This is a genomic window from Micromonospora sp. NPDC005305 (assembly GCF_040607315.1).
Lineage (GTDB): Bacteria > Actinomycetota > Actinomycetes > Mycobacteriales > Micromonosporaceae > Micromonospora.
This window is the reverse complement of sequence record NZ_JBEXGL010000019.1, coordinates 56,975-112,140: the sequence shown is the minus strand read 5'-3', so window position 1 is coordinate 112,140 and position 55,166 is coordinate 56,975. Positions and strand designations below refer to the sequence as shown.

Below are 55,166 nucleotides of genomic sequence, written 5' to 3'. Positions count from 1 at the left end.
CGACCGTCCCACCGCGCTTGCCGTCCAAAGCGTCCTTGACCAGCCGCAGGCACTGGTTGTAGCCGAACCGGGCCGCACCCGCATGCCGACGCAACACAATCTCCTGCTCAGCGGTCGGCTTCAGACAGAACCGCAACGTGGTGAAACGGGCCACGGCAGCACACCATGCCACACACCACCGACAAACAGTCCACCACCCGCACAGACCCAGAAACCCCACGGGCCAACCGACAACAACGACTCACAACGCCCAGCACCAGCCGCTCACTTATAAAACACGCCGTAGGAGGGGGCCCTGCTATACCGGAGGCGTTAACAGGGGCCCTTCCTTTCACTCCGGGACGCGGCGGTAGGCGCCGTCGCTGGCCGAGGTGGCCATCGAGGCGTACGCGCGCAGCGCCGCGGACACCGGCCGGACCCGGTCGGCGGGCGTGTACGGGCGGTCCCGCTTCTCCTCGGCCACCCGGCGGGCCTGGAGCACGTCGTCCGGCACGTCGAGCCGGATCGACCGGGCCGGGATGTCGATGACGATCTCGTCGCCCTCCCGGACCAGCGCGATGAGCCCGCCCGAGGCCGCCTCGGGGGAGACGTGCCCGATGGACAGGCCGGAGGTGCCGCCGGAGAACCGGCCGTCGGTGAGCAGCGCGCAGGAGCGGCCCAAGCCGCGGCCCTTGAGGAACGAGGTGGGGTAGAGCATCTCCTGCATGCCGGGGCCGCCCTTCGGGCCCTCGTAGCGGATCACCACCACGTCCCCGGCCACGACCTCCTTGGCCAGGATCGCCGTGACCGCGTCGTCCTGCGACTCGTAGACCTTGGCCGGCCCGCGGAAGGTCAGGCACTCCTCGGGCACGCCGGCGGTCTTCACGACGCAGCCGTCCGGCGCCAGGTTGCCGTGCAGGATGGCCAGCCCACCGTCGGCGCTGTAGGCGTGCTCGCCGTCCCGGATGCAGCCGCCGGCCGCGTCGGTGTCCAGGGAGGACCAGCGGTTGGTGGTGGAGAACGGCTCGGTGGTGCGCACCCCGCCCGGCGCGGCGTGGAACAGCTCGACCGCCTCGGCGGTTGCCGAGCCGCCCCGAACGTCCCAGTCGGCGAGCCACGTCTCCAGCGAGGGGGAGTGCACGGCGTGCACGTCCCGGTGGAGCAGGCCGGCGCGGTCCAGCTCACCCAGGATGGCCGGGATGCCGCCGGCCCGGTGCACGTCCTCCATGTGGTACTGCGGCGAGTTCGGCGCGACCTTGGCCAGGCAGGGCACCCGGCGGGAGATGGCGTCGATGTCGGCCACCCCGAAGTCCAGCTCGGCCTCGCGGGCGGCGGCCAGCAGGTGCAGCACCGTGTTGGTCGAGCCGCCCATGGCCACGTCGAGCGCGACGGCGTTCTCGAAGGCGTCGCGGTTGGCGATCGACCGGGGCAGCACGGAGGCGTCGTCGGAGTCGTACCAGCGCTTGGCGATCTCCACGGCGGTGCGGCCGGCCTCGACGAAGAGGGACCGGCGGGCGGCGTGGGTGGCCAGCGTCGAGCCGTTGCCGGGCAGCGCCAGGCCGATGGCCTCGGTGAGGCAGTTCATCGAGTTGGCGGTGAACATGCCGGAGCAGGAGCCGCAGGTCGGGCAGGCGGAGCGCTCGATCTCGCCGAGCTGGTCGTCGGTGACCGCCTCGTTCGAGGAGGCGATCATGGCGTCGATCAGGTCGATCTTGGAGTGGACGACGCCCTCGATGGCCACGGTCTTGCCGGCCTCCATGGGGCCGCCCGAGACGAAGACGGTCGGGATGTTGAGCCGCAGCGCGGCCAGCAGCATGCCGGGGGTGATCTTGTCGCAGTTGGAGATGCAGACCAGGGCGTCCGCGCAGTGCGCGTTGACCATGTATTCCACCGCGTCGGCGATCAGCTCCCGGCTCGGCAGCGAGTAGAGCATTCCGCCGTGGCCCATGGCGATGCCGTCGTCCACCGCGATGGTGTTGAACTCCCGGCCCACGCCGCCGGCCTCGGCCACCGCGTCGGCGACCAGGCCGCCGAGGTCCTTGAGGTGGACGTGGCCGGGGACGAACTGGGTGAAACTGTTCGCGATGGCGACGATCGGCTTGCCGAAGTCGTCGTCGGTCATCCCGGTGGCCCGCCAGAGGGCCCGGGCGCCGGCCATCGTCCGACCGTGGGTGGATGTCCTCGACCGCAGCTCAGGCATGCCTACCAGTCTGACACCGCCGCCTCGGTGGCCCCCGGGCACGCGCGCCGTGTCCCAACAGTTGCACACCCGGTTCCCCACGGGGGGCGCCGATCCGGCACAGTTGAGGTCGTGCAGTCGTCCCCGGGCATGGTCATCGTCGCGGTGCTGAGCGGGCTCGCCGCGGCCGGCGCCGCCGCCCTGCTCGCCGCGTCGGCACGCCGCCGGGGCGGGCCGCACCGGCGGGCGCACGTGCTGCTCGCGGCCGCCGCCGGGGTCGCCCTGCTCAGCCTGCTCCTCGGGCTGGCCGGCACGCTGGCCGCCGGCGACCACTGGGCGCACCGGCAGGGGCAGCGCACCGGCTGGGCCACCGTCGTCTCGCTCGGCACCACGCTCGCCGGGCTCGGCCTCGGCGTCGCCCTGCTCCGGCTGCCCGGCACGGCGGCGGCCCGGGCGGCCACCGCCCGGCTGCTGCTCGACGGCGTGATCATGGCGGGCTCGCTCTGGTTCGTCGGGTGGGCGCTGTTCAGCCCGCCGACCCGGCTGCTCGGGGACGCGACCCCCGTCGCCTGCGTACCCATCCTGCTGGCCACGGTCAGCGCGGCGCTCACCGCGGGGCTGACCCTGATCATGGTGTTGCGGGCGGCGCCGCCGCGCGGCCGGCTGGTCCTGCTCGGCGCCGGCGCGACCGGGGTGACCTGCGGCGGCCTGGGCCTGGCCGCCGGGCTCTGCCAGGCCGGCCCCGCTCTGGCGTTCGCCGGCGCCGCGGTGATCGCCGCCGGCCTGCTGGCCACCGCCCTGGCCGCGCACCGGGTGGACCTCCCGCAGGTCGACGTCGACCTGATCCGCCGCGACGGCGAGTACGCCTTCGTGCCGATGTTCGCGATGGCCGCCTCCGCCATGTACCACCTGGTGCAGGGCGGCCGGTTCGACGTGTTCGGGATCGCGGCGGGCAGCGTGGAGGGCTTCGCCCTGGTGGCCCGGCAGTACCTGGCCCTCAACGACGTGCGCGGCTACGCCAGCCGGCTGGCCGAGCGGGAGGCGCACTTCCGCGAGCTGGCGCACACCGACCCGCTCACCGGCCTGGCCAACCGGCGCGGCCTGCTGCGCGCGCTGCACCGCTGCGCCGAGGCCGGCGTCCCCTGCGTGCTGCTCGGGCTCGACCTGGACGGCTTCAAGAACGTCAACGACATGCGCGGGCACGACGTCGGCGACGCGGTGCTGGCCGAGGTGGGCCGGCGGCTGCGCGGCAACCTGCGCCCCGGCGACCTGGCCGCCCGGCTCGGCGGCGACGAGTTCGCGGTGCTCATGCACGGCACGACCGAGCCGGGGCCGGTCGCCGAAAGGCTGCTCGGGGTGCTCGGCCGCCCCTACGAGGAGGCCGACGGGCCGGTCTTCCTCTCGGTGAGCATCGGGGTGGCCGGCGCCTGCGGGGAGACCGACGTCGAGCTGCTGCTGCGCAACGCCGACCTGGCGCTGCGCTACGCCAAGCAGCGCGGCAAGAACCGGATCGAGCGCTACGACGCCACCTACGACCAGCTGCTGCGCCGGCGCACCATGCTGGAGCACGAGCTGCGCGGCGCCATCGAACGCGACGAGCTGCGGCTGGCCTTCCAGCCGGTGGCCTCGCTGCCCTCGGTCCGCCCGGTCGGCGCCGAGGCGTTGCTCCGCTGGCACCACCCCGAGCTGGGCAACGTCCGGCCCGACGAGTTCATCCCGCTCGCCGAGGAGTGCGGGATGATCTCCAAGCTGGGGGCCTGGGTGCTGCACCAGGCCTGCTACCAGCTCTCCCGGTGGCTGGCCGACGGGCACGACGTCTGGGTGTCGGTGAACGTGTCGCCCCGCGAGCTGCACGCCCCGGAATACGTGGTCCAGGTCGCCGACGCGCTGCGCGCCCACCACGTGCCGCCGCAGCGGCTGGTGCTGGAGGTCACCGAGCACGCCGTCGCCACCGACCTCGACGAGCTGATCCGGCGGCTCACCGCGCTGCGCCTGACCGGGGTGCGGATCGCGCTGGACGACTTCGGCGCCGGCTACTCGTCACTGGGGCAGCTGCGCCGGCTCCCGATCGACATCCTCAAGATCGATCACAGCCTGGTGGCCGAGCACGAGCCGGTCCGGCCGGTGGGCCGCGACGGCCCGGCGTTCGCCCCGATGGTCGACATCGTCATGCGCCTCGGCCACCAGCTCGGGCTGGAGGTGATCGCCGAGGGCGTCACCACCCCCACCGAGCTGGCCGCCGTGGTGGCCGCCGGCTGCCGCTTCGGGCAGGGCGCGGCCTTCGGCTGGGGCGTGCCCGCCGAGCACCTGGAGGCCATGCTGGAGGCGGCCACCTCGCCGGGCAACCGCCCGACCTCGGTGCCGCCCGCCCCGCCGGCCCCGCCGGCCCGGACCGGGCCGTCGCCGCTGCTGCCCCGGCTCCGGTCGAACCCGCCCGCCCAGGTGCCCGCACCGCGTACCTCGAATGAGGGATCTTCGCAGGTCGCACCGGCCATGGAAGCCGCTCCGGGAGTCGACACGCCCACGTCCGTGAACCAAAATGTGGGATCAGTTGACTCATCGCGTGAGATGCGTCAGGCTTGACCGCATGTCGTCGAACCGGTCGCTGCGAGTACTTACCTGAGCGCACTCTCCCACTGAGAGTGCGCTGGCCCCGTGCATCTGCACGTGGGCCGTTTTTGTTGCCGTCGGAGCATCGCCGGGACGCCCGCGTCCCACCCTGAGAAGCGCATCACCCACTCCAGCCGAAGGCCTGAACCGCCATGACGAGACCCACGCCAGAGACCCTCGCCCACTCCGTCCGGCGCGCCCGCCCGGCCACCGAGCCGGCCGGTGACGCCGACCACGCCCCCGCCCCCCGCACCGGCGCCGCCCCGGCCACCCCGGCCGTAGCGGGACGGGGCGCCGGCGCGGACGGACGCACCGCGACCGAGCCGCAGCCCGCCACCGCGCAGGTGTCCGGCGCCGGCTCGCTGGTGCGGTCGCTCGAGGCGCTCGACGTCGACGTCGTCTTCGGCATCCCGGGCGGCGCGATCCTGCCCGCGTACGACCCGCTCTACGACTCGACGGTCCGGCACATCCTGGTCCGGCACGAGCAGGGCGCCGGGCACGCCGCCACCGGCTACGCCCAGGCCACCGGCAAGGTCGGTGTCTGCATCGCCACCTCCGGCCCGGGCGCGACCAACCTGGTCACGCCGATCGCCGACGCGTACATGGACTCGGTGGCCATGGTGGCGATCACCGGCCAGGTCGCCCGCCCGTCGATCGGCACGGACGCCTTCCAGGAGGCGGACATCCAGGGCATCACCCTGCCGATCACCAAGCACAACTTCCTGGTGCAGACGGCCGACGAGATCCCACAGGTGCTCGCCGAGGCGTTCCACCTGGCCTCGACCGGCCGGCCCGGCCCGGTCCTCGTCGACATCCCCAAGGACGTCCTCCAGGCGCCGACCACCTTCGCCTGGCCGCCCACCCTGGACCTGCCCGGCTACCGGCCCACGCTGCACCCGCACGGCAAGCAGATCCGCGAGGCGGCCCGGCTCATGACCAGCGCCCGCCGCCCGGTGCTCTACGTCGGCGGCGGCGTGCTCAAGGCCGGCGCCACCGAGGGGCTGCGCCGGCTGGCCGAGCTCACCGGCATCCCGGTGGTCACCACCCTCATGGCACTGGGCGCGTTCCCCGACTCGCACCGGCAGCACCTGGGCATGCCCGGCATGCACGGCACCGTCGCCGCCGTCTACGGCCTGCAGAAGTCCGACCTGATCGTGGCGCTGGGCGCCCGCTTCGACGACCGGGTCACCGGCAAGCTGGACTCGTTCGCGCCGGACGCCACCGTGGTGCACGCCGACATCGACCCGGCCGAGATCGGCAAGAACCGGCACGCCGACGTCCCGATCGTGGGCGACGCCCGGCACGTCATCGACGAGCTGATCGCGGCCGTCACCGCCGAACAGGCGGCCCGGCCGGCCGCCGACCTGGCCGACTGGTGGAACCAGCTCGACGACCTGCGGGAGCGCTACCCGCTGGGCTACGAGGAGCCGGCCGACGGCACGCTCTCCCCGCAGTACGTGATCAAGCGGCTGGGCGAGATCGCCGGCCCGGACGCCGTCTACGTGGCGGGCGTCGGCCAGCACCAGATGTGGGCCAGCCAGTTCGTCTCGTACGAGAAGCCGTACACCTGGCTCAACTCCGGCGGCCTCGGCACCATGGGTTACGCCGTCCCGGCGGCCATGGGCGCCAAGGTCGGCAAGCCGGACACCACGGTGTGGGCGGTCGACGGCGACGGCTGCTTCCAGATGACCAACCAGGAGCTGGCCACCTGCGCCCTGGAGGGCATCCCGATCAAGGTGGCCGTCATCAACAACGGCAACCTGGGCATGGTCCGGCAGTGGCAGACCCTGTTCTACGGGGAGCGCTACTCGAACACCGAGCTGGGCACCCACAAGCACCGCATCCCCGACTTCGTGAAGCTCGCCGAGGCGCTGGGCTGCGTCGGCCTGCGCTGCGAGAACGCCGCCGACGTGGACAAGACCATCGAGGCGGCCATGGCGATCACCGACGCCCCGGTGGTCATCGACTTCGTGGTCGGCAAGGACGCCATGGTGTGGCCGATGGTCGCCGCCGGCACCAGCAACGACGAGATCATGTTCGCCCGGGGCGTCCGCCCCGCCTTCGACGAGGACGAGCTGTAGTCATGACCGAATGCACCGAGCGCAGCGAGGGCCATGAGGGCATGACGAGGAAGGCGCTGTAATGACCATGCACACCCTGTCCGTGCTGGTGGAGAACAAGCCGGGTGTCCTGGCCCGGGTCTCCGGGCTGTTCTCCCGGCGCGGGTTCAACATCGACAGCCTCGCGGTCGGTGAGACCGAGAACCCCGACGTCTCCCGCATCACCATCGTGGTCAACGCCGAGTCCTCGCCGCTGGAGCAGGTCACCAAGCAGCTCAACAAGCTGGTCAACGTACTCAAGATCGTCGAGCTGGATCCGCAGGTCTCGGTGGCCCGGGAGCTGCTGCTGGTCAAGGTCCGCGCGGACCGCAACGCCCGCGGCCAGGTGCTGGAGACGGTCGCCCTGTTCCGCGCCCGGGTGGTCGACGTCGCGCCGGACACGCTGACCATCGAGGCCACCGGCACCCCCGACAAGCTCGACGCGCTCCTGCGTGACCTGGAGCCGTTCGGCATCAAGGAGATGGTCCAGTCCGGCACGGTGGCCATCGGGCGGGGCTCCCGCTCGATCACCGCCGGCCCGGCGCTGCGCGCCGCCTGATTCGCATTCACCGGATTTTCGACGGGCCGACGGGCACCGCCGTAGGAAAGGGAAGTCAATGAGCGTTGAGGTGTACTACGACGACGACGCCGACCTGGGCCTGATCCAGGGCCGCACGGTCGCCGTGATCGGCTACGGCAGCCAGGGGCACGCCCACGCGCTGTCGCTGCGCGACTCCGGCGTCGACGTGGTGATCGGCCTGCCCGCCGGCTCGAAGAGCCGGCCGAAGGCCGAGGAGCAGGGCCTGCGGGTGCTGACGCCGGCCGAGGCGGCGGCCGAGGCCGACGTGATCATGATCCTGGCGCCGGACACCGCCCAGCGTGCGCTGTACACCGAGTCGATCGCCCCCAACCTCGCCCCCGGCAAGGCGATCTTCTTCGGCCACGGCTTCAATATCCGCTACGGCCTCATCAAGCCCCCGGCCGACGTGGACGTGGCGATGGTCGCCCCGAAGGGCCCCGGTCACCTGGTCCGCCGCCAGTACGTCGACGGCAAGGGCGTGCCCTGCCTGGTCGCCGTCGAGCAGGACGCCAGCGGCAGCGCGTTCGGCCTGGCCCTGGCGTACGCCAAGGCGATCGGCGGCACCCGGGCCGGCGCGATCCGCACCACCTTCACCGAGGAGACCGAGACCGACCTCTTCGGCGAGCAGGCGGTGCTCTGCGGCGGCGCGGCGGCACTCGTGCAGACCGGCTTCGAGGTGCTCACCGAGGCCGGCTACGCCCCCGAGGTGGCCTACTTCGAGTGCCTGCACGAGCTGAAGCTCATCGTCGACCTCATGTACGAGGGCGGCATCGCCCGGATGCGCTACAGCATCTCGGACACCGCCGAGTACGGCGACCTCTCCCGCGGCCCGCGGGTCATCGACTCCCGGGTGAAGGAGGAGATGCGCAAGATCCTCGGCGAGATCCAGTCCGGCGAGTTCGCCCGCGAGTGGGTGGCCGAGGACGAGGCGGGCCGGCCGAACTTCGCCAAGTGGCGGGCCGAGGGCGCGGCACACCCGATCGAGGAGACCGGGCAGAAGCTGCGCGCCATGATGAGCTGGGTCGACCGGCCCATCACCGAGACCGCCTGAGTCCGCCTCAGGCAACTCCGACGCGGCCCGCGGCCCGACGCTCTCCCCGGCGTCGGGCGGCGGGCCGCCGTCGTCGGCGCGCCGGCCCGAGCGGTCCGTTCACCTGGTGGGACCGGGTGACCGACGCCTCGTCCGGCCGCGCGCCGGCCCGGGCAGCGGGTGAACGCGGGGTGACCGGCGTGCGACGAACCTGTGTGAGGGCGCTCACCCCGCGGTCCGGGACCCGGAGGGCGGACGGCCCCCTACCATCCTTGGTGAGGTGCTCCAGCCGGCACCCGACGGCCATGGCACGGATCGGCGCAGGGCGCAGCGAGGCGCCCCAACGCCCCAGGCCGACCACACAACCGAGCGTCTACGAGGACCGATGAATCCTGTCGTACTGATCGCCGAAGAACTCGCTCCCGCCGCCATCGAGGTGCTCGCGCACGACTTCGACGTGCGTCACGTGGACGGCACCGACCGCCCGGCCCTGCTCTCCGCGCTCTCCGAGGCCGACGCGGTGATCGTACGCAGCGCCACCCAGATCGACGCCGAGGCGATCGCGGCGGCCCCCCGGCTGAAGGTGGTCGCCCGCGCCGGCGTCGGGCTGGACAACGTCGAGGTCCCGGCCGCCACCGCGCGGGGCGTCATGGTCGTCAACGCGCCCACCTCCAACATCGTGTCCGCCGCCGAGCAGGCGCTCGCGCTGCTGCTCGCCGTGGCCCGCAACACCGCCAGCGCCAGCGCCGCGCTGAAGGCCGGGGAGTGGAAGCGGTCGAAGTACACCGGCGTGGAGATCCAGGGCAAGACCGTCGGCGTGGTCGGCCTCGGTCGCATCGGCGTGCTCTTCGCCCAGCGCATCGCCGCCTTCGGCACCCGCCTCATCGCCTACGACCCGTACATCCAGCCGGCCCGCGCCGCGCAGCTCGGCGTCCGGCTGGTCGGCCTCGAGGAGCTGCTCCGGGAGAGCGACTTCATCTCGATCCACCTGCCCAAGACCCCGGAGACGGTGGGCCTCATCGGCGAGAAGGAACTTGCGGTCGTCAAGCCGGGCGTCCGGATCGTCAACGCCGCCCGCGGCGGCCTGGTCGACGAGCAGGCGCTCGCGAACGCGATCGCCGAGGGCCGGGTCGCCGGCGCCGGCGTCGACGTCTACGCCAAGGAGCCGTGCACCTCCTCGCCGCTGTTCGCCTTCGACAACGTGGTGGCCACCCCGCACCTGGGCGCCTCCACCCACGAGGCGCAGGACAAGGCCGGCCTGGCCGTGGCGAAGAGCGTCAAGCTGGCGCTGCAGGGCGAGTTCGTGCCGGACGCCGTGAACGTGCAGGCCGGCGGCGTCGTCGCCGAGGACGTCCGGCCGCTGCTGCCGCTGGCCGAGAAGCTGGGCCGGGCCTTCACCGCCCTGGCCGGTGGGGTCGCCGCCAGCGTCACCGTCGACGTGCGCGGCGAGATCGTCGCGAACGACGTGTCGGTGCTCAAGCTCGCCGCCACCAAGGGGCTGTTCAGCTCAGTGGTGGAGGAGCAGGTCACCTACGTCAACGCGCCGCACCTGGCCGCCGAGCGGGGCGTCGAGGTCACCCTCGCCACGCAGGCCGAGACCGTCGACCACCCCAACCTGGTCACCGTGCGCGGCGCGCTGCCGGACGGCCGGACGGTCAGCGTGTCCGGCACGGTCACCCACACCGGCGCGCGGGACGTCCTCAAGCTGACCGAGGTGGACGGTTTCGACGTGGAGATCGGCGCGGAGGGCATCCTGGTCTTCCTGCGCTACGTCGACCGGCCGGGCGTGGTCGGCACCGTCGGCACGCTGCTCGGCGAGGCCGGCGTGAACATCGCGGCCATGCAGGTGGCCCGTCGCGAGGCCGGCGGCGAGACGCTCATGACGCTCACCGTCGACCAGGCGCTCGGCGCGGACCTGCTCACCTCGGCAGCGGACTCGATCGGCGCGGTCGCGGCCAGCGCGGCCGACCTGCGCGACGAGTAGTCCGGCCACGACGGATCGGGGGCCCGGCCGGACGGCCGGGCCCCTCGTCGTACCCGGAGGTCAGGGCTCGACGCGGGCCGGTGGCGGGTAGACCGAGCCGTCCTGGGCGTCGAAGAGCATCAGGTCGTGCTCGCCGGCCAGCCGCTCGATGTCCAGCAGCACCTCGTCCGGGCAGGTGGGGAAGAGGTTCATCTCCACGTGGTCGCCGGCCGCGTGCAGCGGGGTGACCTCCCACGGCGTGCCCGGGCGCGCCGGACGGTCGGGATAGCTGGCCGTGATGGCCCGGTAGAAGGCGACCACCCGCGGGTCGGGGTACTGCTCGCCGTGCCGTCCCTCGCGGCACCGCTGCACCGCCGCCCGCACCTCGTCGGGCGTGGCCCCGACCGGCAGGGCCCACACGCTCAAGTCGAAACTCACGGCGGACAGCGTGCCATCCCGGGTGCGCGCCGTCACCCCTGCCCCGCCGCAGGTTGGCCCGCTGATTACCGACAGGACACCGGACGGTCCGCTGTGGAGACTCTTGCGTCGAGTTGCGTCGATTCGCTAGCGTACCCGTGCGGTTACTGGCTGAGTCGATGTTCCGGCCCGTCTTCGGGTGGCGCGGTCGGCCGTCCAACCCACCGGCCCGCACCCCTCGATTGCGCGAGCCACGCGCACTCGTCGCTGACCGGCCCTCACGGTCGTTGCCGAGACCGTGGGGGCCGATCGCGGTCGGCGTCCCGGGTGCGAAGGCGGGGCGTCGTGCCGCGCGGTCAGCGCCGGCGGTGGGCGAAGAGCGCCCGATAGTCCGAGCCGTTGCGGAACCAGGCCAGCCCGGCCGGGCCGGCGGCGTACAGGGCGGTGGCGTAGGCGTCGGCGACCGCGAGGTCCGGGCCGACCACCGTGGCGGCGACCAGTTGGTCGGCCGGCTCGCCGGTGTGCGGGTCGACCACGTGCCCCCGCCGCCCGGTCACACCCGAGGTGCCGACCGCGCCGGCGGTCATCTCCAACACCAGCGGCGCCCGCTGCCCGTCGGTCGGGTGGTGCACCGCGACCCGCCACGGGCCGCCGTGCGCGGCCTGCCCCCGGACGGTCAGGTCGGCGCCGGCGAGCACGGCGTAGTCGTGGACGCCCGCGGCGCGCAGCCGGGCGGCGGCGCGCTCCACCGCCCAGCCGCCGAGCAGGCCGCCCGGGTCGAAGCCGCCCGGCACCGCCCAGGCGTCGAACCATCCGTCGGTCGCCGCCCGCATCGCGGCGCAGCGGTCCACCAGGTCGGCCAGCGGCGGGTACGACTCGGGGCTGATCTCGCCCCGGCGCAGCTTCGACACGAGGCTGTCCGGCTGGTTGGGCCCGTAGGTGAGGTCGATGGCACGCAGCTCGGCGACCGCGTCCCGGAGCGCCTCACCGACGCCCCGGCGGCCCAGCCATTCGGGCGCGTTGAGCAGCAGCGAGTATTCGGCGGTGGAGGTGCGGACGGTGTGCCGGACGCTGATCCGGTCGGCGGCGGTGCCGCCGGCCCGCTCCAGCCGGTGGCTGCGGGTGCCGAGGCGCAGGTCGGGGCGGCGGTGCCGGAAGGCCGACTGGTCGATCCACCGGGTGCGGGGCTGCTCGTCCGTCCAGCGGGCCCGCCGCTGCTCCTCGATCCGCATGACACCGCTCCCTCGCTGACCACGCCGCAGCGTCGCGGCGAAAGCCGGTCCCGGGCCCCCGTCGACCCTGTCCCACCGACCCTAAGCAGTGGACATGACCGGACCATGAATGCCACCTGGGAGACTCCTGTGCATCGGGGCGTCCCGAATACTGGAAGGCGCGTACCGGGAGCCGGGACGGCGACGTACGGTTGCGCAGGACGACGAGGTGAGGAGCGCCAGGTGGCACGCATTGCGGTGGTGGCCGGGGACGGCATCGGCCCCGAGGTGGTCGGGCAGGCCCGCAAGGTCATCGACGCGGTGCTCCCCGGAGTGGCCGAGGCCACCGAGTACGACCTCGGCGCCGCCCGCTACCACCGCACCGGCGAGGTGCTGCCCGACTCGGTCCTCGACGAGCTGGCCGGGCACGACGCCATCCTGCTCGGCGCGGTCGGCGACCCCAGCGTGCCGCCGGGCGTGCTGGAGCGGGGCCTGCTGCTCAAGCTCCGCTTCGCCTTCGACCAGTACGTCAACCTCCGCCCGTCCCGGCTCTGGCCCGGCGTCGCCGGTCCGCTGGCCGCCGTCAAGCCCGGCGAGGTCGACCTGGTGGTGGTCCGCGAGGGCACCGAGGGTCTCTACGCGGGGGCCGGCGGCTCGCTGCACCGGGACACCCCGGCCGAGGTGGCCACCGAGGAGAGCCTGAACACCCGGCACGGCGTCGAGCGGGTGATCCGCGACGCGTTCGCCCGGGCCCGCCGCCGGGAGCGGCGCAAGGTCACCCTCGTGCACAAGACCAACGTGCTCACCCACGCCGGCTCGCTCTGGGCACGCGCCTTCGCGGCCGTGGCCGACGAGCACCCCGACGTGACCACCGAATACCAGCACGTCGACGCCGCCGCGATGTTCCTGGTGACCAACCCGTCGCGCTACGACGTCGTGGTCACCGACAACCTCTTCGGCGACATCCTCACCGACATCGCCGCCGCGGTGACCGGCGGCATCGGGCTGGCGGCCAGCGGCTGCATCAACCCGGAGGGGCAGTACCCGTCGATGTTCGAGCCGGTGCACGGCTCCGCGCCGGACATCGCCGGCAAGGGCGTCGCCGACCCGGTGGCCGCCGTGCTCTCCGCCGCGCTCCTGCTCGACCAGCTCGGCCACGCCGACGCCGCCGCGCGGGTCACCGCCGCGGTCGCCACCGAGCTGGCCGGGCGTACGCCGGGCGCGCCGCTGCGCACCGAGGAGGTCGGCGACCGCCTCGCCGGCTACGCCGTAGCCTGACCGGGCCGTCACCTCGGCCCGGATCCGGGCCGCCAGACCCGCACCCGCACCCGGGCCCGTTCCCGTCCCGGCCCGACCGGGCCGCCCGTCCGGCGTGTCCGATGTGCCGGGGCGGAGCTATCCGCTGAACGACCGTTCGGGGTAAGTTTCTGGCACCAGTGACGTCGGCGTGCGATCCCGCATGGCCGTGGACCCGCAGGGAGGTCAGCGCGATGAGCGGTGGTGACAAGCTCGATTTCGAGATCCGTCCGAATCCCGCGCCGGTATCCGCCGCCGACCGGGCCGCCCTGCTGGCGAACCCGGGCTTCGGCCGGGTGTTCACCGACCACATGGTGACCATCCGGTACGCCGAGGGCAAGGGCTGGTACGACGCCCGGCTGGAGGCGCGCGCGCCGATCCCGATGGACCCCGCCGCCGCGGTCCTGCACTACGCGCAGGAGATCTTCGAGGGGCTGAAGGCGTACCGGACCGGGGACGGGTCGGTCACCATGTTCCGCCCGGAGGCCAACGCGGCCCGCTTCGCCGCCTCCGCCCACCGGCTGGCCATGCCGGAGCTGCCGGCGGAGACGTTCGTCGAGTCGCTGCGCCGCCTGGTCGAGATCGACCAGGACTGGATCCCGGAGCACGAGGACGCCAGCCTCTACCTGCGCCCGTTCATGTTCGCCAGCGAGGTCTTCCTCGGCGTCCGCCCGGCCAACGAATACCTCTACTGCGTGATCGCCTCGCCCGCCGGGGCGTACTTCGCCGGTGGGGTCAAGCCGGTCACGGTCTGGGTCTCGCCCGACTACACCCGGGCCGCGCCCGGCGGCACCGGCGCGGCCAAGTGCGGCGGCAACTACGCGGCCTCGCTCGCCGCGCAGGCCGAGGCCATCGAGGCCGGCTGCGACCAGGTGGTCTTCCTGGACGCGGTGGAGCGGCGCTTCGTCGACGAGCTGGGCGGCATGAACGTCTTCTTCGTCTACGACGACGACACCCTGGTCACCCCGCCGCTGACCGGCACCATCCTGCCGGGCATCACCCGCGACGCGATCCTCACCCTGGCCGCCGAGTCGGGGCACCGGGTGCAGGAGCGGCCGGTCAGCTTCGCCGACTGGCAGGCCGACGCGGCCAGCGGGCGGCTGCGCGAGGTGTTCGCCTGCGGCACCGCCGCGGTGATCACCCCGATCGGCGGCGTGCGCTTCCCGGACGGGGAGTTCCTGATCGGCGGCGGCGAGCCGGGCCGCTCCACCATGGCGCTGCGCCAGAAGCTGGTGGACATCCAGCGCGGCCGCGCCGAGGACCGGCACGGCTGGGTCTCCCGCGTCCTCTGACCCTCCACACGCGCGTCCCGCACGGCCGGCCCGTCCTCGACGGCGCCGGCCGTGCGCTCTTTCCCGCCCGGCTCAGGCCAGGAGGTGGGTGCGGAGGGCCTTGAGCTGCTCGTCCGTGACGCCGGCGTGGCGGAGGTAGCCCTCGATCGAGCCGTGGCCCTCGCGCAGCTCGGTGAGGAAGAGCATCATCGCCTCGGCGGGGGAGGCGAGGAACGGTGGCGGCGGCTCCACAGCGTCCGGCAGGGTGGCCCGGACCCAGGCGCTGAACCGCTCCGACGCGACGGTGCTGAGCGCGTAGTCGGCGGCGACGTCCTCGTCGGGGACGCCGAGCACGGCCAGGGTGAGCCCGCAGACGATGCCGGTGCGGTCCTTGCCGGCGACGCAGTGCACCACCACCGGCGCGTTGGCGCTGTCGGCGATCAGGCCGATCGCCTCGGCCAGCCCGGCGGTGCCGGTCAGGGCCAGGTCGGCGTACCGGTCGGCGAGGTAGCGGGCCAGGTCGCTGCCCGGCTCGAACGTCCGCTCGGCCCAGTCCTCGTGCTCGGGGTGGATGTGCCGGTAGCTCAGCCCGCCGTAGGCCGGCACCCGGCCGTCCCGGGCCACCTCGGTGGGGCGGCGCAGGTCGATGACGGTGCGGATGCCCAGCGCGGTGAACGCCGCACCGTCGGTCTCGTCGATGCGGTGCAGGGAGTCGGAGCGGTAGAGCCGGCGGTGCCGGACGGTGCGCCCGTCCCGGCTGCGGTAGCCGCCGACGTCGCGGAAGTTGAACAGCGCGGGGAAGGGAGTCTCGAGGGCGTCCACCCCTGACACGGTAACGGCCGGCGGGGCCACGATGTGCCCCGCCGGCCGCTGCTCGCGGGTGTCTCCGTTACCGGGCGGTGCCCGGCGGGATCGACGAGTAGGTGTCGTCGTAGTAGCCGCCGAGCTTGTCCCGGAACTCCGGGTCGGTGTCGGTGGCCTCGTCGTACTCCGGCGCGGCCTTGATCTGGTCCTTGCTCCGGTCGACGTAGACCTTCCGCTCGTCGTGGTCGACGTGGTTGACCGTGCCGGCGGGCAGCATGACCTTCTTGCCGAAGACCCACGGCCCGGTGTCCACCACCAGGAAACTGGAGTTCACCTCGTGGCTGGCCCGGTCCACCTTGCCGATACCGCCGTCCGTCGCCTCCACCTTGTAGCCGACCAGGTCGACACCGGTCACCCCGGCCTCGTCCCGGTAGCTCCACGGGTCGAAGCGCCCGGCGGGCGCGCCGCCCGCGAAGGCGCCCTGATCACCCTGGGTCAGCGGATCCGGCGTCCCGTGGGTCGTTCGAGGGTCGAGCCGCTCCATGGCGTCCACTCCCTTTCTCGACTTTCTCGGGGGATGTGCCTGTCAGACCCCTTCGTACCCGGCTGCGGAGGTCGGTACACCCGCCCGGCTCAGGCGAGCGCGGCCTCCGCGTCCAGAGCGACCGCGGCGGCGTGCACCACGGACGCGATGCGCAGCCCCTCGTGCACCTGGTCGCGGCTGAACCCGGCGGCCCGCAGGGTCTTCTCGTGCGACTCCAGGCAGACGCCGCAGCCGGTGATCGCCGAGACGGCGAGGCACCACAGCTCGAAGTCGACCTTCTCCACCCCGGGCCGGGCGATGATCTGCATCCGCAGCCGGGCCGGCAGCGAGGCGTACTGCTCGTCGCCGATGAGGTGCTTGGCCCGGTAGTAGACGTTGTTCATCGCCATGATGGTGGCCGCGCCCTTGGCCGCTTCGACCGCCTCGGGCGTGAGGTGCCCGGCGGCCTCGGCGGCGATCTCCCGCAGCACCACCGGGTTGCGGGCCGCCACCGCGCAGGCCAGGGCGGTGCCCCAGGCCTGCTCGGGCTTCAGCGTCGAGGTGACGATGGTGGAGCCGAGGTTGAGCTTGATGTCCTTGGCGTACTCGGGCAGGGCCGCCTTGACCGCGTCCAGACCCATGATCAGGCCCCGGCCCCGGCGAGCAGCGCGTTGGCGTCCAGGGTGGCGCCGCCCTTGTTCCAGTTGCACGGGCACAGCTCGTCGGTCTGCAGGGCGTCGAGCACCCGCAGCACCTCGGAGACGTTCCGGCCGACCGAGCCGGCGGTCACCATGGCGAACTGGATCTCGTTGTCCGGGTCGATGATGAAGGTGGCCCGCTGGGCGACGCCGTCCTCGCCGAGCACGCCGCAGTCGGCGGTCAGCTCACGCTTGATGTCGCTGAGCATCGGGAAGGGCAGGTCGCGCAGGTCCGGGTGGTCCTTGCGCCAGGCGTAGTGCACGAACTCGTTGTCCACGGAGACGCCGAGGACCTGGGCGTCCCGGTCGGCGAACTCGCCGTTGAGGCGGCCGAACTCGGCGATCTCCGTCGGGCAGATGAAGGTGAAGTCCTTCGGCCAGAAGAAGACGACGCGCCACTTGCCCTCGTAGGTCTTGTGGTTGATCGTCTCGAACGCCTTGTCGGCGTCGAGCGAGACGCAGGCGGTGAGTTCGTACTCGGGGAAGTGGTCACCGACAGTGAGCACGGGTCCTCCTTGACGGCGGCCTGGCGACGACGCCAGGCCGGTAACTGGATCTGTTCCAGATACTTCCGCAGGCCGGTGGCCGTCCCGCCCCGGGCAGGTCGCCGTGTTAAGTCGATCACGGACCCGTCCCGCGATGTGGGTTTCTGCTCCCACAAGCCGGATCGGAGTGGCAGAGTACGGACCGTGACCAGCTCCGTCCTGATTATTGACAGCTAGCGCGCCGGCCTTCCCCCTCGCCGAGCGCGCAGACCTCCCGCATCCGCGGGGGGTCTTTTTGTTGCCCCGCAGGTTCGAGAAGAGGACTCCCATGACCTTCCAGGTGTACGACACGACGCTGCGCGACGGCGCCCAGCGCGAGGGGCTCACCTACTCGGTGGTCGACAAGCTCGCGGTGGCCCGCCTGCTCGACGACCTCGGGGTCGGCTTCATCGAGGGCGGCTGGCCCGGCGCCGTGCCGAAGGACACCGAGTTCTTCCGCCGGGCGTGCACCGAGCTGGAGCTGCGGCACGCGATCCTGGTCGCGTTCGGGGCCACCCGCAAGGCCGGCGTCGCGGTCGAGGACGACCCGCAGGTGCGCGGGCTGCTCGACGCGCGCACGCCCGCCGTGGCGCTGGTCGCCAAGGCGGACCTGCGGCACGTCGAGCGGGCGCTGCGCACCACCGCCGAGGAGAACCTGGCGATGATCCGGGACACGGTCGCGTACCTGGTGGCGCAGGGTCGGCGGGTCTTCGTCGACGGAGAGCACTTCTACGACGGCTACCGGAAGGACCCGGGGTACACGGCCGCGGTGGCGGAGACCGCGCTGGCCGCCGGGGCCGAGCGGTTCGTCCTCTGCGACACCAACGGCGGGATGCTGCCCTCCCAGGTGACCGCCGCGATCACCGACCTGACCGCGCGAACCGGGATCGCCCCCGAGCTGCTCGGCATGCACGCCCAGAACGACACGGCCTGCGCGGTGGCCAACACGATCGCGGCCGTCGAGGCCGGCGTCCGGCACGTCCAGGGCACCGCCAACGGGTACGGCGAGCGCCCCGGCAACGCCGACCTGTTCGCGATCGTGGCCAACCTCCAACTCAAGCTCGGCATGCCCGTCCTACCGGAGGGCTGCCTGGAACAGATGGTGCGGGTGTCGCACGCCATCGCCGAGATCGCCAACATCGCCCCCGACACCCACCAGGCCTACGTCGGGGCCGCCGCCTTCGCCCACAAGGCGGGGCTGCACGCGAGCGCGATCAAGGTCGACCCGTTGCTCTACAACCACGTGGATCCCTCGGTGGTGGGCAACGACATGCGGATCCTGGTGACCGAGATGGCCGGCCGGGCCAGCGTCGAGCTCAAGAGCCGCGAGCTGGGCCTGGACCTGGCCGGCCATCCGCAGGCCCTGTCCCGGGTCACCAACCGGGTGAAGGAACTGGAGGCCGGCGGCTGGTCGTTCGAGGCCGCCGACGCCTCGTTCGAGCTGCTCGTCCGCTCGGAGCTGCCGGACGCCGCGCCGCCCCGGCCGTTCGCCCTGGAGTCCTACCGGGTGCTGGTCGAGCACCGCGAGGACGGCGCGGTGGTCTCCGAGGCCACCGTCAAGATCCGGGTACGCGGCGAGCGCGTGATCGCCACCGCCGAGGGGAACGGCCCGGTCAACGCCCTGGACGAGGCGCTGCGGGTGGCGCTCGCCCGGCACTACCCGGAGCTGCGCGAGTTCGAGCTGGCCGACTACAAGGTCCGCATCCTGGAGGGCAGCCACGGCACCGGCGCGGTGACCCGGGTGCTGGTGGAGACCGCCGGGGCCGGCCGTGACTGGACCACGGTCGGCGTCCACCCGAACGTGGTCGAGGCGAGCTGGCACGCCCTGGTCGACGCCCTCACCTACGGCCTGGACCGGGCCCGGGTCTGACGCTCACCCGGCGGGCAGCCGCAGCTCGGCCAGCACGGCGCGGTGGTCGCTGCCCGGCACGCCGTGCACGCTGACCGCGCGTACCTCGATACGGCGGTCGACCAGCACGTGGTCGATGGTGACCGGCGGGATCGGGTCGCCGTCGTAGGGGCCCCAGGTGCCGGAGAGCCCGGCGCCCGCCGCGTCGGCGGCGTCGACGTAGCCGGTGTCGATCAGGTCGCGCAGCGGCGCGTGGTCGAGGGTGGCGTTGAAGTCGCCGGCCAGGACGCTCAACCCGCCCCGCGGGGTGGCCGGCGGCTGGGCCCGCAGGTCGGTCCACCAGTCCGGCACCACGTCGACGGCGTACGGGGCGGCCGGGTGCGCCGACTCCACCCGCAGCGGTGCCGCACCCGGCACGGCCACCGTCCCGTACGCCTGCGTGAACTGGAAGCCCTCGTTGCGCCGCCAGCCGGTGCCGCTGAGCGGGTGGCGCGCGTAGAGCCCGGACCCGGTGGTGCCGACCTCGGGGTTCAGCACCCGGTAGGGCAGCAGGGTGGCCAGCCCGAGCCGGTCCAGCTCGGCGGCGATCTCCGGGGTGAACTCCTGCACGGTCAGCACGTCCACCCGGTGCGCCCGGACCAGCTCGACCAGCCGCGCCGGGTCGGCGCCGCCCTTGAGCAGGTTGGCGGTGAGCAGCCGGAGCACCGGCCCGCCCGCCGTGGGACGGTCGTCGCGGACTGCCCGCGGCGCCACCGCGGCGACCAGCGCCAGGGCGGCGAGGGCCGCGACCACCGCGGGCGCGCGGCGTCGCAGGGCGAGCGCCAGCACCACCGGGGCGAGCGCGGCGGCGGCGACGTACGGCGTGAAGGCGACCGCCTGCACCAGCGGCCCCCGTTCCAGCCCGGCCAGCCGGAGCGCCGCCCAGGCCGCCACCGGCACGACCGCAAGCCAGCAGGCGATCGTGGCGAATCGCGCCGCTCGGCCGCCGGCCCGTCCCGGCCCACTCGTCGTGATCATGGCCGTCACGCTACCCGCCGGCACAACGGGGCATTTTCGTGAATGGTCCGACGCTCACTTCTCACAATTATCGAAAGCATTTTTCAGGCGCCGCCACGGAAATGTGAGCTATTGACCGGCCGCATTTTCCGATGCTAGGTTCCACCTGGTCGAGACGTCGCGACTCTCCGTAGTAAGCCCAGCTCAAGGCCAGGTGCAACTCGACTTTAACGGTGCGCTTCGACGTGGACCCCCCGATGGTCCGCAATTGTTCTGCGCCTGGCTCCCGTGCCGCATCCATCCGTCCCGCGCAAGCCGCGGGTCGGCCGTATCACCCACGGTCACAAAAGGGAGATCTGTCATGGCCACATTCCTCAAGCGCAAGGCGACGGTGGTGGCCCTCGCCGCGCTGTCCCTCACCCTGGCCGGCGGGGGCATCGCTGCCGCCGCCCACCCGGCGGCGAAGGCCCCGGCCGAGGCCCAGCCCGGCGCGCGCCAGGCCGGGCAGCAGCCGCCGGTGACCGCCGCGGAGACCCGGTCCGCGAAGGCCGCGCTCAACGCCACCCTCGCCGCGCCGACGCCCGGGCTCGTCGCCTGGGCGGTGGTCAGCAGCAACGGGACCCTGCTCCAGCACTCGGCCAACGTCGTGAGCGCCAAGAAGTTCTCCTCGTCCGTGCCGGGACAGTTCGCCGGCCAGTACCAGGTGACGCTCGACTACGCCGTCAACCTCAAGGGCCTGCACGCCACGATCGGCACCAACGACGCGGCGAACGTCCCGCCCGCGGGCGAGGTCGCGGTCGCGCCCCGCTACCTGATCCCGAACGCGGTCTTCGTCCAGACCCGCAGCTCCAGCGGCGGGTACGCGGACCGGCCGTTCCACCTGCTCATCGCCAACTGACCCCCGCCGGCAGCGGCCCCCGCCCCCACGGCGGGGGCCTGCTGTCGTGGTCGCCTGATCCGGTCTGCCCCGGCCCGGCCCCGCTCGCGCCGTTGCGGACCGGCCGGGGGAGTCGTCCCGATCCGGCCCCGGAAGGACCGCCCAGGGGCCGATAATCCGACGTTTGTCCCCACGCCGGCACGGGAAGCAAGCACCGTGACGGACATCTCGGACACCCTGGCCAGCGTGCCCAGCCCGGTCGATGCCGACGCGAGCGGCGTCGAGCTGGAACAGACCCTCTTCGAGGTCAAACGCGTGATCGTCGGGCAGGATCGACTCGTCGATCGCCTGCTCACCGCCCTGATCGCCGACGGCCACTGCCTGCTGGAGGGCGTGCCGGGGGTGGCCAAGACCCTCGCGGCGCAGACCCTCGCCACCGTGGTCGGCGGCACCTTCTCCCGGATCCAGTTCACCCCCGACCTGGTCCCCTCCGACATCGTCGGCACCCGCATCTACCGGGCCTCCACCGAGGCGTTCGACGTGGAGCTGGGCCCGATCATGGCCAACCTGGTGCTCGCCGACGAGATCAACCGGGCCCCGGCCAAGGTGCAGTCGGCGCTGCTCGAGGCGATGGCCGAGCGGCAGGTCACCATCGGCGGCCGGAGCTGGCCGGTCCCCGACCCGTTCCTGGTGCTGGCCACCCAGAACCCCATCGAGTCGGAGGGGGTCTACCAGCTCCCCGAGGCGCAGCGCGACCGCTTCCTCATGAAGGTCGTCGTCGACTACCCGAGCGACGCCGACGAACTGGCCATCCTCTACCGGATGAGCACCGAGCGGCCGACCGCCCGCCCGGTGCTCGACGCGGCCCGGCTGCGCGAACTCCAGCGGCGCGCCGCCGACGTCTTCGTCCACCACGCCCTCGCCGAGTACGTGGTCCGGCTCATCCTCGCCACCCGGGATCCGGGACGGTTCGGGCTGCCCGAGATCGCGCCGCTGCTGGCGTACGGGGCGAGCCCACGGGCCACCCTCGGCCTGGTGGCGGCGGCGAGGGCCCAGGCGCTGATCCACGGCCGCGACCACGTGCTCCCGGAGGACGTCCGGGACCTCGCGGTGGACGTGCTGGCCCACCGGCTGGTGCTCTCCTTCGACGCGGTGGCCGACGGGGTCGCCGCCGAGACCCTGGTCCGCCGGCTGGTCGAGGCGGTGCCGCCGCCCCGGGTGGTCACCGGGCACCCGGAGGCGGCGGCCGACCTGGCGGCGGCATGAGACGCCGGGACGCGCCCACCATGCCCGACCCGGTACTTGCCGACCTGGCCCCCGACCAGCGGCTGCGCCGGCTCGAACTGACCGTCACCCGGCGGCTCGACGGGCTGCTGCACGGCCAGTACCGCGGCCTGCTGCCCGGGCCCGGCAGCGAGGCGGCCGGCAGCCGCGAGTACCGCCCCGGGGAGGACGAGGTCCGCCGGATGGACTGGGCGGTGACCGCGCGCACCACCGTCCCGCACGTACGCGAGGTCGACGCCGACCGCGAGCTGACCACCTGGCTGCTGGTCGACGCCAGCCCCAGCATGGAGTACGGCACGGCCACCCTGGACAAACGGGAGCTGGCGGTGGCCGCCGTGGCGGCGGTCGGCTTCCTCACCGCCGGCGTCGGCAACCGCCTCGGCGGCCAGGTGCTCACCCCGGACGGGATCCGCCGGTTCCCGGCCCGCGGCGGGCGTACCCACCTGCTCGGGCTGCTCCGCGCCCTGCTGGGCGCGCCGCGCACCGACGGGCACCCGGAGACGCCGGGCCTGCACGACGGGCTCGACGGGCTCCAGCGGATGGCCACCCGGCGCGGGCTCGTGGTGGTCGTCTCCGACTTCCTCGACGGGCTGCCCGACGACCCGGACGGCGCCCCGGCCTGGGAGGCCGTGCTGCGCCGGCTGGCCGTCCGGCACCAGGTGCTGGCGGTCGAGGTGACCGATCCGCGCGAGCTGGAGCTGCCCGACGTCGGGCTGGTCACCCTGGTCGACCCGGAGACCGGCCGCCGCCGCGAGGTGTGGACCGGGGACCCGGCCCTGCGCGAGCGGTACGCCCAGGCCGCCGCCGCCCAGCGCGACCAGGTGCGGGACGCGCTGCGCCGGTCGGGCGCGACGCACCTGGCGCTGCGTACCGACCGGGACTGGAGTGCGGACATCGTCCGGCACGTGCACGCCCAGCGCCGGCTCACGGCCGCGCCCGCAGCGGCCCGGCGAGGTGCGGCGTGACCTGGCAGTCGCCCGCTCGCCTCTGGCTCCTGCTCGGCGTCGCCGCGCTGGTCGTCGGCTACCTGGCCATGCAGCGCCGGCAGAGCCGGTACGCGGTGCGCTTCACCAACCTGCGGCTGCTGGACCGGGTCGCCCCGCAGCGGCCGGCCTGGCGCCGGCACGTCCCGGCGGGGCTCTTCCTCGCCATGCTCGCGCTGCTGGTCGTCGGCTTCGCCCGACCCAACGCCGAGGTGCGGGTGCCCCGGGAACGGGCCACCGTGATGGTGGCGGTGGACGTCTCCACCTCGATGCTGGCCGGCGACGTCGATCCGGACCGGCTGACCGCCGCCAAGGAGGCCGCCCGCCGGTTCGTCGACGGACTGCCGGACGAGTTCAACGTGGGACTCGTCGCGTTCGCCGGCAGCGCGGCGGTGCTGGTGCCGCCGAGCACCGACCGCGACGCCCTGGACGAGGGGGTCGAGCGGCTCGCCGAGGGCATCACCGGGGTGCAGGGCACCGCCATCGGGGAGGCCATCAGCACCTCGCTGGGCGCGGTCAAGAGCCTGGACGCCAAGGCCGCGAAGGACCCGCCGCCGGCCCGGATCATCATCCTCTCCGACGGGGCGAACACGTCCGGCATGGACCCGCTGGAGGCGGCCGGCCAGGCCGTGGCGGCCAAGGTGCCGGTGCACACCATCTCGTTCGGCACGCCGTCCGGCTCCGTCGACCGGGGTGGGCGGGCCATCCAGGTGCCCGTCGACGGGCAGACCCTCAAGGCGGTCGCCGAGGAGACCGGGGGCGGCTTCCACGAGGCGTCCACCAGCGCCGAGCTGCGCGCCGTCTACGAGGACATCGGCACGTCGGTGGGTTACCGCAACGAACGGCAGGACATCTCGGCCCGCTTCATCGGCCTCGGGCTGGTCTTCGCCATGGGGGCCGCCGCCGGATCGCTGCGGTGGTTCTCCCGGCTGCCCTGACCCCGCAAGGACCGGACGACGCACGACACGTGAGGAGCCCAGGTATGGCAGTGCAGACCGGACTCGGCGAGCCACGCGGCCCCTGGTTCGTCTCGCCGGAGCTGGACCCGGACGGACGCGGGCGCTGGGACGTACCCGGTTCCGAGCGGGAGGCCGCGCGGCGCGGCTGGCGTCGCCGGCTGCTGAGCGCGGCGGCGGTGGTGGCCCTCTCCACCGTCTCCGGGGCGGCGGCCGGCACCTGGGCCGCCGACCGGGACGCGCCCGGCCCGTCGGCCGCGGCCGCCGCCCCGGTGCCGGCGGAGCTGGTCACCGCCGCCGAGAAGACGGTCCCCGGGGTGGTCTCGGTGATGGTCGGCGGGTCGTCCGGCGCGTCGGCCAGCGGCTCCGGCTTCGCCATCGACAACGAGCAGCACATCGTGACCAACGACCACATCCTGTCCCGGGGCGGGTCCGGGCCGGTGACGGTCGAGACCTCCGACGGGCGCCGGTTCACCGCCGAGGTGGTGGGGCGGGAGCCGGGCAGCGACCTGGCGGTGCTGAAGGTCCCGGCGTCGGCCCGGTTGTCGGCGCTGCCGCTGGCGAAGCCGAACTCGACCCGGGTGGGCGAGCCGGTGCTGGCAGTCGGCTCCCCGCTCGGCCTGGCCGGCACCGTCACGGCCGGTATCGTCAGCGCGCTCAACCGGCAGGTCCGCATCGGCACCGGCCGGCACACCGCGGTGCAGACCGACGCCTCCATCAACCCCGGCAACTCGGGTGGGCCGCTGGTCAACGCGCGCGGCGAGGTGGTCGGGGTGAACACGGCCATCGCCACCATCGACGGCAACGGTTCGATCGGCATCGGGTTCGCCATCCCGATCGACCAGGTCCAGCAGACCGCCGACACCATCATCGGCCGCGGCGGCTGACCGGCCCGGCGGCCCTGGGCAGGGCCGTCACGCGGGGGATTAGCAACTGTCGGATATCCGGCGTGGGACCATCGGGCCATGGAAATATTACGCTGAGTATGGATACTGGCGTGGGTGGAGCAAGCTGTCATCGCGGCCCTCCTCCTGGTGGGCCTGGTCATCGGCGCCGGTGTCGGCGCGTCGTACGCCCGCGCTCAGCGGGGTTGGAAGGACTATCAGACGATCCGGACCAGCGTCCCGGGCGCCCGGCGCACCGCCTGGACGGCGATCCGTGGGGTGGTCACCAAGATCGGGGTGATCGCGCTGCTGCTGGTCGGGGCGGCGGCGTACGCGGCGGCCGGGTCGGACCACGAACGGGCGGGCCCGGCGCCCACCCCGACCCCGACCGTGACCGCCACCCCGGGCCACCGCGGAGGACGTTAGCCTCGGAGCGTGGACGACGGACTGCGGGTGACCGACCGGCTCGTGGTGCCCGACGCCGAGCTGCGGGAACGCTTCTCCCGCTCGTCCGGCCCGGGTGGTCAGGGCGTGAACACGACCGACTCGCGGGTGGAGCTGAGCTTCGACCTGGCCGGGTCGCCGAGCGTGCCCGAGTCGCTGCGCGCCCGCGCCCTGGACCGGCTCGCCGGCCGGCTGGTCGACGGGGTGCTGACCGTGGCGGCCAGCGAGCACCGGGCGCAGCTGGCCAACCGGGAGGCGGCCCGCGAGCGGATGGCCGCCCTGCTGCGCGAGGCGGTGGCGCCCCCGCCGAAGCCGCGCCGCCCCACCCGCCCCTCCCGGAGGGCCAAGGAGCGCCGGCTGGCCGACAAGAAGCGGCAGTCCCAGCGCAAGCGCGACCGCCGGGTCGACGGCGACTGACCGGCCCACGGGGTCAGCGCGACGGCACCGCCCCGGTGGTGGCCCGCTCGTGGTCGCGGAGCACCTCGAAGGCCGTGAGGGCCAGGCAGACCGCGGCCAGCAGGGCCAGCGCGAGCAGCGCCGACATCCCGGCGGTCAGCGGCAGCAGCGCCGCCACCACCAGGGCCTGCACCAGCCGGGCCGGACGCCAGCGTCCGGTCGTCCGCCACCGGAACGCCTGGACGCCCGACAGGTAGAGCAGCACCCCGCCGAAGAGCGCGGCGTGCGCCAGTGGATACGGCGGCGGCCCGAACTCGAAGAAACCCCGGCTGCCCAGCACCGACATGGTCTTGCGCAGGCCGAGCGAGACCAGCACGATCCCCGCCACCATCGGCAGGTGCAGCCACGTGTACGCGTCGCGGGCCAGCCGGGTCCGGGTGCGGAGGTCGGCGGCCGCCAGCACCCGTTCCCCCTCCGTGCTGTCCCAGCCGAAGTAGACCCACCACAGGGCGGCCAGCAGGGCGGTGCCGAGGAAGGCCGCCACCACGATCCGGGCCGAGACCGGTGTGTAGACCACGGCGCTGCCCATCGAGATCACCGCCTCCCCGAGCCCGATGATGATGATCAGACTGTGCCGGTCGGCCCAGTGCTCCGCCGAGCGCACGCTGAGGTGGCGCAGACCCACCCGGGCGTTCCCGACCAGGTCGACCGCGATGGCGAGCAGCCACAGCCCGACCCGCGGTGGGGAGAACTGGCGGACGTCGCCGACCGGCAGCGGCAGCAGCGCGGCGACAAGCATCAGGCCGAGCGACACCAGGGTCGGCGCGGCGGCCCGCAGCGGCGGCGTACGCCATCCCGGCTCCTGCCACGCCACCAGCCCGAACGAGGCCAGGTGCAGCAGCCGGATGGCCGCGTAGCAGGCGACGAAGACCAGCGGCCCCGGCAGGCCGCCGCGCGAGTCGTCGATCGCCTGCGGGCTGGCCAGCGTGATCAGCGCGGTGAGCGCCACCACCAGCACCATAACCAGGCGGACCACCGGGCTCTCCGAGCGGACCTCGGCCGCCAGCCAGGCGTACGCGCACCAGGCCTGCCAGAGCACGGCGAGCACCAGCAGCCCGCGCGCCAGCCCGGTCCACGTCGGGTCGTCGGCCATCAGGGCGGCCACCTGGAGGAACGCGTAGACGAAGACCAGGTCGAAGAAGAGTTCCTTCGGGGTGACCCCGGCGTGCGCCTGCGTCGGGCCGATCATCGCGTGCAGCCGGCGGTGCCGGCGCCGGAACACGGTCACGTCGGCCAGCGCGGTCGCGCCGACCGCCAAGGCCAGCAGGGCCAGTTCGGCCAGTGCCGGCAGGCGCGGGGCGAGGGGCGCCAGCCCGGCCACCAGCACGATGCCGAGCACCGGGGACCGGCCCAGGATGCGCAGCGTCCGCACCTCGAACAGCACCAGCCCCAGCAGGTAGAGCACCACCCCGCCGTGGAGCACCAGCAGCGTGAGCGCCGAACTCGCCCCGTCGCTGTCCACCCGCAGCTCGCCGAGCACCTTCTTCATGCCGAGCGCCACCAGGATCAGCCCGGTCATCATCGGCAGGTGCAGGAAGCTGTACGCGTCGCGGCCGAGCAGCGCGCGCCGCGTGCCGACGGCCCGCTCCATCGCCTGCTCGGCCGCGAACCGGGCCACGTCGAAGTACGTCCACCACAGCGCGCCGGCCAGCGCCACCGCGAGCAGCGCCCCGACCAGCACCCCCGGGGTCAGCGGTTGGGTCGCCGCCACCCCCTGGCTCAGCCCCACCGAGATGATCGTCTCACCGAACCCGATCAGGATGATCAGGGCGTGCCGCTCCGCCCAGTACGGGATCGAGCCGATCCGCCACCGGTCCGCGGGGACCAGGACCGCCCCGCCGTACTCGGCGGCGATGGCGCAGCCCACCAGCGCGAAACGGACCCACTCGCCGGCCACGCCGTCCGGCACGTGGTCCGGGACCAGCGCGGCGGCGAGCAGGAACAGCGCGCCGGCCAACGCCGGCGGCCAGGCCCGCAGCGCCAGCCGGCGGGGACCCGGCTCCCCGGCCTGGGCCAGCGCGGCGACGGCCAGCGCGGTGCCGCGCACGACCAGGTAGCCCAGGGCGAAGACAACCGGCCCGGAGAGCCCGCCGGGCCGGTCGAGGAACGCCTCACGCACCGTCAGGCCCATCACGAACAGGGTGGCGCTGAGCCCGAACATCACCACCGGCATGACCCCGCGGTCCCACCGGACGGTGCTGCCCAGCCACGCGAACGGCGCCCAGCACCACCAGAGCAGCACGAGCAGCAGCAGGCCGCGCGGCAGCCCGGCCGGGTTGAGCTGCTCGGCGGTCACCCCGGTGACGTTGAGGAACGCGAAGACGAAGATCAGGTCGAGGAAGAGCTCCAGCCGGCTGACGCCGCCCGCGTCGCCGGCCAGCTGGATCCGACCGACGCCGCCCACCACCTCACTGTGCCAACCGGGCGGGGCCCCGACCGGAGATCCGTCCCAATCACCCTCGCACCCGCGCGACGCGGAAAACGGTTTGAGGGCCCACCGCGCCGTCGCCCAGAATGCGCCGGGTGCCGAGCGATTTCTCCGTCAAACCCACCCTCACCGGCCACCGCGCCCTGCTGCGCCCGTTCGTCGACGACGACCTCACGGCCTTCGAGGCGATCCTGGCCGACCCGGAGGTGGCCCGGCTCACCGGCAGCCCGCCGGGGGAGGGGCTCGAACCGGCCCGGCTGCGGGCCTGGTACGGCACCCGCAACAGCCAGCCGGACCGGCTCGACCTGGCCGTGGTGGACCGGGCGGCCGGGGCCTGCGTGGGCGAGGTCGTCCTCAACGAGTGGGACCGGCACAACCGCAGCTGCAACTTCCGCACCCTCATCGGCCCCGCCGGTCGGAACCGGGGGCTGGGCACCGAGGCGGTCCGGCTCATCGTCGGCTACGGCTTCGAGCAGCTCGGCCTGCACCGGATCGGGCTGGAGGTGTTCGCCTTCAACCCCCGCGCCCGCCGGGTCTACGAGAAGGTCGGTTTCGTGGCCGAGGGCACGCTGCGGCAGGTGCTCCGCGACGGCGACGGCTGGGTGGACGCCACCGTGATGTCGATCCTCGCCCCGGAGTGGGCCGCGCACCGGGGCCACCCGGCCGGCTGACTCCGGCGGGCCCGGTCAGGCCGGCCGCTCCGCCCCGTCGAGGGCGGCCAGCAGCCGGCCCCGCAGCCCGGCGGCCCGCTCCGCGAACCCCCGCTGGGCGGCGGCGTACTCGGCCCGGCCCTCCGGGGTCTCCACCCGCACCGGCGGGTGGCCGAGGTCGGCCAGGTCGTACGGGCTGGCCCGCATGTCCAGCGTGCGGATCTCCCGGGCCAGCGCGAAGGCGTCCGCCACCAGCTCGGACGGCACCAGCGGGGACAGCTTGTACGCCCACTTGTAGAGGTCCATGTTGGCGTGCAGGCAGCCCGGCTGCTCCAGCGCGTGCTGGCTCTCCCGGGTCGGTGTGAGCACGTTGAGCGGCCGGGCCGGCGCCGTGAAGAACCGGAACGCGTCGAAGTGGCTGCACCGCACGCCGCGCTCCTCGACCACCGCCGCGGTGGCCGCCGGGCTGAGCCGCAGCGGCCACGCGTTGTGCCGCACCTCGTCCTGGGTCTGCCGGTAGACCATCGCCCACTCGTGCATCCCGAAGCAGCCGAGGTGGGCCGGGCGGCCGGCGGTCGCCGCGAGCAGCGTACGGATCCAGGAGATCGACTCGGCGCGCCGCGCGCGTACCCCCTCGGTGTCGAGGGTGACCCCCGCGGAGGTGGCGCCGTAGTCCCGGCCGAACGCGGCCGGGTCCGCGTCGCGCAGCGCCACGCCGGCGCCGGGGTGCCAGCGGCGCAGCTGGGCCGGCCGGTGCGAGTAGTAGGTGAAGAGGAAGTCCTCCACCGGGTGCCGCACCCCGGCGCGGCGGCGGGCCAAGTGCGGCGCCAGCCAGGCGTCGACCCGCTCCTCGTGGGCGCGCCGCCGGGCCTGCCAGTCGGCCGCGTCGAGCGCGGTGGCGGGGGCGAGGGCGGCGGTCACGGACCCCAGGGTACGACCGCCGCCCGGCCCCCGGTCACCGCACGTCCACCCGCACGCCGGCGGAGAAGACGCCGCTGCGCAGCTCCAACTGCTTCGGCGGATCGTCGCCGTGCACCGTGAACACCAGCGGCAGCAGCACCCGGGAGCCCGCGGCGACCGGCTGGGCGAAGACGTCCCGGCCGAGGTTCGCCACCCGGGTGGCGTTCTCGTCGGTGGCCACCCAGTTGCCCCCGGGCAGATACGCCCGTTGCAACTGCCCGTGCCAGGTCTGCTCGCCGGCGGTGAGGTTGCGCACCCCGACAGTGGCCAGACACTGCCGGCCGCCCGCCGGTGCCGCCGGCAGCGTTCCCGTGCCGCAGGCCAGCCGGTAGACGGTGAACTCGAACGCGGTCTCGCGCAGCGGGACGCCGACCACCCCGGTCACGCTGTTGCCCACCCAGGCGCCGCTGGTCGGCTGCTTGGTGGTGTCCATGGCGGCCACCCGCTGGGTGGCCGTCCACGCCGCCGCGCCGACCACGCCGGCCAGCACCGCCGCCGCGATCCCGACCACCATCCAGATCGGCGGTCGGCGGCGGCGGCCGGCGGTGGCGGGCATCGCCGGGCGCGGGTAGACCGTGCCCCGGTCCGCCGGGCCGCCCACGCCGCCGGCGACCGGCGGGGCGCCGGTGGCCGCCGGGGCCGGGCCGGGCCCCCCGCGCCGCCGCCACGCCCACCACAGCACACCCCCGGTCAGGACCAGGAGCGCGGCCAGCGCGGCCAGCAGCACCGGCGGGCGGCGCCAGGCCGGCGCCGCGGTCACCTGCGCCGCCGGAGCCGCGGCCGCGCCCGTCCAGGTCGCCGTGGCGCAGTCGTACGGCCGGGTGCCGTCGGTGCCGTAGGCGCAGGTCGGCGCGGTCACCGGCCGGCCCGGGGCGGTCGCGCTCAGCGCGGTGTTCAGCGTGGTGGTGCTCCGCGCCGGCAGCCGTAGCCGCCAGGTCACCTCGTTGGCGGTGGCCGACCCGGCCGGGCGGGTGGCCCGGCCCCCACCGGTCACCGCGGTCGCCCGGGATCCGGCGGGCAGCTCCTGTCGGACGGTCGTCTCGACGGGTGTGGGGCCGCCGTTGCGGACCTGGATCCGGTAGCCCGGCGCCGGGGTGCCGGCCGCCGCCACCGCCACGCTGACCGGTGGCGTGTGCAGCTGGATCGGCGCCGCCTTGGTGGTCGGCATCGCCGGTGGCGCCGCCGGCATCCCGGTCGGGATCGGGGTGGCCCGGGCCGCCGCGGCCGGCGGAGCCACCGGTTGGGGCGGCGCGGCCACCGCCCGGGGCGCCGCCCCGGGCAGCGCCGGCGCGGCGGCGATGATGCCGAGGCAGTTCACGAGCACTGCCAGGGTCCTGTGGTGTCGTCTCGATGCAGGCATACGAACGCACCTCCGGCCCCGAAGCTATGGGCCCGGGCCCGCCGGGCGGGTACGAAGTCCGCAATCCCGCCCCGGCCGGCGCGGGCCGGCGTACCCTGGCGCGCCCCCCGCCGGAGCCGGTGGCCGCGTCCGGCGTGGCCGGGCCGGTCGGCGGGGATAGATTGGCCGGGTGCGTATCGCTCGTTTCGCTCATGCCAAGGGAATGTCGTTCGGGGTCGTCGAGGGCGAGTCGGAGGCCGGGCCGCAGGGCCTGACCATCGCCCAGATCGAGGGCCACCCGTTCGGGCAGATCCAGTTCTCCGGCGCCCGCTGGGCGCTCTCCGACGTCCGACTGCTCTCGCCGATCCTGCCGAGCAAGGTGGTCTGCGTCGGCCGCAACTACGCCGAACACGCCGCCGAGCACGGCAGCGAGGTGCCCAAGGAGCCGCTGCTCTTCCTCAAGCCGTCCACCTCGGTGATCGGCCCCCGGGACGCCATCCGGTTGCCGATCTTCTCGAAGCAGGTCGAGCACGAGGCCGAACTGGCCGTCGTGATCGGCGCCCCGGGCGCGCGCCGGGCCGACCGGGCCGCCGCCGAGCGGGCCATCTTCGGCTACACCTGCGCCAACGACGTCACGGCGCGGGACCTCCAGCGCTCCGACGGGCAGTGGACCCGGGCCAAGGGCTTCGACTCGTTCTGCCCCATCGGGCCGTGGATCACCACCGGGCTGGACGTCACCGACCTGGAGGTCCGCTGCGAGGTGGGCCGCAACTCCGAGGAGATGGAGGTACGCCAGCTCGGCCGCACGAAGGACATGGTCTTCGACGTGCCGGCCCTCGTGTCGTACATCTCCCACGTCATGACGTTGCTCCCCGGTGACGTGGTGCTGACCGGCACGCCGGCCGGGGTTAGCCCGCTCACCGACGGGGATACGGTCACCGTGCGGATCGAGGGGATCGGCGAACTCACCAACCCGGTGGTCCCGGTCGCCTGACGCGTCCGACGCCTCGTTTCCGCAGTTGAGGGCGGGTTCGAGGGGTTGGATTTGGCCTGTCGGCACCGGGAGGGTAAAGTTCGTTCCTGGCGCCGCAAGGGGCCAATGGGGTATGGGGTAATTGGCAGCCCGACTGATTCTGGTTCAGTTAGTCTAGGTTCGAGTCCTGGTACCCCAGCGCAGCCGCGGATTCGCGAGAATCCCGGACGCTGGATTCTGGCGGAGCTCCGCTCCGCTCCTCGCGAGAGGGGCGGCAGATGATCTCTGATAGAGTGCAGCTTCCCGCCCGCGAGGGCGCGGAAGCATGAAGTTCTGGCCCCGTCGTCTAGCGGCCCAGGACGCCGCCCTCTCAAGGCGGTAGCGCCGGTTCGAATCCGGTCGGGGCTACAAGCGCCGACAGCCCGTCCCACCTCGTGGGGCGGGCTGTTTCGTGTGCTCGCCCTCGTCCCCGCCGGCCAGACCCCCTCGCCGCGGGCCGGACGTGGTGCCGCTAGACTACTGCCGCACCGCTCGCGAGGGCGGTGGAAGCAGGAAAGTGCCTGGCCCCGTCGTCTAGCGGCCCAGGACGCCGCCCTCTCAAGGCGGTAGCGCCGGTTCGAATCCGGTCGGGGCTACCAGTCGCGAACGGCCCGTCTCCCACGAGACGGGCCGTTCGCCGTTCCCGAACCACCCCGCGTCCCCTGCCCCAACCCCGGCCCCGCCCCCCCGCCGCCCGCCGGCGTTGATCAAGAAGTTTGCGTCGGATCCAGGTCGGAACGTGACGCAAACTTCTTGATCAACACGGGACAGGGGTGGGAGGGGGAGGGGGTGCGGGGGGTTAGAGGCCGGAGAGGCGTTGGCCGGCGCGGACCACGGCCATGGCGTGGCGTTCGCCGGGGCGGCGGCCCAGGCGCTCGATCGGCCCGGAGATGCTGATCGCGGCGATGACGCGGCCGGTGCGGTCGCGGATCGGGGCCGAGACGCTCGCCACACCGGCCTCCCGCTCGGCGACGCTCTGCGCCCAGCCGCGGCGGCGCACCTCGGCGAGGGTGCGCCCGGTGAACTTCGACCGGGGCAGCAGCGGCATGACCGCCTCGGGCGGCTCCCAGGCGAGCAGGATCTGCGCCGCCGACCCGGCCGTCATGGGCAGCACCGAGCCGACCGGCACGGTGTCCCGCAGGCCGCTGGCCCGCTCGGCCGCGGCCACGCAGATCCGCTCGTCGGCGCGGCGCAGGTAGAGCTGGGCGCTCTCCCCGGTGGCGTCGCGCAGCGCGGCGAGCAGCGGCTCGGCCGCGGTCAGCAGCACGTCCGGCGCGGCGTTCGCCAGCTCGCCGAGCCGGGGGCCCGGGCGCCAGCGGCCCTGGGTGTCCCGGACCAGCATCCGGTGGATCTCCAGCGCCTGTGCCAGCCGGTGCGCGGTGGCCCGGGGCAGCTTGGTGCGTTCAACGAGTTCGGCCAGGCTGGCGCCGTCGACGCAGGCGGCCAGGATGACCACCGCCTTGTCGAGAACGCCGACACCGCTCATACTGTGTCCCACAAGCCGAAATTTACCTCCCAGAATTTAGGATGTCCAGATGGTGGGAGTCACTCAACCGAGGACCCTGGCCGAGAAGGTCTGGGACGCGCACGTCGTCCGCTCCGCCGCCGGTGAGCCGGACCTGCTCTTCATCGACCTGCACCTGCTCCACGAGGTCACCAGCCCGCAGGCGTTCGACGGGCTGCGCCTGGCCGGCCGCCGGGTCCGCCGCACGGACCTGACGGTCGCGACCGAGGACCACAACACCCCGACCGGGTACGACGACCCGGCGTTCCGCTCCCGGCGCGGCGACCTGCTCACGATCGCGGACCCCACCTCCCGCACCCAGATCGAGACGCTGCGCCGCAACTGCGCCGAGTTCGGCGTGCGGCTGCACCCGCTGGGCGACGAGAACCAGGGCATCGTGCACGTCATCGGCCCCCAGCTCGGCCTCACGCAGCCGGGCATGACGATCGTCTGCGGCGACTCGCACACCGCCACCCACGGCGCGTTCGGTGCGCTCGCCTTCGGCATCGGCACGAGTGAGGTCGAGCACGTGCTGGCCACCCAGACGCTGCCGCAGGCGCGCCCGCGGACCATGGCCGTGAACGTCACCGGCCAGCTCGCCCCGGGGGTCACCGCCAAGGACCTGGTGCTCGCCCTGATCGCCCAGGTGGGCACGGGCGGCGGGCGCGGTCACATCGTGGAATACCGGGGCGAGGCCATCCGGAACCTCTCCATGGAGGGCCGGATGACCATCGCCAACATGTCGATCGAGTGGGGCGCCAAGGCCGGCATGATCGCGCCGGACGAGACCGCGTTCGCGTACCTCAAGGGGCGGCCCCACGCGCCGCAGGGGGCCGACTGGGACGCGGCGGTGGCCCACTGGCGGACGCTGCCCACCGACGAGGGCGCGACCTTCGACACCGAGGTCACCCTGGACGCCGGCCGGATCACGCCGTTCGTGACCTGGGGCACCAACCCCGGCCAGGGTGTGCCCCTGGGCGCGGCCGTGCCGGACCCGGAGGAGTTCGTCACCGAACCCGAGCGGGTCGCCGCGCGCCGGGCCCTGGAATACATGGACCTCGCGCCCGGCACCGCGCTGCGTGATCTGGCCGTCGACGTGGTCTTCGTCGGCTCCTGCACCAACGGCCGGCTGGAGGATCTGCGCGCCGCCGCCGACGTGCTGCGCGGGCACAAGGTCGCCGACGGCGTACGCATGCTGGTGGTGCCCGGTTCGGCCGCGGTGCGCGAGGCCGCCGAGGCGGAGGGGCTGGACAAGGTCTTCGCCGACGCCGGCGCCGAGTGGCGCTTCGCCGGCTGCTCCATGTGCCTGGGCATGAACCCCGACACGTTGAAGCCGGGCGAGCGCTCCGCCTCGACCTCCAACCGCAACTTCGAGGGCCGCCAGGGCCGGGGCGGGCGTACGCACCTGGTATCCCCGCCGGTCGCCGCCGCCACCGCCGTGGTCGGCCGGCTGGCCGCCCCCGCCGACCTGTAGAAGGGCAGCCGAGAGATGGACAAGTTCACCGCGCACACCGGCACCGCCGTGCCCCTGCGGCGGTCCAACGTGGACACCGATCAGATCATCCCCGCCGTGTACCTCAAGCGGGTGACCCGGACCGGATTCGCGGACGGTCTGTTCAGCGCGTGGCGGGAAGATCCGTCATTCGTTCTCAACGATCCCGTCCATTCGGGTGCGTCGATTCTGATCGCCGGCCCCGAGTTCGGCACCGGATCTTCCCGGGAGCACGCCGTCTGGGCGCTGCGGGACTGGGGCTTCCGGGCCGTGATCGCGCCCCGCTTCGGCGACATCTTCCGCGGCAACGCGCTCAAGGAAGGGCTCCTTCCGGTCGAGTTGGAATTGAAAGCCGTGGAAGAACTGTGGGACCTCGTGGAATCCGAGCCGACCACCCCGATCACGGTCGACCTCGCCGCCCGCCAGGTCCACGCCGGCGACGCCACCTGGGCGTTCCCGCTCGACGATCACAGCCGTTGGCGGCTCATGGAGGGCTTGGACGACATTGGACTCACCCTCCGGCACGAGGCCGAGATCAGCGCCTACGAGACCGCCCGGCCACCGTTCCTGCCCTCGGTCGCCTGACCACAGATAGCTTTTCGCCCCCACCGGCCCGGCCGGTGGGGGCGAATCCGTTACGACACAAGGGCTTTTTTCCATCGAATGTTTGTGTCCAGGCAGCACAGGGCATACCGTGCGCGCAGAATGGCTCGCGACGAGTCAGTTGCACAATCGGGAGGAAGTTGTGAACAAGGCCGAGCTCATCGAGGCGCTCGCCGTTCGCCTGGGGGACCGGAAGACGGCGACGGCCGCGCTCGAGGCGGTCCTCACTGAGGTCCAGGCGGCGGTCACCAAGGGCGAGAAGGTGGCGATCACCGGTTTCGGAGCGTTCGAAAAGCGCATCCGGGGGGCCCGAACAGCGCGCAACCCGCGGACCGGCGAGGCGGTGAAGGTCAAGAAGACCTCCGTCCCGACGTTCCGAGCGGGCGCGGGCTTCAAGGAGATGGTGGCCAGCGGCAAGGTGCCGAAGTCCACCACCGCCGCCAAGAAGACCACCTCGGCCGCCGCCGCGAAGACCACGGGCGCGAAGGCGACCGGGGCCAAGGCGACCGCCGCGAAGAAGACCACGGCGGCGGGCGCCGCCAAGAAGACCACGGCGGCGAAGGCCACCAAGACCACCGCCGCGACCAAGAAGGCCGCGCCCGCGAAGAAGGCCGCAACCAAGACGACCACGGCGAAGAAGACCACCGCGGCGAAGACGACCGCGGCCAAGAAGACCACCGCCGCCAAGAAGACGACGGCTGCCAAGAGCACCGCCGCCAAGAAGGCACCGGCCAAGAAGGCACCGGCCAAGAAGGCACCGGCCAAGAAGGCCGCCAGCCGGCGCTGACCCGCACCGCCCGAAGGGCGCCCACCGTCCGCGGTGGGCGCCCTTTTTCGTGGGTACGCGTTGACCCGCCGTCCCGCGGGCCCGGAGAATCCTCGTGCCGAAAACCCCCGTCGGTCACGAGAAGAGGGGCGCCCGTGCGCCACCGTCACCTCCCCACCACCGCGCTCGCCCTGGGCGTCGTCGTCCTGCTCGACGTGCTGCGGGTGTGGCTGCCGTCGATCATCACCATCTTCGGCCGGGCGGCCGAGACACCGGCCGAACTCCTCGGCGCCTTCGCCCTCGGCTGGTTCGTCCTCGCCCTCGCCGCGCCCGTCCTGGTCCGCCGGCTCGGTCCGCGCCCGGTGGGCGTGGTCGCGGCCGGGCTGCTGGCCGCCGCCCGGCTCGCCCTGACCGCCGCGCCCGGCGGCCGGCTCCAGCTCTGGCTGGCCGGCGCCGGCCTGCTCGCCGGCCTGGTCTGGCTCGCCGCGACCGCCGCGACGGTCGCCCGGCCGGTGCCGGGCCTGGCGTTCGGCCTGGCCGGGGCCGCCGTCGGGCACGCCTTGCTCGGCACCGAGGACCTGGTCTGGCGGGGCGGCATGCGCGGCTGGACGGTGAGCGTCCTGCTCGTCGGCGCCTTCCTGGCCGCCCAGGCGGCCTCCACGCCGGCCTGGCTCCGCCTCTCACCACGGACGACGGCCCCGTCAGGTGACTCCGCCGAAGCTCCTGATCCTGCCGTCTCGGCCGGGTCTGCCGTCTCGGCCGGATCTGTCGCCTCGGCCGGGTCCGCCGTCTCGGCCGGGTCCGCCGTCTCGGCTGGGTCTGCCGTCTCGGTCCGTCCCGCCGTCCGCTCCGGTAGCGGCCTTTCCGCGTCGGGGCCGCGCGGCGAAGCCGGCCCGGCCGCCTGGCTGCTGGTGGGCCCGGTGCTGCTGCTGGCCGGTCAGCTGGCGCTCGCACCGGCGGTGTGGGACTCGGCCGCCTCGTACCGGCACGGGTCGGCGGACCTGCCCGGTCTGGGGCTGCCACCGGCACACCTCGCGGCGGTGCCCGAGGTGGCGATCGGCCTCTTCCTGCTGGCGGTGCTGCTCCGGCCGCGCCGGCCGGTGGCCCGGCTGCTCTGGCCGGCGGCGCTGGTCGTCGGGGCCGGACTGTTCGCCACCGACCGGGCGGGCTGGCTGGCACCGGCGGTCCTGCTCACCGCCGCCGGTCTCGGTGGCTGCCTCGCCCTCGTCGACGGCGTCCCCGAAGACGGGAACGCCCCGGCCCGTCGTGTGTCCGGCAGGCGCGGGTTCGCCGTCGTCGGCGGAATGCTGGGGTTCGCGGTGGGCGCGGTGGCCTACTACGCCGCCTACGACCTCGGATACCCGAACGGGTGGGTGCCGGTGCTGGCGGCGCTCGCCGTCGCCGCCCTGGCCGTGGTCGCCCCGCCGTTCGCCGCACCCCCGTTGCGCCCGCCCGTGCCGGTGTGGACGGTCCTCGGGGCGATGCTGCTGACTGCCGTGGGCGGCGGGATCCACCGCCCCGCTCCGGCGCCGAACCCGCCTGCGACACCACCCGCGGCGGTGCGGGTGGTGGCGTACAACATCCGGATGGGGTTCGGGCTGGACGGGCGGCTCGACCTGGACGCGCTGACCCGGGCGGTGGAGGGCAGCCGGCCCGATGTCGTGCTGCTCAGCGAGGTGGACCGCGGTTGGTTGCTCAACGGCGGCCACGACACCCTCGCCCTGCTGGCCGGGCGGCTGCGGATGCCGTACGTCTTCGCGCCCGCCGCCGACCCGGTGTGGGGTGACGCCGTGCTGAGCCGCTTCCCGGTGCGGGCCGGCCGGACCCGGCCCCTCGCGGCGCACGGGGCCCCGACCGGGGCGCAGGCGCTCGGCGTCACGCTCGACCTCGGCGGCCGGGAACTCGCCGTGGTCGCCACGCACCTGCAACCGCCGCCGGGGGAGGGCCCGGTGGCCCAGGCCGGCGAGGTGGCCGCCTTCGCCACCCGGTACGCGGCCGGCCGCCCGCTGGTGCTCGGCGGCGACCTGAACACCGAGCCCGGCGACGCCGCGTTCGCCGAGTTCACCCGGGCCGGGCTGGTCGACGCGCTGGCCGCGGCCCGCCCGCTGCCCACGAGCCCGGCCGACGACCCGCGCACCCAGATCGACCACGTCTTCGTCACACCGGGTCTCGCCCCGTCCGAGGCGACCGCCCCACGCGGCACCGCCAGCGACCACCTCCCGGTCACGGTGACCCTCACCCTGCCGTAAACCCTCCCGGCCGGTCCGGCCGAGGCGCCCTCCGACACTCGCCCTGCACACACGGGGTGGTGTTTGAAGGGGGCCCCTGCTCTACCGAAGGCGTTAACAGGGGGCCCCTCCTTACAGGCGGTCGGCCGCGAGCAGGCGGTCGCCGGTGAAGGCGAGCAGCCAGCCGCCGCCCTTCGGGGTGGTGTAGTCGTCGGAGCGGCCGGTCAGCCGTTCCAGCGCGCCCGGGATCACCTTGCCCTGGCTGCACACCGCGACCGGTTCCCCGTCCAGTGCCAGCGCGGTGAGCCGGGCGGCGGCGGCCAGGGCGCACTCGTCCGGCTGCTGGCCGGGGCGCGGCTCGTCCAGGTCGCCGACCACCTCGACGGGCAGGTCCAGCAGGGCGGCCGCCGGGGCGAGGGTCTGCACGCAGCGCCGGGCCGAGGCGGAGACCAGGCGGGCCGGGCGGACCAGGGCGACCAGGGGCGCGAGCGCCTGCGCCTGGGCCCAGCCCTCGGCGTCCAGCTCCCGGCCGGTGTCCGGGCCCGTCCAGGTGCCCCGCTTGCCGGCGTGCGCGTGCCGGACGAGCAGCACGGTGGCGGTGACGGGCGGCAGCGCCGCGAACGCGGCGATCACCTCGGCGTCGTGCGGGTAGCTGACCCGGCGGGCCGCCTCGTCGGTGGGGAACCAGGCCACCTCGTCGACCTCGGTGTCCGGCTGGAAGCCGCCCTGCGCGGCGGCCCGCATCGACCAGTAGTCGACGGTCTTCGGCCGGCCCTCGCTGCGGTAGTGGACGGTGGGCAGGCGCACCTGCGGCACGGCCCGGACGTCGGTCTCCTCGGCGACCTCGCGGACGGCGGCCCGCAGCGGGTGTTCGCCGGCGTCCAGCTTGCCCTTGGGCAGCGACCAGTCGCCGTACCGGGGGCGGTGCACCAGGCAGATCTCGACGCCGCCGGTGGCCGGGCGCCAGACGACCCCGCCCGCCGCCCGGATCCGCACCGGCTCGTCGTCCGTCATCCGCTCACCGTATGCCCGCTCCGAGCGGGTCGTGGTCCGGTCAGCCCGCCCTACCGCCGACCCGGTGCAGGAGCAGGTCCTGCAGGTGGGTCAGCGGCCTGTCGTCGCCGCCGGTACGCCGCTGCCAGGTGCCGTCCGGGGCCAGTTCGAAGGCGTCCACCTCCGGGCTGAACGCGGCGGTCAGCACGTGGTCCAGCTCGGCGCGTGCCACCGGGTCGCTCACCTGCACGAGCGCCTCGACCCGGCGGTCCAGGTTGCGGTGCATGAGGTCGGCCGAGCCCATCCAGAACTCCGCGTCGCCGTTGTTGCCGAACCGGAAGATCCGCGAGTGTTCCAGGAACCGGCCGAGGATCGAGCGGACCCGGATGTTCTCCGACAGCCCGGGCACGCCGGGCCGCAGCGTGCACATGCCCCGGATCAGCAGGTCCACGTGCACGCCGGCCCGGGACGCCCGGTAGAGCGCGTCGGTGATCTCCTCGTCGACCAGCGCGTTCACCTTGAACTGCACCAGCCCCGGCATGCCCAGCCGGACGTGCTCGATCTCCCGCTCGATCCGCTCGACGAGGCCGCTGCGGATGCCCTGCGGGGCCACCAGCAGCCGCCGGTACGCGGTCTGCCGGCTGTAGCCGGTGAGCACGTTGAACAGGTCGGTGAGGTCGGCGCCGATCTCCGGGTCGGCGGTGAGCATGCCGAAGTCCTCGTAGAGCCGGGCGGTCTTCGGGTGGTAGTTGCCGGTGCCGATGTGGCAGTAGCGGCGGATCTGGTTGCCCTCCTGGCGGACGACCAGGGCGGTCTTGCAGTGGGTCTTCAGGCCGACCAGGCCGTAGACCACGTGGCAGCCGGCCCGCTCCAGGGTGCGCGCCCAACCGATGTTGGCCACCTCGTCGAAGCGCGCCTTCAGCTCGACGAGCACCACCACCTGCTTGCCGGCGGCGGCCGCGTCGACCAGCGCGTCGACCATGGGGGAGTCGCCGCTGGTGCGGTAGAGGGTCTGCTTGATGGCCAGCACGTTCGGGTCGGCGGCGGCCTGCTCGACGAAGCGCTGCACGCTGGTCGCGAACGAGTGGTACGGGTGGTGCACCAGCACGTCCCCGTCCCGCAGGGTGGCGAAGACGCTGCGCGGCACCTCACCCTCGGCGAGCCGGGGGTGGGTGGCCGGCACGAACGGCGGGTCCTTGAGGTCCGGGCGGTCGGCCTCGCCGTAGACCTGCCACAGCGCGGAGAGGTCGAGCAGGCCACGGACCCGGAGCACGTCCTGGCTGTCCATGTCCAGCTCGCGGACGAGCAGCTCCAGCATGTGGTCGGAGACGGAGGCGGCCACCTCCAGCCGGACCGGCGGGCCGAACCGGCGCCGCGCCAGCTCCCGTTCCAGGGCTTGGAGCAGGTCCTCGTCCCGGTCCTCGTCCACCTCGACCTCGGCGTTGCGGGTCACCCGGAACAGGTGGCACTCGACCACCTGCATGCCGGAGAACAGCTGCCCGAGGTGCACCGAGATGACGTCCTCGACCGGCAGGAAACGCACTCCCGGCTGGTCGCGCGCCACCCGGACGAACCGGGGCACGTTGTTGGGCACCTTCACCCGGGCGAACAGCTCGGAGCCGCCGTCCGGGTCGCGCACCGAGACGGCCAGGTTCAGCGACCGGCCGGAGATGTAGGGGAACGGGTGCGCCGGGTCCACCGCGAGCGGGGTGAGCACCGGGAAGATGTGCTCGCGGAACCAGGTGCGCAGCCGCTCCCGCTCGGCGTCGTCGAGGTCGCTCCAGCGCAGGATCCGGATGTCCTCGGCGGCCAGCTTCGGCAGCACGTCGTCGACGAAGCAGGCGGCGTGCCGGGAGACCAGGTCGGCGGCCTTCTCGGCGATCAGCTCCAGCTGGGTCCGCAGCGGCAGCCGGTCGCCGCCGCGCACCGGCAGGCCGGCGGAGAGCCGCCGCTTCAGCCCGGCCACCCGCACCATGTAGAACTCGTCCAGGTTGCTGGCGAAGATGGCCAGGAACTTGGCCCGCTCCAGCAGCGGCGTGCGGGGGTCCTCGGCCAGCGCCAGCACCCGGGTGTTGAAGTCGAGCCAGGAGAGCTCACGGTTGAAGAACCGGTCCTCCGGCAGCGGCCGGGCCGCCGGCGGCTCCACCTGCGGGCCCGGCCCCTCGACCGGGTCGAGGGACTCCTCCAGCCCGGCGGAGGCCGCTGCCGCGGGCTCGGGGCTCACGCTCTCCTCGGGCGGACGGACGCGGCGGAACCGGCCGTCGGCGCCGCGGGTCGACGCGCCGTTGCGGGGCGCGCCGGGATCGACGAGGTTACGGGGACCGTCGGGGTGCTCGCGAGGGGTGCTCACCACCTCATGATTCCCCGACAAGGGTGAACGGAAAATGAACTCCGGGCAGGTTGGTCACGCCATCGTCGGCAACGTCACCCGGACGACCTCGCCGGCGGCGTCCCGCTCGATGCGGACCCGCTGCCCGAGCCGGAGCAGCCGCAGCCCGGAGGCGTCGAACGCGCGCGTGGGGAAGGCCAGCTCGGTGCCGTCGTCGAGGAGCAGCACGCCGCTGCGGGTCGACGCGTCGTAGGTGGCCACCGTGCCCTGCATGCCAGCACCGTACCCGACATCCCGGCCGGCCCTGGCCAGCAGCGCGGCGGTGCGCGGGCCGGCGCCGAGCCGGGCGGCGGCGGTCAGGTCGGCCGGGGTGTCCACGTCGCGGCGCAGCGTGGGCCAGCCGCCGGGCAGCGGCAGCGCTCCGCTCGCCGCGTGCGCCGCCGCCGAGCCGGGGCCGAAGCGGGGCGCCAGGGGCACTCCGGGCGGCGCGGCGAGCAGCACGGTGCCGCTGCCCGGGGCGTCGGCCACGAACCCGCGTACCCCGCCGGTGGGGGCGGCCCGCAGCGCCTCGGCCAGGTCGGCCGGGCGCAGCGCCGGCAGGTCGGCGGTGAGTCCGGCCACCGCCGCGCGCGGGCCGGCCCCCGCCGCGCCCTGCCGGAAGGCCGCGTTCAGCCCGGCCGCCGGGTCCGGGACGACCGTCGCGCCGGCCGCCGTCGCCTCGGCCTCCACCCGGGGGTCGTCGGTCACCACCAGCACCCCGGCCACCGCCGGACAGGCCACCACCGCGCGGACCGTGTCGGCCGCCAGGGCCAGCGCCAGCTCCTCGTGGGGTACGCCGGGCAGCGCGCCCCGCAGGCGGCTCTTCGCCACTCCGAGGCGCTTCACCGGCACCACCACGGTCCAGGTCGGCTCAGGCACGTGACAATCCTGCCAGCCGGACGGCGGTACCCTCACTGGCCGGACCCGGAGCGAGCAGGCATGATTTCGTCCCGGGGCGTGCGCGCGTGGGGCGGAACGAGGAGGCAGGGTGGCACGGCGGAGGCTGGGATTCTGGCCACGGTTCGCCGTGGTGCTGGTGAAGCCGGTGTTGACCGTGTGGACGCGCCGCACCTGGCGGGGCATGGAGCACCTGGGCGGCGACGGCGGCATCATCATCGTGCCCAACCACATCTCGCACGCGGACCCGCTGGTGTCCGCGCACTTCATCCACGACGCCGGGCGCTGGCCGCAGTTCCTCGGCAAGGCCAGCGTGTTCCGGGTGCCGGTGATCGGCTGGATCCTGCACCGGTGCCGGCAGATCCCGGTCGAGCGCGGCAGCGTCGAGGCGGCCCGGTCGCTGGACAAGCTGGTCGCCGCGGTGCACCAGGGCGGCGCCGTGGTGATCTACCCGGAGGGGACCACCACCCGCGAACCGGACCTGTGGCCGATGAAGGGCAAGACCGGTGCGGCCCGGCTGGCGCTGGCCACGGGCGCGCCGGTGATCCCGATGGCCATGGTCGGCCCGGAGAAGATGTTCGATCCGCGGACGGCCCGCGTCGGGCTGCGACCACGTACGCCGGTGACGGTGGTCGCCGGGCCGCCGGTCGACCTGAGCCGGTGGGAGGGCGCCACGCCGACCCGGGCGATCCTGGAGGAGATGACGGACACGATCATGCTGCGGATCCGGGACCTGGTCGCCGAGATACGTGGCGGCACACCACCGCCGCTGTGGGAGCGGCCGGCCCGGACGCACACGCCCGAGGTGACCGAGTGAGCGGGCGCAGCGGGCACGTCGCGGTGCTGGGCGCGGGCTCGTGGGGCACCGCCTTCGCCAAGATCCTCGCCGACGCCGGCCGGGACGTGACCATCCTGGCCCGGCGCGCCTCGGTGGCCGAGGCAATCCGGGTCGGGCGCCACAATCCGGACTACCTGCCGGACGTGCGGCTGCCCGACCGGGTCACCGCGACCGGGGACGCCGAGGAGGCGATCGCCGGCGCTGAGGTGGTGGTGCTCTCCGTGCCGTCGCAGACGTTGCGCGGCAACCTCGCCGAGTGGACCCCGTACCTGGACCCGGACGCCACGCTCGTCTCCCTCATGAAGGGCATCGAGCTGGGCACCACCAAGCGGATGAGCCAGGTGATCATGGAGACCGCCGGGGTGCCGGCCGACCGGGTGGTGGTCGTCTCCGGGCCGAACCTGGCCCCGGAGATCGCCGCCGAGCAGCCGGCCGCGACCGTGGTCGCCGGCACCGACAGCCGCCGGACCGCCCTGGTGCAGTCGTCGATCCGCACGCCGTACTTCCGGCCGTACACCAACGACGACGTGATCGGCTGCGAGCTGGGCGGGGCCGTGAAGAACGTGATCGCCCTGTCGTACGGCATCGCCACCGCCATGGGCTTCGGCGACAACACCCGGGCCATGCTGATGACCCGCGGCCTGGCCGAGACCGCCCGGCTGGGCGTGGCGCTCGGCGCCGACCCGATCACCTTCGCCGGCCTGGCCGGCATGGGTGACCTGGTCGCCTCCTGCTCGTCGCCGCTGGCCCGCAACCGCACCTTCGGCGAGCACCTGGGCCGGGGGGAGACCCTGGAGCAGGCCCAGGCGGCCACCCGGCAGACCGCCGAGGGCGTGAAGAGCTGCCTGGCCATCCGGGACCTGGCCCGCGCGCACGGGGTGGAGATGCCGATCACCGAGCAGATCGAGCGGATCTGCCACGAGGGGATGGACCCGCGGCTCGCCGTGGACGCCCTCATGAGCCGGACCGCGAAGCCCGAGTCGTACGAGTGAGGCGGCCATGACCGAGTGGGGTGACGGCACGCGCAGCGTGCACGCCGGGCTGCCCGCGCCGGAACCGGGCCAGCCGTTCCTGCCGGGGCCGGTGTTCGCCGCGCCGTACCACCTGGACCCGTGGCGGGGGCCGGAGGCGACCCCCAACGGGTACGGGCGGCCGGACAACCCCACCCGGCGGCTGCTGGAGGCCGCCGTCGGCGAGCTGGAGGGCGGCGACTGCCGGGTCTTCGCGAGCGGCCAGGCGGCCATCACCGGCCTGCTGCTGGCGCTGCTGCGCCCCGGGGACACCGTGCTGCTCCCCGCGGACGGCTACTTCCCGGTGCGCGCCTTCGCCACCGCCACCCTGGAGGGCATCGGCGTACGCGTCGCCTTCGTGCCGACCGCCGGGCCGTACCCGTCGTTCGAGGGTGTCCGTCTGGTGCTGCTGGAGACCCCGGCGAACCCCGGCCTGGACGTGGCCGACGTGCCGGCGCTCGCCGCCGCGGCGCACGCCGCCGGGGCCCTCGTCGCGGTCGACAACACCACCGCCACCCCGCTCGGCCAGCGCCCGCTGGAGCTCGGCGCCGACGTGGTGGTCGCCTCCGGCACCAAGGCCCTCACCGGCCACTCCGACCTGCTGCTCGGCTACGTGGCGACCCGTTCCGCCGAGCTGCTCGACGCGGTGACCGCCTGGCGGACCACCACCGGCGGGGTGCCGGGGGCGTTCGACTGCTGGCTGGCGCACCGCTCGCTGGCGACCGTGGACCTGCGGCTGGCCCGGCAGACCGCCAACGCCGAGGCGCTGGCCGGGCTGCTCGCCGGCCGCGGCGACGTGACCGGCCTGCGCTGGCCCGGGCTGCCGGCCGACCCGGCGTACCCGGTGGCCTCGGTCCAGATGCGACGGATGCCCGGTGTGCTCTCCTTCGACCTGGGCGACGCCGACCGGGTGGCCCGTTTCCTCGACGCGTCCCGCCTGGTGTCCGCCGCCACCTCGTTCGGCGGGCTGCACACCACGGCCGACCGGCGGGCCCAGTGGGGGGACGACACCGCGCCCGGCTTCGTCCGGCTCTCCTGCGGCATCGAGGACGGCGCCGACCTGGTGGCCGACGTGACGGCCGCGCTCGACGCGGCCTGACGGGGGCCGGCCCGCTCCGCTAAGGTGACGGGCAGCAACGGCCCGCGTGGGCCCCGACCGGAGGAGGTGAGACCGATCCACCAGCAGAGGACCGGCGCTCCCTCCGAGTCCGCGTCGCCCCAGGGTTAGGGCGACGCCGGGAGCGCCGACGAGCGTTCCCGAAAGGCCAGCCATGCCATCCACCCTGTTCTCTCCCGACCGTCCCGCCCTCGTCCGGCGGCTGCGCGCCGCCGGCTGCGTCTTCGCCGAGGACGAGGCGGACCTGCTGATCGCCGCCGCCGGGTCGGCCGAGGCCCTCACCGACCTGGTCGACCGCCGGATCGCCGGCCTGCCGCTGGAGCACCTGCTCGGCTGGGCCGAGTTCTGCGGCCTGCGGGTCGCCGTCGACCCCGGGGTGTTCGTGCCCCGCGGCCGGACCGCCCTGCTGGTCGCCGCCGCCGCGGCGGTGGCCGGTCCGTCGCCCGCCGTCCTCGACCTCTGCTGCGGCTCGGGCGCCGCCGCGCTGGTGCTGCACGGCCGGCTGGCGCCCCGCTGGCTGGCCGCCGCCGACGTCGACCCGGCCGCGGTGGCCTGCGCCCGGCGCAACCTGACCCCGCTGGGCGTGCCGGTCTACCAGGGCGACCTGTTCGCGCCGCTGCCGGTGCGGTGGCGGGGACGGCTGGACCTGGTGGTGGCGAACGCCCCGTACGTGCCGAGCGGCGCCGTGGCCATGCTGCCGGCGGAGGCGCGGCTGCACGAGGCCCCGGTGGCGCTGGACGGCGGCGCGGACGGGCTGGCCGTGCTGCGCCGGGTGGCCGCCGGCGCGGCCGAGTGGCTGGCCCCCGGCGGGCACCTGGCGGTGGAGGTGAGCGCCGGCCAGGCCGGGGCGCTCTGCCAGATCATGGCCGACGCCGGCCTGGACCCGTCCGTGGTGCGCGACGACGACCTGGAGGCCACCGCCGTCACCGCCCGCCGTCACGGGTGAGACGCCGCCCGACCCCGCCCGCGCCGGGACCGGGCGGGCGGGGTCGCGCGACCGTGGCGGGACGCCGCGGCGCGAACTAGCCTCAGGTCAGGCTCGGCGGGAGGCGGTGGCGGTGGGCAGCGCGGGTGTGCCGGTGGTGGTGGGTCTGGACAACGGCGGCACGAGCAACAACGCCACCGTGCTGACGGTCGACGGCCGGTTCCTGGTGGACGGGCTGGTGGAGATCCCGAGCGAGGTCCAGGCCGGCCCGGACGCGGCGATCGAGGCCCTCGCCCGGGCGCTCGACGGGGTGCTGGCGCTGACCGGGGTGCCCCGCGAGCTGGTCCGCGCGGTCGGGCTGGACACGCCCGGCCCGGCCAGCGCCACCGGGGTGATCTCCTCGCGCGGCTCGACCAACTTCTCCCAGCCCGCGTGGCGCGGCTACGACGTGCGCGGCGCGCTGGAGCACCGGCTCGGCCTGCCGGTGGTCTACGCCAACGACGGCAACGCGGCGGCCCTCTACGCGCACCACGTGCACTTCGGCGCCGACGCGATGGCCCGCTCCTCGGTCGCCGCGATCGTCGGCACCGGGCTCGGCGGCGGCGTGGTGGAGGGCGGCCGGGTCGTCGGCGGCGCGGCCGGCATGGCCGGTGAGTTCGGGCACGTGCACATCCCGCTGGACGGGCTGCTCGGGCCGGGCCAGCCGGTGCCGGTCTGCGCCTGCGGCTTCGCGGGGGACGCGGAGAGCGTCGCCTCGCTCACCGCCATCGCGCACCACCTGCTGCCGTACTGGCTGGGCCGGTTCCCGGGGCACCCGCTGGCGGGGGAGGAGCCGGGCCGGGCGGCGAAGCTGGTCCGGGGCTACGGCGAGCGGGGCGACGCGCTGGCCCGCGAACTCTTCACCCAGCAGGCCATGGCGCTGGGCCGGCTGTTCACCATCGCGGCCAACTTCACCGACCCGCACGCGTACTTCGTGGGTGGCGGGGTGGTGGAGGCGGCGCCCGAGTTCCGCGACTGGTTCCTGGCCACCGTGCGGGAGCACACCGTGCTGCGCGCCGAGCAGCGCGCGGTGGCCACCTTCGCGCTGGTGCCCGACCGGGACATGGCCGGTGCGCGCGGGGTGGCCATCGCGGCGCTGGAGGCGGTCCGCGGCGGGGCCGCCGCGGGTCCGCTGGTCGCCGGCTGAGCCGGGGCCGTCGCCGGCCCGCGGCAGTGCTGCGGTGCCGGCGACCGGCGGATCAGGGGCGCGGTGGGGCGCCGGTGAAGGCGGCCCACGCGGCCGGCGGGAAGACCAGCACCGGGCCGGCCGGGTCCTTGGAGTCGCGGACCGCGACCGCCTCCGGCAGCGGCGCCATCTCGACGCACGCGCCCTCGTCGCCGCTGTGGCTGCTCTTGCGCCAGCCGGTCGCCGGCGGGTGCGGGCTGTTCGTGCCGTTCATGGGTTCTACCTCTCGTTCAGCAGGCGGAGCAGCTCGTCCCGGCTGGCCGCCGGGCTCAGCGCCACGGTCCGCAGGTGCTCCATGATCTTGGTGCAGGTGCGCAGGTCGCCCGGCCGGTCCAGCACCATCTGCCCGGCCACCGTCTCGACCGAGGCGATGATCGGGTCCTCCGGATCGGCGAACTCCAGGATGTGCAGCGACCCCCGCGTCCCCCGGTGGTATCCGGCGGAGAGGGGGATCACCTGCACGGTGATGTTGGGCAGTTCGGCCATCTTCAACAGGTGCTGGAGCTGGCCCCCCATCACGGTCCGGTCCCCGACCGGGCGCAGTAACGCCCCTTCGTCGATGATGGCGTCGAGGATCGGCGGATTGTCACCCGTGAGCCGTTGCTGGCGGTCGAGCCGCAGCTTGACCCGCTGCTCCACCTGCTCGTCGCTGAGGGTGTGCGGGCCGCCGCGCATCACCCCGCGGATGTAGTCGGCGGTCTGGAGCAGGCCCGGCACCACCGACGGCTCGAAGTTGGCGATCCCGGTGGCTTCCGCCTCCAGGGCGATGAAGTCGATGGTCCGCCGGTCCAGCAGGTACGAGTAGGACACCCACCAGCCGGGCTTGCGGGCGTCCTTGGCGAGTTGCACGGCACCGGCGATCTCGTCGGGCCCCACCCCGTAGAGGGTGAGCAGCGCCCGCACGGTGGCCGGGTTGACCAGCGTCTGCGCGTTCTCGTAGCGGGACAGGGTGCTGCGGGTGCTGTTGATCTCGTCGGCCGCGGCCTCCAGGGTGAGGCCGGCGGCCTCCCGGTGGGTCCGCAGGGCGATGCCGAGCCGTCGGGCCCGGGCGGTCTTCGGCGCCATGCATCGATGGTCGCACATCAACGGGAGCTTGGGCATGAGAGAAATCCGATGAGAGTTGCATTCACGCTTGTCCACCTGTCAATCTGTGACGGCGTCCTCACCACCGGTTGTCGTGGCGACGGTGGTGGTGAGCGACCGGAGGGGATGGGGCGCGCGGTGATCGGGTTTTACTCCCCCACGACCCGATCGCCGCGTGCCCGTACCGCACGCCAGACGGGGAGGATTCGCGATGACGGTGACGGCCTGCCACCCCGCCGACGAGGGTGGGCGGCGATGACCCGCTTCCTCGTGGTCCTCACCGACGTGCGCCCCCTCGAGGCCGACCTGCGCCCCCTCGACGGCATCTGGCGCAACGAGCGGACCAGCCCCGAACGGCGCCGGCAGGTGGTCGGCGCGAGCAGCCGCGAGGCGGCGGACCGGATCGCCGGCGCCTTCATGGCGCTGGGCATGGTCCGCGCCGGCCGGCAACGGGTCAAGGTCATCGCGGTGGGCCGCCGGCCCCGGACCGCGGACCAGTGAGCTGAACCGGGCCCGCCCCCGGGACGCGGTGACGGGGGCGGGGAGCCGGGCGGCCGGTGGCAGGTCCCGCCACCGGCCGCCCGGGCTTACCGCCTTCGTCCCATCCGGTTACTCACCGTATATGGTCTGCTGACCGGTTGCCGCCCGCTGCGTCGTCTCCCCGGGTATGCGCCACCGACGCTCGCCACGCACAGTAAGGTCAAGCGGGTGAGCACCCCAGGCAAGACCCGCGTGGCGATCGTCTTCGGCGGCCGCAGCCCGGAGCACGGCATCTCCTGCGTGAGCGCCGGCAGCGTGCTGGCCGCCCTCGACCCCGACGAGTTCGAGGTCGTGCCGGTCGGCATCACCCGGCAGGGGCAGTGGGTGCTGGCCAGCGGCGACCCGGACCAGCTCGCCATCGCCGACCGCAAGCTCCCCGAGATCACCGCCGGCTCCGGCGCCGAGCTGGTGCTGCGCGCCGACCCGGCCGTGGGCGGCCTCATGGTGCTCGACCCGACCCAGGGCCCCGTGGCGCTCGCCGACGTGGACGTGGTCTTCCCGGTGCTGCACGGCGCCTACGGCGAGGACGGCACCATCCAGGGGATGCTGGAGATGGCCGACATCCCCTACGTCGGCGCGAACGTGTTCGCCTCGGCGGCCGCCATGGACAAGGAGTTCACCAAGAAGCTCTGCGCCGCCGAGGGCATCCCGGTCGGCCCGTACGTGGTGCTGCGCGCCGGGATGACGCTGACCGAGGAGGACAAGGCGCGCCTCGGGCTGCCGGTCTTCGTGAAGCCCTCCCGCGCCGGCTCCTCCTTCGGCATCACGAAGGTCGACGACTGGGCGCAGCTCGACGCGGCCGTCGCCACCGCCCGGGAGATCGACACGAAGGTGCTCGTCGAGGGCGCGATCGCGGGCCGCGAGATCGAGTGCGGCGTGCTGGAGGGCGAGGCCGGCGGCGCCCCCGAGGCGTCGGTGCTGGCCGAGGTGCGGGTGGTCTCCGGCCACGACTGGTACGACTTCGAGGCCAAGTACATCGACGACGCCTGCGAGTACGACATCCCGGCGAACCTGCCCGAGCCGGTGACCCGGCAGGTGCGCGAGTACGCGACCCGCGCGTTCACCGCGCTGGACTGCTCCGGACTGGCCCGGGCCGACTTCTTCGTCACCCCGGAGCTGGACGTCTACCTCAACGAGATCAACACGATGCCGGGCTTCACCCCGACCTCGATGTTCCCCCGGATGTGGGCGGCCAGCGGACTGGAGTATCCGAAGCTGGTCAACCGGCTCATCCGCACGGCCCTGCGCCGCGCCGGCCGCTGACGCCCTGGCGTCGCGACCGGCCGGCGACGGTCAGGCGGAGCAGCCGGACGGGGCCGTCTTCGCGGCGGGCACCGAGGCGACGATCGCGTCGGCGATCGGCGTGACCCACTGGAGCGGCTGCTCGTACTGCTTCGGGACCCGCACCCGCACCGGGGTCTCCCGGTCGACGGTGGTCAGCACGGCGGCGTCCGCCTCCTGCACGGCGTGCCAGCAGACCTTGTTGACCGACCAGACCTCGTCGGTGGGCTGCACGATCGGCGGCGTGCCGCCGCAGGCCACGGTCAACGCCGGGTCGCCGTACGCGGCGTTCTGCTCGGCGCCGGCGGTGACCGGTCGCTGCGCCAGGTCGCGGACGGTCGCCGGGAGCTGCGACACCAGGGCGCGGCACACCGTGGCGGGGCGCTCGGCCAGGGCGGGGGCCGGCAGCTCGACCGGCGTGGTCGACTGCGGCCGGGCGGCGCTCGCCGACGGGCTGGGCGCGGCGGCCGGGGAGTCCGGGGCCAGCTTCGCGAAGGTGAACCCGGCCACCGCCAGGGTGACCGGCACCGCGACGAGCGTCGCCCAGAGCGCGGCGCCGCGGGTCGACCGGTCGCGACGCGCCGGGCGGGACTCGTCGACAGCGGGGGAGGACGTGATCTCTTCCACTTACAGCCGCACCACCGAGCACGTGAGGGTGCGGGTGATGCCGGGCACCATCTGCACCTTGCTGACGATGAGTTTGCCGAGCTCGTCGACGGTGTTGGCCTCGGTGAGGACGACCACGTCGTAGGGCCCGGTGACGGCGTCGACGCGTACCACGCCGGCAAGGTCCGCGATCAGACCGGCCACGTCACGTGCCCGACCGACCTCCGTCTGGATGAGGATGTACGCCTGTACCACGACTCGACCTCCGTCCGTCGCCGCGTGGGGCGACCCGAAGGGTGAAACTACCTTACGGAGCAGGCCCGATCCCTATCGGTGGCCGGCTGGACGCGGTGAGCGAGCGCACGCCGGGGCAACCGGCGGTGGGAGGGCGGAATCGTGCAGGCGCGGCGAGGGGACGGCATGACGGTCGCGGGTGTCGGGGAGTTCGGGCTGATCGACCGGGTGACCGCCCGGCTGTCGTACGGGGAGAGCTGCCTGCTCGGCCCCGGCGACGACGCGGCGGTGGTGGCGGCGCCGGACCGGCGGGTGGTCGCCTCCACCGACGTGCTGGTCGAGGGGCGGCACTTCCGCCGGGACTGGTCGGGGGCGCGGGACGTGGGCCACCGGGCGGCGGCGGCCAACCTGGCGGACATCGCGGCCATGGGGGCCACCCCGACCGCGCTGCTGGTCGCCCTGTGCATGCCGGCCGACCTCGACCCGAGCTGGGCCGAGGAACTGGCCGACGGGCTGGGCGCCGAGGCGGCCCTGGTGGGCGCGAGCGTGGTGGGCGGGGACATGTCCGCCAGCCCCACGCTGACCGTCGCGGTGACCGCCCTCGGTGACCTGGGCGGCCGGCCGCCGGTGGTGCGCTCCGGCGCCCGCCCGGGCGACGTGGTGGCGCTCGCCGGGCGCACCGGCTGGGCGGCGGCCGGCTACACGGTGCTGTCCCGGGGCTTCCGCACGCCGCGGCTGCTGGTCGAGGCGTTCCGCCGGCCCGAGGTGCCGTACGCGGCCGGCCCGGAGGCCGCCGCGCAGGGCGCCACCGCCATGATCGACGTGTCGGACGGGCTGCTGGCCGACCTGGGGCACGTGGCGAAGGCCAGCGGGGTGGCCGTCGACCTGACCCGGGAGGCGTTCGAGGTGCCCCGGCAGATGCGCGACGCGGCGCAGGCGCTCGGCGTCGACCCGTACTCGTGGATCCTGGCCGGGGGCGACGACCACGCGCTGGCCGCGACCTTCCCGGCGGGCGCGACGCTGCCGGCGGGCTGGCGGCCGGTGGGGCGGGTGACCGAGGGCGCCGGGGTGACCGTGGACGCCTCGCCGTACGCCGGCCCCGCGGGCTGGGACCACTTCCGCCGGACGGAGTGATCTGCGTCCGATGCGGGCGATCGGGCTCCGGGCGGGCCCGATCCCGGTCGTACCCTGCATGTCGTGAGCGAGATCGAGATCCGGGCGCAGCGCTTCGACGCGCCCGAGTCGCAGGCGTTGATCCGGGCGGCCCTGGTCGACCTCGGCGAGCGGTACGGCGGCAGCGGCGACGACACGCCGGTCGACGCGGCCGAGTTCGAGCCGCCGGCCGGCACCTTCCTGGTCGCCTACCTCGACGGGGAGCCGGTGGGCTGCGGGGGCTGGCGCAGCCACGGCGACGACACGGCCGAGCTGAAGCGGATGTACACGGCGCCGGCCGCCCGGGGCCGGGGCGTGGCCCGCGCGGTGCTCGCGGCCGTCGAGCGGTCCGCCCGGGAGCACGGCCGCAAGCGGATCATCCTGGAGTGCGGCGACAAGCAGCCCGAGGCGCTGGCCATGTACGCCTCGGCCGGCTACGAGCGGATCCCGAACTTCGGCTTCTACCAGGACGCCCCGGGCTGCCTCTCCTACGGCCGCACCCTCTGACCGTCAGCCGGCGGTGATCCGGATCTCGCCGGCGGCCTTGCGGGCGGCGCCCTCCGCCTCGGTGGGGGTGGCGCCCCAGGCCAGCAGGTGCCCGCTGCGGTGCGCCGAGGAGAGCAGCTCCGGCACGTGGTCCCCGACCTTCGCCTCGACCTGCACGTCGAGCACGCCCGGCACCCGCAGGGCGGCCCGCCGGCCGTCCACCGCGGTGACCCGGCCCGGCGGGGCGATCAGGAACTCGACGGCCGCCGCGCCGGTCGGCCGGGCCCGCAGCGCGGGCCGCTCGCCGCGCAGGACCCGCAGGTACGCCTCGATGAAGTCGACCTCGTAGGCGATCGAGACCAGCGCGGTGATCATGTCGCCCGGCATCCGGGCGGCGCACTCGACAAGCGTCGGCACCCCGCCGACCATGATCCATTCGCTGTGCAGCATCCCGCTGCCGAAGCCGGCCGCCTCGGCGAGCCGGACCGCCGCGTCCCGCAGCGCCCCCTGCTCCGGCCCCGGCAGCGCGGACGGCACGGTGTGCCCGGTCTCCACCGGGTACCGGCCGCCGGCGATCCGCTTGTCCGTGACGTTGGCGAAGATCGTCTCGCCCTCGCCGACCAGCAGTTCGACGCTGTGCTCTGAACCGACCAGCAGCTCCTCCACCAGGACCCCGGTGGGCAGGCCGCGCTCGGTGGTCTCGGCCGGCTCCGGCGGGGCGGCGCTGGCCGCCCAGCGCCCGGCGATCTCTGCCGGGTCGCTCACCAGCTGCACGCCCAGGCTGCCGGAGCGGCGGGTGGGCTTGAGCACGCACCGGCCACCGTGCGCCCGTGCGAACTCCGCCGCCCGCGCCGGGTCGTCGACCAGCTCGTACGCCGGGTTGGCCAGGCCGGTGGCAGCGGCGAGCAGCCGCATCCGGTGCTTGTCGGAGAAGACGTCGGCGGCGGACACCCCGGCGCCGGGCAGACCGAGCCGGTCGGCCAGCCGGGCGGCGGCGCCGACCGCGTACTCCAGGCCGGGCAGGACCAGTCGCGCACCGGTGAGGCCGGGCTCCCGGGCGAGCAGGGCGTCGGCGTCGAACCCGGTCTGGTACTCGGCCGGCACGAGCCGGGCGACCATCGACAACCCGGCGACGAAACGGTCCAGGCCGCGGCGGCGGATCACATCCGGCTCCTCGACCAGGACCACGCTGCCGGGCGGCAGCTCCTGGTCGAACCAGCGCAGCGAGCCGAACGACCCGCCGATCACCACCAGCTGCTCCCGCCCCAGGTCCAGCTCCACCGGTCGTACCTCCCCACGCGTGGCGCCGGAACGGACGGCCGGCGCAGCAGCACCCTAACCGGGGCGGCGCGGCCGGTCACCGGACGGTCGGCGACGCGTCAGCGGAGGACGGCGGACACGACAGAAGCCGGCGGACCCGAGAGGTCCGCCGGCATCCGGCGAAGCAGTGAAGGCGGTGCTACCGCGTCAGGCGCGGGTGACCTTGCCGGCCTTGATGCACGAGGTGCAGACCTGC

Annotated in this window: 52 protein-coding genes, 3 tRNA genes and 1 pseudogene (1 of these 56 cut by a window edge); 33 read left to right on the top strand and 23 right to left on the bottom strand. The window is 74.2% G+C overall.

The window, feature by feature from the left end; all coding sequences use genetic code 11:
* Positions 1–154, bottom strand: a 154-nt coding sequence (locus ABZS80_RS26095) for a helix-turn-helix domain-containing protein (protein ID WP_355059840.1), incomplete at its 3' end; no start/stop codon positions are given.
* Between the two features lie 177 nt (positions 155–331).
* Positions 332–2,179 carry a dihydroxy-acid dehydratase gene (gene ilvD / locus ABZS80_RS26090; protein ID WP_355059827.1) on the bottom strand — a complete coding sequence of 616 codons (1,848 nt, stop codon included), beginning with the start codon at positions 2,177–2,179 and terminating at the stop codon, positions 332–334.
* A 111-nt stretch (positions 2,180–2,290) separates the two neighbouring features.
* Here ilvD and ABZS80_RS26085 point away from each other — a divergent pair, with 111 nt between their 5' ends.
* From ABZS80_RS26085 to serA, 5 genes are all read left to right on the top strand, one after another.
* On the top strand, positions 2,291–4,741 hold the full coding sequence (locus ABZS80_RS26085; RefSeq protein ID WP_355059825.1) for a bifunctional diguanylate cyclase/phosphodiesterase: 2,451 nt from the start codon (positions 2,291–2,293) through the stop codon (positions 4,739–4,741).
* A 179-nt stretch (positions 4,742–4,920) separates the two neighbouring features.
* On the top strand, positions 4,921–6,849 hold the full coding sequence (locus ABZS80_RS26080) for an acetolactate synthase large subunit (protein WP_355059823.1): 1,929 nt from the start codon (positions 4,921–4,923) through the stop codon (positions 6,847–6,849).
* A 61-nt stretch (positions 6,850–6,910) separates the two neighbouring features.
* Complete coding sequence (gene ilvN / locus ABZS80_RS26075; protein WP_046563652.1) at positions 6,911–7,426, top strand: acetolactate synthase small subunit; 516 nt, start codon at positions 6,911–6,913, stop codon at positions 7,424–7,426.
* Between the two features lie 58 nt (positions 7,427–7,484).
* On the top strand, positions 7,485–8,498 hold the full coding sequence (gene ilvC / locus ABZS80_RS26070; protein WP_151463490.1) for a ketol-acid reductoisomerase: 1,014 nt from the start codon (positions 7,485–7,487) through the stop codon (positions 8,496–8,498).
* 364 nt (positions 8,499–8,862) lie between these two features.
* Complete coding sequence (serA, locus tag ABZS80_RS26065; RefSeq protein WP_355059820.1) at positions 8,863–10,461, top strand: phosphoglycerate dehydrogenase; 1,599 nt, start codon at positions 8,863–8,865, stop codon at positions 10,459–10,461.
* A 60-nt stretch (positions 10,462–10,521) separates the two neighbouring features.
* Here serA and ABZS80_RS26060 read toward each other — a convergent pair whose 3' ends face one another.
* Positions 10,522–10,878 (bottom strand): hypothetical protein, encoded by a 357-nt coding sequence (locus ABZS80_RS26060; RefSeq protein WP_355059818.1) that lies wholly within the window; start codon positions 10,876–10,878, stop codon positions 10,522–10,524.
* Between the two features lie 335 nt (positions 10,879–11,213).
* Positions 11,214–12,089, bottom strand: a complete 876-nt coding sequence (locus tag ABZS80_RS26055; protein ID WP_355059816.1) for an FAD:protein FMN transferase — start codon at positions 12,087–12,089, stop codon at positions 11,214–11,216.
* Between the two features lie 222 nt (positions 12,090–12,311).
* On the opposite strand from ABZS80_RS26055, the gene ABZS80_RS26050 reads away from it, so the two are divergent.
* Positions 12,312–13,346, top strand: a complete 1,035-nt coding sequence (locus tag ABZS80_RS26050) for a 3-isopropylmalate dehydrogenase (protein ID WP_355059814.1) — start codon at positions 12,312–12,314, stop codon at positions 13,344–13,346.
* A 212-nt stretch (positions 13,347–13,558) separates the two neighbouring features.
* A complete protein-coding gene (locus ABZS80_RS26045; RefSeq protein WP_355059812.1) occupies positions 13,559–14,656 on the top strand; it encodes a branched-chain amino acid aminotransferase in 1,098 nt (365 codons plus the stop codon).
* A gap of 72 nt (positions 14,657–14,728) precedes the next feature.
* On the opposite strand, the gene ABZS80_RS26040 is transcribed toward ABZS80_RS26045, so the two are convergent.
* The 4 genes from ABZS80_RS26040 to ABZS80_RS26025 all read right to left on the bottom strand — a co-directional run bounded on the left by ABZS80_RS26040 (position 14,729) and on the right by ABZS80_RS26025 (position 17,166).
* The gene (locus tag ABZS80_RS26040) at positions 14,729–15,457 is read right to left on the bottom strand and encodes a tyrosine-protein phosphatase (protein WP_355059810.1); all 729 of its coding nucleotides are present in this window, start codon (positions 15,455–15,457) and stop codon (positions 14,729–14,731) included.
* Positions 15,458–15,524: 67 nt separating this feature from the next.
* Positions 15,525–15,983: a PRC-barrel domain-containing protein gene (locus ABZS80_RS26035; protein ID WP_355059808.1), complete on the bottom strand. Its 459-nt coding sequence runs from the start codon at positions 15,981–15,983 to the stop codon at positions 15,525–15,527.
* An 89-nt stretch (positions 15,984–16,072) separates the two neighbouring features.
* Positions 16,073–16,603: a carboxymuconolactone decarboxylase family protein gene (locus tag ABZS80_RS26030; protein ID WP_355059806.1), complete on the bottom strand. Its 531-nt coding sequence runs from the start codon at positions 16,601–16,603 to the stop codon at positions 16,073–16,075.
* Positions 16,604–16,605: 2 nt separating this feature from the next.
* Complete coding sequence (locus tag ABZS80_RS26025; protein WP_355059804.1) at positions 16,606–17,166, bottom strand: peroxiredoxin; 561 nt, start codon at positions 17,164–17,166, stop codon at positions 16,606–16,608.
* 307 nt (positions 17,167–17,473) lie between these two features.
* Here ABZS80_RS26025 and cimA point away from each other — a divergent pair, with 307 nt between their 5' ends.
* Positions 17,474–19,054 (top strand): citramalate synthase, encoded by a 1,581-nt coding sequence (gene cimA, locus ABZS80_RS26020; protein ID WP_355059802.1) that lies wholly within the window; start codon positions 17,474–17,476, stop codon positions 19,052–19,054.
* Positions 19,055–19,057: 3 nt separating this feature from the next.
* Here cimA and ABZS80_RS26015 read toward each other — a convergent pair whose 3' ends face one another.
* Positions 19,058–20,050 (bottom strand): endonuclease/exonuclease/phosphatase family protein, encoded by a 993-nt coding sequence (locus ABZS80_RS26015; protein WP_355059800.1) that lies wholly within the window; start codon positions 20,048–20,050, stop codon positions 19,058–19,060.
* A gap of 340 nt (positions 20,051–20,390) precedes the next feature.
* On the opposite strand from ABZS80_RS26015, the gene ABZS80_RS26010 reads away from it, so the two are divergent.
* The 7 genes from ABZS80_RS26010 (at position 20,391) to arfB (ending at position 25,874) form a co-directional block, all read left to right on the top strand.
* Positions 20,391–20,927: a hypothetical protein gene (locus ABZS80_RS26010; RefSeq protein WP_355059798.1), complete on the top strand. Its 537-nt coding sequence runs from the start codon at positions 20,391–20,393 to the stop codon at positions 20,925–20,927.
* Between the two features lie 195 nt (positions 20,928–21,122).
* Complete coding sequence (locus ABZS80_RS26005) at positions 21,123–22,172, top strand: MoxR family ATPase (protein WP_355059796.1); 1,050 nt, start codon at positions 21,123–21,125, stop codon at positions 22,170–22,172.
* A gap of 20 nt (positions 22,173–22,192) precedes the next feature.
* Positions 22,193–23,155 carry a DUF58 domain-containing protein gene (locus ABZS80_RS26000; RefSeq protein WP_355059838.1) on the top strand — a complete coding sequence of 321 codons (963 nt, stop codon included), beginning with the start codon at positions 22,193–22,195 and terminating at the stop codon, positions 23,153–23,155.
* Positions 23,152–24,111, top strand: a complete 960-nt coding sequence (locus ABZS80_RS25995; RefSeq protein WP_355059794.1) for a VWA domain-containing protein — start codon at positions 23,152–23,154, stop codon at positions 24,109–24,111. The genes ABZS80_RS26000 and ABZS80_RS25995 overlap by 4 nt, the downstream gene beginning before the upstream one ends.
* 44 nt (positions 24,112–24,155) lie before the next feature.
* Positions 24,156–25,016, top strand: coding sequence for a trypsin-like peptidase domain-containing protein (locus ABZS80_RS25990; protein ID WP_355059792.1), 861 nt, complete (start codon positions 24,156–24,158; stop codon positions 25,014–25,016).
* Positions 25,017–25,130: 114 nt separating this feature from the next.
* On the top strand, positions 25,131–25,439 hold the full coding sequence (locus tag ABZS80_RS25985; protein WP_151463507.1) for a hypothetical protein: 309 nt from the start codon (positions 25,131–25,133) through the stop codon (positions 25,437–25,439).
* A 9-nt stretch (positions 25,440–25,448) separates the two neighbouring features.
* Positions 25,449–25,874 carry an alternative ribosome rescue aminoacyl-tRNA hydrolase ArfB gene (arfB, locus tag ABZS80_RS25980; RefSeq protein ID WP_355059790.1) on the top strand — a complete coding sequence of 142 codons (426 nt, stop codon included), beginning with the start codon at positions 25,449–25,451 and terminating at the stop codon, positions 25,872–25,874.
* 13 nt (positions 25,875–25,887) lie between these two features.
* On the opposite strand, the gene ABZS80_RS25975 is transcribed toward arfB, so the two are convergent.
* Positions 25,888–28,317 carry a low temperature requirement protein A gene (locus tag ABZS80_RS25975; RefSeq protein ID WP_355059788.1) on the bottom strand — a complete coding sequence of 810 codons (2,430 nt, stop codon included), beginning with the start codon at positions 28,315–28,317 and terminating at the stop codon, positions 25,888–25,890.
* A 119-nt stretch (positions 28,318–28,436) separates the two neighbouring features.
* Between ABZS80_RS25975 and ABZS80_RS25970 the strand changes: the two genes are divergently transcribed.
* A complete protein-coding gene (locus ABZS80_RS25970) occupies positions 28,437–29,012 on the top strand; it encodes a GNAT family protein (RefSeq protein ID WP_355059786.1) in 576 nt (191 codons plus the stop codon).
* A 15-nt stretch (positions 29,013–29,027) separates the two neighbouring features.
* Here ABZS80_RS25970 and ABZS80_RS25965 read toward each other — a convergent pair whose 3' ends face one another.
* A complete protein-coding gene (locus ABZS80_RS25965) occupies positions 29,028–29,912 on the bottom strand; it encodes a 3-methyladenine DNA glycosylase (protein ID WP_355059784.1) in 885 nt (294 codons plus the stop codon).
* A 34-nt stretch (positions 29,913–29,946) separates the two neighbouring features.
* Complete coding sequence (locus ABZS80_RS25960) at positions 29,947–31,311, bottom strand: hypothetical protein (protein ID WP_355059782.1); 1,365 nt, start codon at positions 31,309–31,311, stop codon at positions 29,947–29,949.
* Positions 31,312–31,480: 169 nt separating this feature from the next.
* Between ABZS80_RS25960 and ABZS80_RS25955 the strand changes: the two genes are divergently transcribed.
* The 4 genes from ABZS80_RS25955 to ABZS80_RS25940 all read left to right on the top strand — a co-directional run bounded on the left by ABZS80_RS25955 (position 31,481) and on the right by ABZS80_RS25940 (position 32,901).
* Positions 31,481–32,284: a fumarylacetoacetate hydrolase family protein gene (locus ABZS80_RS25955; RefSeq protein WP_355059780.1), complete on the top strand. Its 804-nt coding sequence runs from the start codon at positions 31,481–31,483 to the stop codon at positions 32,282–32,284.
* A 106-nt stretch (positions 32,285–32,390) separates the two neighbouring features.
* Positions 32,391–32,462 (top strand) — tRNA-Gln (locus tag ABZS80_RS25950).
* A gap of 136 nt (positions 32,463–32,598) precedes the next feature.
* Positions 32,599–32,671 (top strand) — tRNA-Glu (locus ABZS80_RS25945).
* A 154-nt stretch (positions 32,672–32,825) separates the two neighbouring features.
* Positions 32,826–32,901, top strand: a tRNA-Glu gene (locus tag ABZS80_RS25940).
* A 200-nt stretch (positions 32,902–33,101) separates the two neighbouring features.
* On the opposite strand, the gene ABZS80_RS25935 is transcribed toward ABZS80_RS25940, so the two are convergent.
* Positions 33,102–33,788 carry an IclR family transcriptional regulator gene (locus tag ABZS80_RS25935; RefSeq protein WP_013284529.1) on the bottom strand — a complete coding sequence of 229 codons (687 nt, stop codon included), beginning with the start codon at positions 33,786–33,788 and terminating at the stop codon, positions 33,102–33,104.
* A gap of 49 nt (positions 33,789–33,837) precedes the next feature.
* Between ABZS80_RS25935 and leuC the strand changes: the two genes are divergently transcribed.
* From leuC to ABZS80_RS25915, 4 genes are all read left to right on the top strand, one after another.
* Positions 33,838–35,280: a 3-isopropylmalate dehydratase large subunit gene (leuC, locus tag ABZS80_RS25930; RefSeq protein WP_355059778.1), complete on the top strand. Its 1,443-nt coding sequence runs from the start codon at positions 33,838–33,840 to the stop codon at positions 35,278–35,280.
* A gap of 15 nt (positions 35,281–35,295) precedes the next feature.
* On the top strand, positions 35,296–35,883 hold the full coding sequence (leuD, locus tag ABZS80_RS25925) for a 3-isopropylmalate dehydratase small subunit (protein WP_355059776.1): 588 nt from the start codon (positions 35,296–35,298) through the stop codon (positions 35,881–35,883).
* A 160-nt stretch (positions 35,884–36,043) separates the two neighbouring features.
* Entirely contained in the window at positions 36,044–36,688 is a 645-nt protein-coding gene (locus tag ABZS80_RS25920; protein WP_355059774.1) for an HU family DNA-binding protein, read from the top strand.
* A gap of 134 nt (positions 36,689–36,822) precedes the next feature.
* Entirely contained in the window at positions 36,823–38,916 is a 2,094-nt protein-coding gene (locus tag ABZS80_RS25915) for an endonuclease/exonuclease/phosphatase family protein (RefSeq protein WP_355059772.1), read from the top strand.
* Between the two features lie 111 nt (positions 38,917–39,027).
* Here ABZS80_RS25915 and ABZS80_RS25910 read toward each other — a convergent pair whose 3' ends face one another.
* The 4 genes and pseudogenes from ABZS80_RS25910 to cofC form a co-directional block, all read right to left on the bottom strand.
* Positions 39,028–39,909 carry an NUDIX hydrolase gene (locus ABZS80_RS25910; protein ID WP_151462653.1) on the bottom strand — a complete coding sequence of 294 codons (882 nt, stop codon included), beginning with the start codon at positions 39,907–39,909 and terminating at the stop codon, positions 39,028–39,030.
* Between the two features lie 40 nt (positions 39,910–39,949).
* The gene (locus ABZS80_RS25905; protein ID WP_355059770.1) at positions 39,950–42,238 is read right to left on the bottom strand and encodes an RNA degradosome polyphosphate kinase; all 2,289 of its coding nucleotides are present in this window, start codon (positions 42,236–42,238) and stop codon (positions 39,950–39,952) included.
* 54 nt (positions 42,239–42,292) lie between these two features.
* Positions 42,293–42,490 carry a cold-shock protein gene (locus tag ABZS80_RS25900; RefSeq protein WP_355059836.1) on the bottom strand — a complete coding sequence of 66 codons (198 nt, stop codon included), beginning with the start codon at positions 42,488–42,490 and terminating at the stop codon, positions 42,293–42,295.
* 39 nt (positions 42,491–42,529) lie between these two features.
* Positions 42,530–43,135: pseudogene (gene cofC / locus ABZS80_RS25895) on the bottom strand (2-phospho-L-lactate guanylyltransferase); the annotation flags it as partial.
* 109 nt (positions 43,136–43,244) lie between these two features.
* Between cofC and ABZS80_RS25890 the strand changes: the two are divergent.
* The 5 genes from ABZS80_RS25890 (at position 43,245) to ABZS80_RS25870 (ending at position 48,229) form a co-directional block, all read left to right on the top strand.
* Positions 43,245–43,970 carry a lysophospholipid acyltransferase family protein gene (locus tag ABZS80_RS25890; protein ID WP_355059768.1) on the top strand — a complete coding sequence of 242 codons (726 nt, stop codon included), beginning with the start codon at positions 43,245–43,247 and terminating at the stop codon, positions 43,968–43,970.
* A complete protein-coding gene (locus ABZS80_RS25885) occupies positions 43,967–44,983 on the top strand; it encodes an NAD(P)H-dependent glycerol-3-phosphate dehydrogenase (RefSeq protein WP_355059766.1) in 1,017 nt (338 codons plus the stop codon). Before ABZS80_RS25890 ends, ABZS80_RS25885 begins: the two co-directional genes overlap by 4 nt.
* A 7-nt stretch (positions 44,984–44,990) precedes the next feature.
* Positions 44,991–46,100 carry a cystathionine gamma-lyase gene (locus ABZS80_RS25880; RefSeq protein ID WP_355059764.1) on the top strand — a complete coding sequence of 370 codons (1,110 nt, stop codon included), beginning with the start codon at positions 44,991–44,993 and terminating at the stop codon, positions 46,098–46,100.
* A gap of 172 nt (positions 46,101–46,272) precedes the next feature.
* Positions 46,273–47,064 (top strand): putative protein N(5)-glutamine methyltransferase, encoded by a 792-nt coding sequence (locus ABZS80_RS25875; RefSeq protein WP_355059762.1) that lies wholly within the window; start codon positions 46,273–46,275, stop codon positions 47,062–47,064.
* Positions 47,065–47,176: 112 nt separating this feature from the next.
* Complete coding sequence (locus tag ABZS80_RS25870) at positions 47,177–48,229, top strand: ROK family protein (RefSeq protein WP_355059760.1); 1,053 nt, start codon at positions 47,177–47,179, stop codon at positions 48,227–48,229.
* Between the two features lie 52 nt (positions 48,230–48,281).
* Here ABZS80_RS25870 and ABZS80_RS25865 read toward each other — a convergent pair whose 3' ends face one another.
* On the bottom strand, positions 48,282–48,482 hold the full coding sequence (locus ABZS80_RS25865) for a DUF397 domain-containing protein (protein ID WP_355059758.1): 201 nt from the start codon (positions 48,480–48,482) through the stop codon (positions 48,282–48,284).
* 5 nt (positions 48,483–48,487) lie between these two features.
* Entirely contained in the window at positions 48,488–49,333 is an 846-nt protein-coding gene (locus tag ABZS80_RS25860; RefSeq protein WP_355059756.1) for a helix-turn-helix transcriptional regulator, read from the bottom strand.
* 273 nt (positions 49,334–49,606) lie between these two features.
* Here ABZS80_RS25860 and ABZS80_RS25855 point away from each other — a divergent pair, with 273 nt between their 5' ends.
* Positions 49,607–49,852, top strand: coding sequence for a hypothetical protein (locus tag ABZS80_RS25855; protein ID WP_355059754.1), 246 nt, complete (start codon positions 49,607–49,609; stop codon positions 49,850–49,852).
* A gap of 207 nt (positions 49,853–50,059) precedes the next feature.
* Positions 50,060–51,154, top strand: coding sequence for a D-alanine--D-alanine ligase family protein (locus ABZS80_RS25850; protein WP_355059752.1), 1,095 nt, complete (start codon positions 50,060–50,062; stop codon positions 51,152–51,154).
* A gap of 30 nt (positions 51,155–51,184) precedes the next feature.
* On the opposite strand, the gene ABZS80_RS25845 is transcribed toward ABZS80_RS25850, so the two are convergent.
* Both ABZS80_RS25845 and ABZS80_RS25840 read right to left on the bottom strand, forming a co-directional pair.
* A complete protein-coding gene (locus tag ABZS80_RS25845) occupies positions 51,185–51,799 on the bottom strand; it encodes a DUF3515 family protein (protein ID WP_355059750.1) in 615 nt (204 codons plus the stop codon).
* The gene (locus tag ABZS80_RS25840; RefSeq protein WP_013284547.1) at positions 51,800–52,033 is read right to left on the bottom strand and encodes an Lrp/AsnC ligand binding domain-containing protein; all 234 of its coding nucleotides are present in this window, start codon (positions 52,031–52,033) and stop codon (positions 51,800–51,802) included.
* Positions 52,034–52,198: 165 nt separating this feature from the next.
* Here ABZS80_RS25840 and ABZS80_RS25835 point away from each other — a divergent pair, with 165 nt between their 5' ends.
* Together ABZS80_RS25835 and ABZS80_RS25830 are read left to right on the top strand one after the other, a co-directional pair.
* A complete protein-coding gene (locus tag ABZS80_RS25835; protein WP_355059749.1) occupies positions 52,199–53,146 on the top strand; it encodes a thiamine-phosphate kinase in 948 nt (315 codons plus the stop codon).
* Positions 53,147–53,209: 63 nt separating this feature from the next.
* Positions 53,210–53,671: a GNAT family N-acetyltransferase gene (locus ABZS80_RS25830; protein ID WP_355059747.1), complete on the top strand. Its 462-nt coding sequence runs from the start codon at positions 53,210–53,212 to the stop codon at positions 53,669–53,671.
* Between the two features lie 3 nt (positions 53,672–53,674).
* On the opposite strand, the gene ABZS80_RS25825 is transcribed toward ABZS80_RS25830, so the two are convergent.
* Together ABZS80_RS25825 and rpmB are read right to left on the bottom strand one after the other, a co-directional pair.
* Positions 53,675–54,931 carry an ATP-grasp domain-containing protein gene (locus ABZS80_RS25825; RefSeq protein WP_355059745.1) on the bottom strand — a complete coding sequence of 419 codons (1,257 nt, stop codon included), beginning with the start codon at positions 54,929–54,931 and terminating at the stop codon, positions 53,675–53,677.
* A gap of 186 nt (positions 54,932–55,117) precedes the next feature.
* Positions 55,118–55,166, bottom strand: the end of a protein-coding gene (gene rpmB, locus ABZS80_RS25820) for a 50S ribosomal protein L28 (protein WP_013284551.1). Its footprint extends 143 nt past the window's final position; 49 of the gene's 192 nt are visible here — the last part of the coding sequence; its start codon lies off the right edge, out of view — the gene reads right to left on this strand; the stop codon is at positions 55,118–55,120.

What these genes read in the sequence shown, in the direction of transcription:
- ilvD (WP_355059827.1), bottom strand. Translation starts at nt 2,179, where the DNA reads ATGCCTGAGCTGCGGTCGAGGACATCCACCCACGGTCGGACGATGGCC.
- ABZS80_RS26080 (WP_355059823.1), top strand. Translation starts at nt 4,921, where the DNA reads ATGACGAGACCCACGCCAGAGACCCTCGCCCACTCCGTCCGGCGCGCC.
- ilvN (WP_046563652.1), top strand. Translation starts at nt 6,911, where the DNA reads ATGACCATGCACACCCTGTCCGTGCTGGTGGAGAACAAGCCGGGTGTC.
- ilvC (WP_151463490.1), top strand. Translation starts at nt 7,485, where the DNA reads ATGAGCGTTGAGGTGTACTACGACGACGACGCCGACCTGGGCCTGATC.
- serA (WP_355059820.1), top strand. Translation starts at nt 8,863, where the DNA reads ATGAATCCTGTCGTACTGATCGCCGAAGAACTCGCTCCCGCCGCCATC.
- ABZS80_RS26055 (WP_355059816.1), bottom strand. Translation starts at nt 12,089, where the DNA reads ATGCGGATCGAGGAGCAGCGGCGGGCCCGCTGGACGGACGAGCAGCCC.
- ABZS80_RS26045 (WP_355059812.1), top strand. Translation starts at nt 13,559, where the DNA reads ATGAGCGGTGGTGACAAGCTCGATTTCGAGATCCGTCCGAATCCCGCG.
- ABZS80_RS26035 (WP_355059808.1), bottom strand. Translation starts at nt 15,983, where the DNA reads ATGGAGCGGCTCGACCCTCGAACGACCCACGGGACGCCGGATCCGCTG.
- ABZS80_RS26030 (WP_355059806.1), bottom strand. Translation starts at nt 16,603, where the DNA reads ATGGGTCTGGACGCGGTCAAGGCGGCCCTGCCCGAGTACGCCAAGGAC.
- cimA (WP_355059802.1), top strand. Translation starts at nt 17,474, where the DNA reads ATGACCTTCCAGGTGTACGACACGACGCTGCGCGACGGCGCCCAGCGC.
- ABZS80_RS26015 (WP_355059800.1), bottom strand. Translation starts at nt 20,050, where the DNA reads ATGATCACGACGAGTGGGCCGGGACGGGCCGGCGGCCGAGCGGCGCGA.
- ABZS80_RS26010 (WP_355059798.1), top strand. Translation starts at nt 20,391, where the DNA reads ATGGCCACATTCCTCAAGCGCAAGGCGACGGTGGTGGCCCTCGCCGCG.
- ABZS80_RS26000 (WP_355059838.1), top strand. Translation starts at nt 22,193, where the DNA reads ATGCCCGACCCGGTACTTGCCGACCTGGCCCCCGACCAGCGGCTGCGC.
- ABZS80_RS25990 (WP_355059792.1), top strand. Translation starts at nt 24,156, where the DNA reads ATGGCAGTGCAGACCGGACTCGGCGAGCCACGCGGCCCCTGGTTCGTC.
- ABZS80_RS25960 (WP_355059782.1), bottom strand. Translation starts at nt 31,311, where the DNA reads ATGCCTGCATCGAGACGACACCACAGGACCCTGGCAGTGCTCGTGAAC.
- ABZS80_RS25935 (WP_013284529.1), bottom strand. Translation starts at nt 33,788, where the DNA reads ATGAGCGGTGTCGGCGTTCTCGACAAGGCGGTGGTCATCCTGGCCGCC.
- leuC (WP_355059778.1), top strand. Translation starts at nt 33,838, where the DNA reads ATGGTGGGAGTCACTCAACCGAGGACCCTGGCCGAGAAGGTCTGGGAC.
- leuD (WP_355059776.1), top strand. Translation starts at nt 35,296, where the DNA reads ATGGACAAGTTCACCGCGCACACCGGCACCGCCGTGCCCCTGCGGCGG.
- ABZS80_RS25910 (WP_151462653.1), bottom strand. Translation starts at nt 39,909, where the DNA reads ATGACGGACGACGAGCCGGTGCGGATCCGGGCGGCGGGCGGGGTCGTC.
- ABZS80_RS25900 (WP_355059836.1), bottom strand. Translation starts at nt 42,490, where the DNA reads ATGCAGGGCACGGTGGCCACCTACGACGCGTCGACCCGCAGCGGCGTG.
- ABZS80_RS25880 (WP_355059764.1), top strand. Translation starts at nt 44,991, where the DNA reads ATGACCGAGTGGGGTGACGGCACGCGCAGCGTGCACGCCGGGCTGCCC.
- ABZS80_RS25875 (WP_355059762.1), top strand. Translation starts at nt 46,273, where the DNA reads ATGCCATCCACCCTGTTCTCTCCCGACCGTCCCGCCCTCGTCCGGCGG.
- ABZS80_RS25865 (WP_355059758.1), bottom strand. Translation starts at nt 48,482, where the DNA reads ATGAACGGCACGAACAGCCCGCACCCGCCGGCGACCGGCTGGCGCAAG.
- ABZS80_RS25860 (WP_355059756.1), bottom strand. Translation starts at nt 49,333, where the DNA reads ATGGCGCCGAAGACCGCCCGGGCCCGACGGCTCGGCATCGCCCTGCGG.
- ABZS80_RS25855 (WP_355059754.1), top strand. Translation starts at nt 49,607, where the DNA reads ATGACCCGCTTCCTCGTGGTCCTCACCGACGTGCGCCCCCTCGAGGCC.
- ABZS80_RS25835 (WP_355059749.1), top strand. Translation starts at nt 52,199, where the DNA reads ATGACGGTCGCGGGTGTCGGGGAGTTCGGGCTGATCGACCGGGTGACC.